Origin of the sequence: Burkholderia sp. AU45251 (assembly GCF_030482905.1) — a bacterium.
Taxonomy (GTDB): Bacteria; Pseudomonadota; Gammaproteobacteria; order Burkholderiales; family Burkholderiaceae; genus Burkholderia; species Burkholderia aenigmatica.
Window position 1 is genome coordinate 112,218 of the sequence record NZ_JAUJQH010000017.1, and the last position, 45,684, is coordinate 157,901.

Here is a 45,684-nt window from a genome sequence, read left to right on the forward strand (position 1 = left end):
CGCGCTGCCGGCCTATGTGCGCCTCACGCGTGCATCGGCGCTCGGCGAGCTGCAGAAGGAGTACGTGACGGCGTCGCGCGTGGCCGGTGCCGGCACGCTGCGCCTGATGTTCTCGCAGGTGCTGCCGAACTGCACGGCGCCGCTGATCGTGCAGGCGACGCTCGGCTTCTCGTCGGCGATCCTCGACGCGGCCGCGCTCGGCTTCCTCGGCCTCGGCGTGCAACCGCCGACCGCCGAGTGGGGCGCGATGCTGGCGTCCGCGCGTGACTACATCGACAACGCATGGTGGATCGTGACGATGCCGGGCCTGTCGATCCTGATTTCGGTGCTCGCGATCAACCTGCTCGGCGACGGGCTGCGCGACGCGCTCGATCCCAAACTGAAACGGATGGCGTGAGATGAAACAACCTCCACACTCACTTTGTTCGCTGTCGACCGGAGTTGGCGCTTCAGCGCTTGCTCCGGTCCCATGCACGGCTCCCCCCGAGGGGGCGGTCTTCCTCCTTGGGGCGGCCCGGCGGAGGACGACATGAGCCAAGATCTTCTGACCATCCGCAATCTCGCGGTGAACTTCAATGGCCTGCCCGCGGTCGACCGGATCAACCTGTCGATCGCGCCGGGCGAGGTGGTGGGCGTCGTCGGCGAATCGGGCTCGGGCAAGAGCGTGACGATGATGGCGCTGATGGGCCTGATCGACGCACCGGGCAAGGTGACGGCCGATGAAGTCACGTTCAACGGCGTCGACCTGCTGAAAGCATCGCCGAAGGCGCGCCGCAAGATCGTCGGCAAGGACATCGCGATGGTGTTCCAGGATGCGCTGACGAGCCTGAACCCGAGCTACACGGTCGGCTACCAGATCAAGGAGGTGCTGAAGCTGCACGAAGGGCTGCGCGGCGACGCGCTGCACCGGCGCGCGCTCGAACTGCTCGACCAGGTCGGCATTCCCGATGCGAAGAACCGTATCGCGTCGTTCCCGCACCAGATGTCGGGCGGGATGAACCAGCGCGTGATGATCGCGATGGCGGTGGCGTGCAACCCGAAGCTGCTGATCGCCGACGAGCCGACCACCGCGCTCGACGTGACGATCCAGGCGCAGATCATGGATCTGCTCGTGAAGCTGCAGAAGGAGCGCGGGATGGCGCTCGTGCTGATCTCGCACGACCTGGCCGTGGTGTCGGAAGTCGCGCAGCGCGTCGCGGTGATGTACGCGGGCGAGGTGATCGAGACCAACCGCGTGCCCGACATCTTCCGCGCGCCGCATCATCCGTACACCGAAGCGCTGCTCGCGGCGATTCCCGAGCACAATAAGGGGGCGCGTCGCCTTGCCGCATTGCCCGGCATGGTGCCGGGCCGCGATGATCGCCCGTCCGGGTGCCTGTTCGCGCCGCGCTGCAAGTACGTCGTCGACGACTGCCGCAAGGCGCGGCCGGCGCTCGACACGCTGGTGCCGGACAACGATGCGATGCGCGCACGCTGCATCAAGCCGCTCAACGTTTCCAACCTCGACCTGACGGCTTTGCATGGGACCGGAGTAAGCGCTAAAGCGCAAACTCCGGTCGACAGGAGTTCACGATGAACGCAACCCAAGAAGTCCGTGCCACTTCGCACGACGAGGACGCCGTACTGGTGGCCGACGGCCTCGCGAAGCACTATGCGGTGAAGCGCGGGATGTTCGGGCAGGGCACGGTGAAGGCGCTGAACGGCGTGTCGTTCTCGCTGAAGCGCGGCAAGACGCTCGCCGTCGTCGGCGAATCGGGCTGCGGGAAGTCGACGCTCGCACGCCAGCTGACGATGATCGAAACGCCCACTTCGGGCAGCCTGACGATCGACGGCAAGAACGTCGCCGGCGCAAGCCGCGAGACGGTCGCCGACCTGCGCCGCCGCGTGCAGATGGTGTTCCAGAACCCGTTCGCGTCGCTGAACCCGCGCAAGACCGTCGAGCAGACGCTCTCCGAGCCGCTCGAGATCAACGCGAACCTGACGGCCGCCGAACGCGCGCAGCGCATCGCGCAGATCATGCGCACGGTCGGCCTGCGGCCCGAGCACGCGAAGCGCTATCCGCACATGTTCTCGGGCGGCCAGCGCCAGCGCGTCGCGATCGCGCGCGCGATGATCCTCGATCCGCGCATCGTCGTCGCCGACGAGCCGGTGTCCGCGCTCGACGTGTCGATCCAGGCGCAGATCCTGAACCTGTTCATGGATCTGCAGGAGCAGTTCAAGACCAGCTACGTGTTCATCTCGCACAACCTCGCGGTGGTCGAGCACGTTGCGGACGACGTGATGGTGATGTATTTCGGCAGCGTCGCCGAGCTCGGCGACAAGGCGACGATCTACGCACGGCCGCGCCATCCGTACACGCGCGCGCTGATGTCGGCGACGCCGGCGATCTTCGAGGAAGACCGTCGCGTGCAGATCAAGCTGCAGGGCGAATTGCCGTCGCCGCTCAATCCGCCGTCGGGCTGCGCGTTCCACCAGCGCTGCCCATATGCGGTCGAGCGCTGCCGTGCGGAGGAGCCGCAGCTGCGTGAGGTCGACGGCCGGCGCGTAGCCTGCCATCGGGCCGAGGAGGTAGGGGAGGCGAATGCCTGAAGCGTTGGCGGCGCGCGCGTCCGGCGTGCGCCGTGCGGGGGCAAGCAGCGCGCGCGTGATGCGCGCGTACCGCTACGCGCGGCGCTGGAGCGTGCGTACCGTCACGGGCGCGGCGCTGGCCGGCGCGTGCGTGGCGGCCAGCCTCGTGGTTCCCGTCGAAACCGCGCGCGCCGAAGGGCGCGCGCCGGCCACTTCACCGATCCATCCGTCGCAAGTCCCGCCGCCCGGCATGAGCCTGCCGGGCTTCCACGCCCCCGCCGTGTCGGACGGCACGGTATCGCGCGGCACCGTGCGCGTGCAGCCCGCGCGCATGCCGTTCTACGTCGCGACCAAGGGCAAGGTCACGCTGTACGTGCTCGGCACGCTGCACACCGGCGATCCGTCCGATTACCCGAGCGCGCAGCCGTTCCGGCCGCGCATCCTCGCGGCGCTCGCCGCGTCGCCGACGCTCGCGCTCGAGCTGTCGCCCGACGACCTGCTCGAATCGCAGGACGACGTGTCGAAGTACGGCGTCTGCCGCTACCCGTGCCTGCAGCGCCTGCTGCCGGAGCCGCTGTGGCAGCGGCTCGCGGCGCGCCTGCGCGGCAATCCGGCCGCGCTTACCGAGATCCGCAAGATGCGGCCGTGGCTCGCGGCGCTCGTCGTCGAGACCTACGATTCGCTGTCGGCCGGCCTGCAGACCGAGTACGGCACCGAGGCGCAGCTGCAGAACGTGTTCCTGAAGAAGAAGGGCGGCCGCGTGATCGGGCTCGAGACGCTCGCCGAACAGATGCGCGCGTTCACCGGGCTGACGCTGGCCGAGCAGCGCGAGATGCTCGCGCAGGACATGGTGCAGACGCCCGCGCAGAACGCCGACGACATCAAGTCGCTGCACCGGCTGTGGCGAATTGGCGACGCCGATGCGATCTCGGCATGGGCGGTCGCGAAGAGCGAACGGCTCGCGCGTTCGAAGGCGTTGTCGGCGTCGATCGACAACAAGATCGTGTACGAGCGCAACCGCCGCTTCGTTGCACGGATGACGGCAATCGCCGCACCGAACCGGCCGCTGTTCGTCGCGATCGGCGCGCTGCATCTGGGCGGCCCGCGCGGCGTGCTCGAATTGTTGCGTCAACAAGGTTACAGCGTCGACGCGAACTGAACGTCGCCGTCGCGCCCGAACCGATCCTCCCCTGTTTGATCGGCGTCGCGCGACCGGCGTCAAACGCTTGTATGGGCACGCTATTCGATAAGGAAAACCCTCGATTCGTCGGAAAATAGCGTTTCAAACGATTGACATCCCGATCTGCCAATATCTATTCTTCATTCCACAAGTTGAAAAAATGAAAAGAATAGAAAAAGTTCTACGGGGTAGCAGAAAATAAAGCGCGGGGTTAGCGCGTTGCCGGCACGTGATGTACGTGCCGGCCGCGGAAGTGTCTGCATGTACGGCGGGGCCAATCATCGTCGGACAACAACAAGGCATGCAGGCCGACTTGCGGGATAAGCAGCGTTCCGTCGTCCCACCGGGGAAAGGCAATGATCGGGCGGCGGCGGACGTTTTTTAATCCGGAAGATTTTTCCGGTCACCGTCGCAAGACGGTTTCGGGGGGCGAGAATCGACAGACGGCGAAGCCGCAGCGATTGCGCCAACGGAAAAGCGCCACGAGGGCGCTTTTTTCTTTTGTGCGACGGATTATTGTGCGCTCGCGCGCGATGGCCGAATCAGGCGCGTTCGTCGGCCTGCAGCAGGCCGGGCGCGACCACGTCGACACCCACCGCTTCGAGCGCGGCGCGAATCCGCTTCGCGAACGCCAGCGCATGCGGCCCGTCGCCGTGCAGGCAGACGGTCTGCGCATTGAGCATCACCCATTCGCCGCCGATCGCGCGGACTTGCCGGCTGCGCACCATGTCCAGCGTGCGCGCGATCATCGTGTCCTCGTCGTCGACGAGCGCGCCGGGCTGGTTGCGCGGCACGAGCGAGCCGTCCGCGCGGTAGCCGCGATCGGCGAACACTTCTTCCACCGCGGCGAGCCCCGCGTGCCGCGCGGCCGCGACGAACACGCTGTTCGCGAGCCCGAACACCGCGAGCGACGGATCGAAATCGCGGACCGCGGACACCACCGCATCGGCGATCATCGGGTCGCGCGCGGCCTGGTTGTACAGCGCGCCGTGCGGCTTCACGTGCGCGATGCGCCCGCCCTCGGCCTGCGCGATCGCCGACAGCGCGCCGAGCTGGTACAGCACGCCCGCATAGATGTCGCCGGCCGGCAGCTGCATTTCCTTGCGGCCGAAATTCTCCGGATCGTGAAAGCTCGGATGCGCGCCGATCGCCACGCCTTTCTGCACGGCCCAGCGCACGCAGTCGCGCATTGCGTTCGCACCGCCCGCATGCCATCCGCATGCGATGTTCGCGGACGTCACGAGGTCGAGCAGCGCCTCGTCCGAACCGCATCCTTCGCCGAGATCGGCATTCAGATCGATTTCCATGATGTTCCTCGTCCACTGATTGCGTGGCCCGTCTTTGCTACTGCTACTGCCTTCGTTACCGCTACCGCCATTGTCACGCCGCGCGCGATTCGGCGCGGCGGCGCGCTTCCTCGCGCATGTCGATCGCCACGTCGATCTGCCGCAGATAGGCACGTTCTGCGGTCAGCGCGGCGCGCGCGGCGTCGGGTGTCGTGCGCACGAAGCGGATCGGCAGGTTGAGCCGCGCCTGCGCGAGTTTCCACAGGTCCGCACGGATCACCGTGCCGATCTTCGGGTAGCCGCCGGTGGTCTGCGCGTCGTGCATCAGCACGATCGGCTGGCCGTTCGGCGGGACCTGGATCGTGCCGGGCAGCACCGCGTGCGACAGCAACTCGGCCGGCCGCTCGCGCATGAGCTCGGCGCCGGCTAGCCGATAGCCCATACGATTGCTGTTCGCCGTGACAAGCCATTCCTCATCCCAGAATGCCTGCTGCGAATCGCCGGCGAACGATGCGTAGTCGGGGCCCGGCAGCACGCGCACGGGCATGGCCCACGGCGCATGCGCGGGGCGGTGGCGGCGCGGCGGTTCGTCGACGCGCACGAACGCGCACCACGCCGGCGCCTTTACCCCGAATTCGGGCGCATCGGCCGCGAGGCAACCCATTCCGGCCGGAAGCACGCCGACCGGAAGGCGATCGCCGTCGCGCAGCGCGCGGCCGCCGAGGCCGCCGAAGCGCGATGCGAGATCGGTGCTGCGCGAGCCGAGCATCGGCAGCACGTCGATGCCGCCCGCGATGCACAGGTAGCCGCGCATCCCGCGTTTCGCGGCCGGCAGCACGAGCGTCTGCCCCGCCTCGACCGGCAGGCTCCACCATGAATATACGCGCCGGCCGTCGAGTGTTGCACCGAACTCGGTGCCAGTGATCGCGATGCGGGTTGCGCGCGGGAAGCGGAAGGCGGCCGGGCCGATCGTGATCTCGACGGCCGCCGCGTCGGGGCGGTTGCCGACCAGCCGGTTGCCGACCTCGAGCGCGAGGCCGTCGAGCGCGCCGCCCTGCGCGACGCCGAGATGGCGCGTGCCGCGGCGCCCGAGATCCTGCACGGTCGACAGCGGGCCGGCCCGCACCACCTCGATGGTGCCCGGTGCGTTGCTCTGGGTCATCGTGCGTCGACTCCGGCAATGGTGAAGCGCACGCGGTCGCCGGGCAGCAGCAGCGTCGGCTGCGGCCGCGCCGGATCGAACAGCACGTGCGACGTGCGGCCGATCAGTTGCCAGCCGCCGGGCGACGTGGCCGGGTAGATGCCCGTCTGTGCGCCGCCGATGCCGACCGAGCCGGCCGGCACCTCGAGGCGCGGCGCCGCGCGGCGTGGCGTGTGCAGTGCGGCGTCGAGCCCGCCGAGATACGCGAAGCCCGGCTGGAAGCCGACGAAGAATACGATGTAGGCGCCGGCCGCGTGGCGTGCGACGACCTCGTCGGCCGACAGGCCGGTATGCGCGGCGACGGCCGGAAGATCGGGGCCGGCGGTGCCGCCGTACTCGACCGGGATCTCGACCTCGCGGCCGTCCGCGTGCTCGACGTCGGCGGTTTCCCACGCGTCGCGCAGCGCCGGCGTGAGCGACTCGGCCGTCGTGGCGAGCGCGTCGAATACGATCGTCAGATTGTTCATGCCGGGCACGACGTCGATCACGTCGGGCCATGTGCGCGCGGCCTCGGCAACGGCCCAGACGCGGCGCTGGCAATCGAGCGTGGCGGGCGGCGGCACCTCGCAGACGAGGGCGGCATCGCCGAGCGGATAAATGCGGGGTTGCGTCATCGGACTGGCACGGTTCGGACGGCAATGTTAGCGCACATTGTCAATAAAATATCGACAACTTCCCAATAAGCGTTTTCGCCTAGCTCGTATGTCGGGGCTTCTGGCGTACACTCGGCACACCCTGTCATCCGGCTTGCGCCGCCTTTCCATGAAGCGTCCTGCGACCAAGATCGTGTCATCCGAACACCTCGTTTCCGATTCGAGCGCGGAGCTGTCGGAGCTCGAATACGGGCTCATCATGGCAGGCAACGCGTTCAACCGGTGGATGGTGCGCTGCATGTCGGCGGCCGGCGCGAAGGACATGACGGCGGTCGAGGTGTCGCTGCTGCATCACGTCAGCCATCGCGAACGCAAGAAGAAGCTCGCCGACATCTGCTTCGTGCTCAACATCGAGGATACGCACGTCGCGACCTATGCGCTCAAAAAACTGATCGCCCGCGGCTATGTGAAGAGCGAGAAGAACGGCAAGGAAGTGTTCTTCTTCGCGACCGACGCCGGCCGTGACCTGTGCCAGAAGTATCGCGAGGTTCGCGAGCACTGCCTGATCGAGACGCTGAAGGACAGCGGGCTCACCAACGAGCAGATCGGCGACGCGGCGCAGTTGCTGCGCAACGCTTCGGGCCTGTACGACACGGCCGCGCGCGCGGCGGCGTCGCTGTAAACGGTTGCGGCAAGGAAGGCGCGCGGCGTTGCGCTGACGGGCATGCGACGACGGGCGCGGCGCCGCCCGCCGCTTCATCCGGCGGCCGGGTAGAGCGCGCCGTCGGTCACGATCCAGTGCAGCGAGAGATCGTGCGCTTCGGCCGGCAGCGCATCGACGCGGCACGCTTCATAGGCGATGCCGACCGTCACGGGCGGCACGCTGACTGGCCACGCGGCGAGCGTGCGGTCGTAGTAGCCGCCGCCGTAGCCGAGCCGGTAGCGCTGCAGATCGAATCCCACACAGGGAATCAGCAACAGGTCGGGCACGACGACGATTCCCGACGCCGGTTCCGGAATCCGGTGATGACCTTCGCGCATCGGCGTGTGCGTATCCCACGCATGGAACTCGAGCGGCGTGTGCCGTTCGTCGATCACGGGCAGCGCGGCCTGCCTGCCGGCACCGGCCGCGCACCAGCCGAGCACCGCGTCGCGCGCATCGAATTCGCCCGGCAGCGGCCAGTAGAACCCGACCGTGCGCGGGGCGAGCCGATCCAGCAGCGTGCGCAGCCGCGCGTCGAGCGCGGCGTTCGCGGCGGGTTGCGACGCGGCGTCGCGCCGCGCGCCGGACAGCGTTTTGCGTAGCGCAACCTTCGGGTTTGGCACAGGGTTGCGTGCTATGCTTTCGCTCACTTCGCGCTCCATTCAAAACGATGTCGAACAGCCTTTTCCGAGTATATCGCGCGGTCGCGCTGACGCTTTCGGCCACCGCGCTCGTCGCGGGCACGGCCGCGTGCGCCGCACCGAATGACGATACGGTCTCCGGGGACGACCAGACCTTCGTGCAGCTTCGTGAAGCCGCACGCCGCAACGACGCCGCGAAAGCCGCGCAGCTCGCGTCGATGATCCCGAATTATCCGGTCCCGTCCTACGTCGAGTATTTCCAGATCAAGCCGCAGTTGTTCGATTCGACGGGACGCGCGCGCGTGGACGCGCCGGACGCGCCCGTGCAGTCGTTCCTGCAGCGCTACGACGGCCAGGCGATCGCCGACCGCCTGCGCAACGACTATCTGCTCGTGCTCGGCGCGCGCCACGACTGGCGCAACTTCGACGATCAATACAAGCGCTTCGTGCTCGACGACGACACGCAGGTGAAGTGCTACGCGCTCGAATCGCGCGCCTCGCGCGGCGAGAACGTCGCCGATGCGGCGCGTGCGCTGCTCGTCGAGCCGAAGAACTACGGCGACGCGTGCGTCGACCTGATCACCGCGCTGACGGTCAACCAGCAGTTCACGAGCGACGACGTGTGGCAGCAGGCGCGCCTCGCGTACGAGCAGAACTACACGACGCTCGGCGGCAAGATCGTCGACGCGCTCGGTCCGCGCCCGGTCGGCTTCGACCAGGCGACGAGCGCGCCGCCGCTGTACCTCGCGCGCGGCGTCGGTGCCGACGCGACGTCGCACCAGCTCGCACTGATTGCGCTCAGCCGCATGGCGCGCAACGATCCGGACGCCGCCGCCGGGATGCTGACGTCGGTCGCGCCGTCGCTGACCAAGCCGGAACAGGCGATCGCGTGGGGCGCGATCGGCTACCAGGGCGCGATCAAGCGCTCGCCGCTCGCGTCGGTCTGGTATGCGAAATCCGCGAACGCGTCGCTGTCGAACCCGGGCTACGAATGGCGCACGCGCGCCGCGCTGCTCGCCGGCAACTGGCCGATGGTGCGCTGGTCGATCGAGCAGATGCCGCCGTCGCTGCGCGACGATCCGGCGTGGATCTACTGGCATGCGCGCGCGCTCAAGCAGAGCGGCGACACGCTGCAGGCGAACCAGGAATTCGAGCAGGTCGCCGGCCAGTTCAACTTCTACGGGCAGCTTGCAGGCGAAGAGCTCGGCCAGCGTACGTCGATCCCGCCGCGCACGAAGGTGAGCGACGCCGAGATCGACGCGATGAGCAAGATTCCGGGCTTCGCGCTCGCGCAGCGCTTCTACGCGCTGAACCTGCGCCTCGAAGGCAACCGCGAATGGAACTGGCCGCTGCGCGGGATGACCGATCGCCAGCTGCTGGCCGCGGCCGAATACGGCAAGCGCGTCGAGCTGCTCGACCGCACGGTCAACACGGCCGACCGCACGAAGGCCGAGCACGATTTCACGCTGCGCTACCCGTCGCCGTACCGCAATATCGTCGAGCGCTACGCGCAATCGACGGGCCTCGACATCGAATGGGCGTACGGGCTGATCCGCCAGGAATCGCGCTTCATCACGAGCGCGCGTTCGTCGGTGGGCGCGGGCGGCCTGATGCAGCTGATGCCGGCCACCGCGCAGATGGTCGCGAAGAAGCTCGGCATGGGCACGATCTCGCGCGCGCAGATGCACGACATCGATACCAACATCCAGCTCGGCACCTGGTATCTGGCGGACATCTACAACAACTTCGACAGCTCGCCGGTGCTCGCCACGGCCGGCTACAACGCGGGCCCGGGCCGGCCGCGCCAGTGGCGCCAGGTGTTGACGCAGCCGGTCGAAGGCGCGATCTTCGCAGAAACGATTCCGTTCAACGAGACGCGCGACTACGTGAAGAACGTGCTGTCGAACACCGTCTACTACGCGGCGCTCTTCGAGGGCAAACCGCAGTCGTTGAAGAAACGTCTAGGCATGATCTCGCCCTGATCCGCAATCTTCACACTGCCGCGCGAGACGCGGCAGTGTTCTTTTGAGGCCCTGAACATGGATCGCCAGACCGTCGCGCTGCTGGGCGGCACCGGCTTCATCGGCAGCCGGCTCGTCAATGCGCTGATCGAATCCGGCAAGCAGGTCCGGATCGGCACGCGCCGGCGCGACCACGCGCGTCACCTGCAGATGCTGCCGGTCGAAATCGTCGAGCTCGAAGGGCTCGACACGCGCACGCTCGCGCGCTTCGTCGCCGGTGCGCACGCGGCGATCAACCTCGTCGGCGTGCTGCACGGCGGCCGCGGCACGCCGTACGGGCCCGGCTTCGAGCGCGCGCACGTCACGCTGCCGGCCGCGCTCGCGACCGCCTGTACCGAGGTGGGCGTGCAGCGCGTGCTGCACATGAGCGCGCTCGGCGCCGATTCGCACGGCGCGAGCATGTACCAGCGCTCGAAGGGCGACGGCGAGGCCGCGCTGCATGCGATCGCGGCGACCGATTCGCTCGCGCTGACGATCTTCCGCCCGTCGGTCGTGTTCGGCCCCGGCGATGCGTTCCTCAACACGTTCGCGAACCTGCAGCGCACGGTGCCCGTGCTGCCGCTCGCGATGCCCGATGCGCGCTTCCAGCCGGTGTTCGTCGGCGACGTCGTACGCGCGTTCGTCAACACGCTCGATCTCGTGGGCGCGCACGGCAAGACCTACGAACTCGGCGGCCCGACGGTCTACACGCTCGAGCAGCTGGTGCGCTATTGCGGCACGCTGGTCGGCCGGCAGGCACGCATCGTGCGGCTGCCCGACGCGCTTGCGCGGCTGCAGGCGAGCGTGTTCGAATGGCTGCCCGGCGAGCCCGTGCTCACGCGCGACAATCTCGCGACGATGTCGGTGCCGAATGTGCTGTCGGGGCCGCTCGCGCCGGAACTCGGGATCTCGCCCGCGAGTCTCGAAAGCATCGCGCCCGCGTATCTCGGCCATGCCGCGCAGCGCTCCCGGTTCGACTGGTTCCGCTCGCGCCGCTAGCGCTCGCGCGGGTTGCCGTCGTCGGGCCCCTTTCTTTTCCCCTTTTGCGTCTTCCGGAACCCCGTCATGAAACTCGTCATTGGAGACAAGAACTACTCGTCGTGGTCGATGCGTCCGTGGCTGCTGCTCGCGCATTTCGGCATCCCGTTCGACGAGATCGCGATCGAGCTGCGCCACGATGACACGGCCGCGCGCATCCTCGAGTATTCGCCGTCCGGCAAGGTGCCGTGCCTGGTCGACGACCACGGCGTCGCGATCTGGGATTCGCTCGCGATCGCCGAGACGCTCGCCGAACGCTATCTGCAGTTCCCGATGTGGCCGGCCGATCCGCTCGAACGCGTGCATGCGCGCTGCGTCGCGGCCGAGATGCATTCGGGCTTCGGCGCGCTGCGCACGCAGATGGGCATGAACGTGCGCGCGTCGATGCCGGGGCGCGGCGCGACACCCGAGGCGCTCGCCGATGTCGCGCGCATCGATGCGCTGTGGAGCGAGTGTCTCGAGGCGTCGGGCGGGCCGTTCCTGTTCGGCGAATTCGGGATCGCCGATGCGATGTATGCGCCCGTCGTGATGCGCTTCAACACGTACGCGCCCGGCCTGTCGCCGGAAGCGGCCGGCTACGCGGCCCGCGTGACGGCGCTGCCGGCCGTCCAGCGGTGGATCGACGCCGCGCGCCGCGAAACGAACGTGATCGCCGAATACGAGCCCCGGCCATGAACATCTACGCAGTAGGCGGCGCCATCCGCGACGCATTGCTCGGCGTGCCCGTGCAGGACCGCGACTACGTGGTGGTGGGCGCGACCCCCGAGCAGATGGCGGCGCAGGGCTTCCGGCCGGTCGGCAAGGATTTCCCGGTATTCCTGCATCCGCGGACGCAGGAGGAATACGCGCTCGCGCGCACCGAGCGCAAGACGGCGGCCGGCTATCACGGCTTCCAGTTCCACTACGCGCCGGACGTGACGCTCGACGAGGATCTCGCGCGGCGCGACCTGACGATCAACGCGATGGCGCGCGAGGTGAATCCGGAGGGCGAGCTGGTCGGGCCCGTGATCGATCCGTTCGACGGGCAGGCCGACCTGCGCGCGCGCGTGTTCCGGCATGTGAGCGACGCGTTCGTCGAGGATCCGGTGCGGATCCTGCGCATCGCGCGCTTTGCCGCGCGGTTCGCGGATTTCACGGTCGCGGATGAAACGCTCGCGCTGATGCGGCGGATGGTCGACGCGGGCGAGGTCGACGCGCTCGTGCCCGAACGCGTGTGGCAGGAAATCGCGCGCGGGCTGATGGAGGCGAAGCCGTCGCGGATGTTCGCGGTGCTGCGCGACTGCGGCGCGCTCGCGCGCATCCTGCCCGAAGTCGATGCGCTGTGGGGCGTGCCGCAGCGCGCCGACTACCACCCGGAGGTCGACACGGGCGTGCACGTGATGATGGTCGTCGACTATGCGGCGAAGCAGGGCTATTCGCTGCCGGTGCGCTTCGCGGCGCTTACGCACGATCTCGGCAAGGCGACGACGCCGGCCGACGTGCTGCCGCGCCACGTCGGCCACGAGGGGCGCAGCGTCGACCTGCTCAAGCCGTTGTGCGAGCGGCTGCGCGTGCCGAATGAATGCCGCGATCTCGCGCTCGTGGTCGCACGCGAGCACGGCAACCTGCATCGCGTGATGGAGATGGGCGCGGCGGCATTGGTGCGACTGTTCGAGCGCAGCGACGCGCTGCGCAAGCCGGCGCGTTTCGCCGAGATGCTGCAGGCGTGCGAATCGGATGCGCGCGGGCGGCTCGGGCTCGAAGCCCAGCCGTATCCGCAGGCCGAGCGGCTGCGCGTCGCGCTCGCGGCCGCGCGCAGCGTCGATGCCGGCGCGATCGCGCGCGGCATCGGCAACGATACGGAGAAGATCAAGGAAGCCGTGCATCGCGCACGGATCGAGGCCGTCGCGCAGGCGCTCGAGATCGGCGAATAGGGGCGACGGGAAGGGCGCGCATCGCGCGCCTCCCGCCCGACAACCGTTACGACTTCTTCTTGCGCGCCGGCTTGGCGGCCGCCGGGCGTTTGCCGGCGGAGGCGCGCGGCTTGGTCGTACCCTTCTTTTCTTTTCCTGCTGCGCTGGCGGGGCGTGCCGCGCCAGCGTCACGATCGCGCTCCGCCCGCTTGGGTGCCGGCCCGCGGCGGCTGACGCGCGGCTCGGCCGGTGTCGCACGCGCGACGGGCGCCGGTTTCCCGAGGTCCATCGTCGCGGAGACGAACCCGGCGCCACGGTCGTCGAACAGCGGCAGCGTGCCGACCGCGATCACCTCGGCCGGCCCGTCGCCCACATTGGCGACCCGGTGCCGCTTGCGCGCGTCGAAGTGCAGCGAGTCGCCGGGCGACAGCGGGTAATCCTTCTTGCCGACCGTGTAGCAGATCCGGCCGGCCAGCACGTACACGAATTCGTCGCCGCCGTGCGCGACCCATTCCGAGCGGTAGCCTTCCATCATCTGCACCTTGAGCGCGTTGATCTGGCTGCCGTCGAACGTGGTGGAGAGGCGTTCGTACCACTGCGACGTGGCGTCGAGCGCGTACGGCTTGCGGCGGCCCTCGTACGAATCGGGCTGCGCCTGGCGCGGCTGGTCGATCAGCGCGCCGAGCGGCACGTCGAGCGCCTTCGCGACGTTGACGAGCGACGACAGCGAGATGCCCGTGAGGTGGCGCTCGACCTGGGACAGGAACCCGACCGACAGTTTCGCTTCGGTCGCGACTTCCAGCAGCGTCTTCTTCGCTTCCCGGCGCAGGCGGCGAATGCGCTGGCCGATACGCATGATGTCTGAATCCATGAATCTCTTTCGTGGCAACGAATCGGGAGACGAGCGGACGGGCGGTGCAGTCGCCGGACAGTGATTTCCGCGCATCGCACGAAGCACGGCCGTCGGGACGGCGATGCCGGCGCATTGTACCGCGCAGCGTCGCCGGACGAATTCAGGTTGTGCCGGGATGCGCAGGCGTCACGCCGATTTTAGCCCTACGAAAATTTCAGCTTGACCTCAATTTCAGCGTGCTCTAGATTCTGTCGCGCGCATCAAAAAAAGTTAAGTGGGACGAAATTTTTTCAAGGGCCTGCCGCCGGAACGGAACGGCGGCCCGGCGCCATGCGGGGTCGAGCGCCGACCGTGCAGCGGCGCCGTGCCGTGTCAGGCCTGCCTCGGGCTTGCTCCCCGCCGCGTCACCGCCGGCCGCCGACAACCATGCAAAACGGGCTTCCGATGATCGATCGACTGAAATACAGCTTCTCCGGCCTTCCCCCGTACGACGCGTCCGTCGCCGACACGCAGGCAGGCCTGTCGCGCCTGCTCGACGCCGCGCGGCTCGACGCGGTGCTGGTCACGTCGCAGGACGAATACGTGACCGAGTACCTGCCGCGCAGCAACAACCCGCGCTATGCGCTGTCGGGTTTCGACGGATCGGCCGGCTGCGGGATCTTCCTGAGCGCGGCGACCGCGCAGGCGCTCGATCTGCCCCCGTTCGTGCTGTTCGTCGACGGCCGCTATCACCTGCAGGCCGAGCAGCAGTGCGATCCGGCGCGCGTGCGCATCGAGAAGCTCGGGATGAACGTGACGATCTGGCAGGCGATGGCCGACTGGCTGGTCGCGCACGGGAGCCGGCTCGCGCGGGTCGGCTACGACGCGCTGCGGATCAGCGTCGCGCAGCGCGATCGTCTGTTCGAACAGACGCAGGCGGTGTCGCTCGACTGGACGAGCCTCGCCGAGCGCGAGATCGATCGCGCGATCGCATTGCCGGGCTGGGTCGTCGAGCGCCCGATCTTCGAGGTGCCGGAATCGATGACCGGTCTGAGCATCGCGCAGAATCTCGACGCGCTGAACCGCCAGCTCGCCGCGCATACCGGCGCACCGGACGGCAAGACCGCGTTCTTCACCTGCGCGTCGGACGACCTCGCGTATCTGCTGAACAGCCGTGGCTATCACATCCCGAATACGTCGTCGCATCTCGGCTTCCTGTTCGCGGTCGGCGGGCAGGTGGCGTTGTTCCTGCCGGAAGGCTGCGACCGCTGCGAGGTCACGCTCGAGTCGTATCCGGCGCTGCAGGTGATCCGGCGCGATGTCGCGGCGCTCGAGCGCTTTCTGGCTCAGTTCGCGGTCGAGCATGTGTGCTACGGCTTCGAATCGGTGAACTGCGCGCTCGTCGACGCGGTGAAGCGGGTGTGGCCGCAGGCGCGGCATGCCGACTTCAACCCGGTCGAAGCGATGCGGGCCGGCAAGACGCCAGCGGTGCTCGACCGGTTCCGCGACGCGTTCGCGCGCAGTTCCGCGGCGATCGCCGAGACGATGCGCTGGGCGAAGGCCGGCGAGCCGGGCGCACGCCATACCGAGTACGACCTGGCGCGCGCGATCAACGACGCATACGGCGCGCGTTCGGCGGTGGCGCTGACGTTTCCGTCGATCGCGGCGAACGGCGCGAACAGCGCGTTCGCGCACTACACGGCGGCGAGCGCCGACGTCGAGCTGACGGAAGGCGAACTCGTGCTGCTCGACAGCGGCGCCTATTACGAAGCCGGCTTCGCGACGGACTGCACGCGCGTGGTGCTGCGCCGGACCCGCCCGGATACGGTCGCGCAGCCGTGGCAGCGCGAGATCTACACGGTCGCGCTGAAGGCGTGCATCAAGGGGCTCGTCACGCGCTTCCCGAGCACGGCAAAGGGCGGCGACGTCGATGCGCTCGTGCGGCAGGTGTGCCGCGACCACGGCCACGATTTCGGCCACGGCACCGGGCACGGCGTCGGGATTCACGTGCACGAGGGCGGCGTGCGGTTCGCGCCGGGGGCGAAGTACGGGCTCGTGCCGAATGCGGTGATTTCGGTCGAGCCGGGTATCTACGTGCAGGGCAAGGGCGGCGTGCGGATCGAGAACATCGTGATCATCCGCCAGGACGACGCGCAGCCGGATACCGTGACGTTCGAGAACATCGTGACGGTCGGCTACGACTGGGACCTGATCGATCTCGACCTGCTGGACGACGGCGAGCGCGCGTACCTGCGCGACTACGAGCGGCTGTGCGTGGAGCGCGGCACGCAGGTCACCGCGTGTCCGCTGTTGTAACGAGGATGCAGGCAGGGGCGCGGCCGCCGGGCGGTCGCGCGGCGCGATGTCAGCGCGTGAGTGCCGACACGCGCCCGTCGGGGCCGTAGACGCCGGCCGGCGCGGGGGCCGAGCGCAGCACCGCGAGCGCACGCTCGTTGTAGTCCATCCGGATCCGGATCAGCATCCCGTTGTTCGCATTGGCCTGGCGCGCGCGTTCGGCGGACTGCTGCAGCAACTGCCAGCGGCCGGCGAGGCGGGCATCGCGTTCGGCGGCCTGGTCCATCCCCTTCTTGCCGGACGGAAAGCCGAGCGCGGAAAGCTGCGTGTCGCGCGTGCGTTCGAGCTGCGCGAGCCGGTCGATCAGCGCGCTTTTCTTTTCGACGATCCCGGGCAGCATCTCGAGCGGCTCGGCCGTCGTCAGTGCCTTTTCCTCGTAGACGAGCAGGGACGCGAACGCCTCGACCGTCGCGTGTTCGTCGTTGACCGTGGCCAGCAGCTCTTCTCTCATCGCGTCATGCTCGTCGCGCCGGCGCGGGTGAGCGCCGGCAAACCGGGGGACCGGCCTCGCGAGGCCGGCTTCAGCTGCCCGGACGCTGCTGTTGCAGCAGTTCGCGGGCGGTATTCAATACGCCGTCGGCGATCTTGTTCGCGTCGATTTTCAGCGTGCCGTTGTTCAGCGCGTCCTTGATCGACTGGACCAGGCCCGTGTCGATATCGCCGTTGCCGGACGCGGATACCGAACGCAACTGGCCGGACAGACCCGACAGGTTCACGGTCGTGTCGCCGCCGGTCGATCCTGCGTCGGCCGTCTGCGCGGACGAGGACGAGGCCGTGCCGGATGGCGCACGGGTCGCGCCGTTGCCGGTCGGCGCCACGGGGCTCGGGTTCGGAGTGGAATCGATCTTCACGATGGGTTTCCTGTTCGGTTTGACCCAGATAACGGCCGGGTCGGCCCGAACTTTAGCATCGCGAGCCCGAAATGCTCCGAATAAACAATTCTTTACATTCTTTCCGCTAGATCCGTCCCTATAGCGGAATTTCCACGGTGCCGGCGTCCTTGACGATCGCCGTGACGATCTGGCCCGCCGCCATCCGCACCCGTACCGACTGGCCCGGCGCTGCGTTCGCCAGCGCGCTGCCCTCGGCCGAAATCGTGAAACCGGGCCCGGCCGCGACGACCCGCACCGTCTGACCGGCCGACACCGACGCCGCGCTCTTCAGCAGGTCCTGCCGCAGCGGCAGCCCGGCCGAGATGCGCGCGAGCGCGGTCGCGCCGATCGCCTGCGCCGGATCGGTGATCACCGCGAGCGGCAGCACCGTCAGATCGCCGTCGCGGGCGACCAGGTCGGCCGCGGAGAGCGGCTCGCCGGGCGCAATCTGGCGCGCGGCGACGTAATAGGTGGCCTGCACGGCGACTTTCGCCTGCAGGTAGACGGTCCACGGCCGCTCGCCCGCGCAGCGCACGCCGACCGTCGTGCGGCCCCACAGGCGCGCGCCGGTCGGCAGGAACGGCTCGAGCGTCGTGCACGCGGCGAGCCCGCGCGGAAACGCGGTCGTGACCGTCGCGGTGGTCTTGCCGGGCAGGCCGGCGATCTGTTGCTGCAGGAATGCGAGGGCCGCGCGCCGGATCGACTCGGGATCCTGCTGGCCGGGCGGCGTCACGGGCTGGGCCGGGTTGGCCGCATTGGCCGCCTGGGGCGGGTTGGCTGAAACCGGGGTTGCGCGCGGCGCCGGTGCGGCCGACGCGGCGCGGGCCGCCGCCATGCGCGCGGCGATGGCCGGCTGCGAGGCCGGCCGCACGGGATTCGACGCGGGCTCGGCCGTGCCGGCGACGACCGTCGCGATCGCGTTCGGATCGGCCGCGCGCGGCGCGCCGTATCCGGCGTTCGCGCGGGCAGCTGCGTAGACGGGGCGGGGCGCAGGGGCCGGCGCGAGAGCCGGCGGCGGGACGGTCGTCACGACCATCGTGCCGGCCGGTTGCGGCGCGTAGCCGGTGCCGGCCGCGGCGGCGCTTGTGCCGCTCGCCGTGCGGCCCGCGTCTGGCGCCAGGCCCGAACCCGGCGCGATCGCCGCATTCCCGCCGAACTGCCCGCCGCTCGCCGCATTGGCATGCGCAAGCGCGGTCTCGGCCGTCTCGCCGCGTCCCGGAATCACGATCATCCCGTCGTCCGCATGTGCGGCCGGGGCGGCGATCCACAGCGCCGCGGCGAGCGCAAACGCACGCCGGACGTGCGTGAGCCGCCCGTTCCTTCCGCGAAATGCGCTGCCAGTCATCGCCGTATCCCCGATTCGTTGCTCCGCTTCGCATTCTAGGGAGCGAGGCCGTCGCGCAAACGATGAATAGAGGGGGCCTTTGCCGCGTTATTCGCCCGATTGCCGGTTGCGTCCGACGCCTACCATCGCTGTCATGGAAAAAAGCCTCTTGGGTCGCCATCCGGCGCGAGGGGCGTGCAGCGCTTCATACGGAGAGACGCACACATGCTGGACAAACTCGATGCGGAATTCGCGTTCGGCCGACAGGCGCTGGACGTGCGCGCCTACCGGCAGGAACTGCTGTCGTCGAACATCGCGAACTCCGACACGCCCGGCTACCAGGCCCGTGACGTCGATTTCGCATCGACGCTCGCGCGCTCGCTGAAGCAGGCGGGCGGCGGCCTTGCGCCGAGCAACGCCGCGCAACTGCCGATGACGCAGCCGGCTGGCGTGACGAGCGGCATGTCGATGGTGTCGACGGCGGCGGGCCACATGGCCGGCACCGCGAAGCTGATCCCGACGGGCGGCCCGTCGGACGACTACGGCCGCGCGCAGTACCGGATGCCGCTGCAGCCGTCGCTCGACGGCAACACGGTCGATCTCGACGTCGAGCGCGTGCAGTTCGCGAACAACGCGCTGCACTACCAGACCGGGATGACCGTGATGACCCAGCAGATCAAGGCGATGATCGCCGCGATCACGACGAACCAGTGACGGCGCGCACCGCCTCCGAATCCGAGCAAAAGGAGCTTCCATGCCCTCGTTGATGAACATCTTCGGCGTCGCCGGCTCGGCGCTGTCCGCGCAGTCGCAGCGCCTGAACGTCACCGCGTCGAACCTCGCGAACGCCGACAGCGCGACCGGCCCCGACGGCAAGCCGTACAAGGCCAAGCAGGTCGTGTTCGCGACCGACCCGATCGGCGGCGCGCGCACCGCGTCCGGCCAGGGCGTGGGCGGCGTGCGCGTGACGAAGGTGATGGACGACCCGTCGCCGATGAAGTCGACCTACGACCCGTCGAACCCGGCCGCCGACGCGAACGGCTACGTGCAGATGCCGAACGTCGATCCGGTGCAGGAGATGGTGAACATGATCTCGGCGTCGCGCTCGTACCAGGCCAACGTCGAGACGCTGAACACCGCGAAGACGCTGATGCTCAAGACGCTGACGATCGGCTCGTGAGCCGCGCGCCGACCGACCCTACAGATCCGACAGTTCCGACAGAAGGCCACCCAGGATGACTTCCTCCAGCACGACGATCGGCAGCAACGGCACGAACGTGTCGAACCTGCCGACCGACACGATGAACACCAACAACGTGTCGTCGACCAACGGCACGTCGGCGAGCGACCTGCAGGCGACGTTCCTGAAGCTGCTCGTCACGCAGCTGCAGAACCAGGATCCGACCAGCCCGGTCGACAGCTCGCAGATGACGTCGCAGCTCGCCCAGATCAACACGGTGAGCGGCATTGCGCAGCTGAACACGTCGCTCACGTCGCTGTCGTCGCAGCTCACGGCCGGCCAGCAGACGCAGGCCGCGCTGCTGATCGGCACCAACGTGCTCGCGCCGGGCAACGCGGTCGCGGTGAAGAGCGGCGCGGCATCGCCGTTCGGCGTGTCGCTGTCGAGCTCGGTGTCGAACCTGACGATCACCGTGAAGAACGCGGCGGGCACCGTGGTGAACACGATCAACGCGGGCGCGCAGTCGGCCGGCACCGTGCCGTTCAACTGGACCCCGACCGACTCGGCAGGCAATGCGCTGCCGGACGGCAAGTACACGGTCAGCGCGTCGTACACCGACGCCAACGGCACGCCGCAGCCGGCCACGACGCTCGCGGCATCGACGGTGCAGAGCGTGATCAAGCAGGCCGACGGCACGGCGGGGCTCGTGCTGTCGAACGGCACGACGGTGGGGCTGACCCAGGTCGCGTCGATCTTCCCGAACACCACGTCGTCCGCGTCGGCTTCGTCCTCGTCCGGCGGCACCACCTCCAACTGATACTGATCGAGCAATCTCGAAACGGAGACCGAAATGGGTTATCAACAGGGTCTGAGCGGCCTCTCGGGTGCATCGAACGCGCTCGACGTGATCGGCAACAACATCGCGAACGCGAACACGGTCGGCTTCAAGTCGAGCACCGCGCAGTTCTCCGACATGTACGCGAACTCGGTCGCGACGTCGGTCAACTCGCAGATCGGCATCGGCACGTCGCTGAACTCGGTGGAGCAGCAGTTCGGCCAGGGCACGATCAACACGACGAACTCGTCGCTCGACGTCGCGATCAACGGCAACGGCTTCTTCCAGATGTCGAACAACGGCGTGAAGACGTACTCGCGCGACGGCACGTTCCAGCGCGACAAGAACGGCTACATCATCAACGCGCAGGGCATGAACCTGATGGGTTACATGGCCGACAAGAACGGCGTGATCAACACCGCGCAGACCGTGCCGCTGCAGGCGCCGACGACCAACATCGCGCCGACCGCGACGACCAAGATTACCGCCCAGTTCAACCTGAACTCGCAGGACGCGGTGCCGGCCAAGACGCCGTTCGACGCGACCGACAACACGACGTACAACTACTCGACGTCGATCCAGGTGTACGACTCGCTCGGCGGCTCGCAGCCGGTCAACATGTACTTCGTGAAGTCGGCGACGGCGCCGGGCGTCTGGGAAGCGTACGCGGGCGTCCAGGGTGCCACGCAGGATCTCGGCACGGTCACGTTCGACCAGTCGGGCGCGATCAAGAGCACGACGACGGGCACGCCGGCCACGCCGACCACGTCGCTTGGCCAGTTCCAGTTCTCGGTACTGAACACCGACGGCTCGGGGTCGCCGCAAAACCTCACGCTCGACCTGACCGGCACGACGCAGTACGGCGGCAAGGACGGCGTGAACAACCTCGCGCAGGACGGCTACGCGAGCGGCACGCTGACGACCTACACGATCGGCACCGACGGCAAGCTGACCGGCAACTATTCGAACGGCCAGACCGCCGTGCTCGGCCAGATCGCGCTCGCGAACTTCAACAACCCGAACGGGCTGGTGAACCTCGGCGGCAACCAGTATGCGGAAACCGCCGCATCGGGCGTGCCGCAGATCTCGGCGCCGGGCAGCACGAACCACGGCACGCTGCAGGGCAGCGCGCTCGAGAACTCGAACGTCGACCTCACGTCGCAGCTCGTCAACCTGATCACCGCGCAGCGCAACTACCAGGCGAACGCGCAGACGATCAAGACGCAGCAGACCGTCGACCAGACGCTCATCAACCTGTAAGCGCGGATAACGGGCAGCCATGGACCGACTGATCTACACGGCGATGACGGGTGCGTCGCAGTCGCTCGACCAGCAGGCGATCGTCGCGAACAACCTCGCGAACGCGTCGACGACGGGCTTTCGCGCGCAGCTCGCGACGTATCGCGCGGTGCCGATGAATTTCGGCGACGGCAGCACGGTCGACCCGACGACGACGCGCACCTACGTGCTCGCGTCGACGCCCGGCGCCGATTACGCGCCGGGTCCGATCACGCGCACCGGCAACCCGCTCGACGTCGCCGTGCAGGGCGCGGGCTGGCTGGCGGTGCAGGCGGCCGACGGCAGCGAGGCGTACACGCGCGCCGGCAACCTGCACGTCGACGAGAACGGCCAGCTCGTCAACGCGAGCAACCTGCCGGTGGTCGGCAACGGCGGCCCGATCTCGGTGCCGCCGAACGCGGAAGTGACGATCGGCAAGGACGGCACGATTTCCGCGCTGATGCCGGGCGACCCGCCGACGGCGGTCGCGATCGTCGACCAGATGAAGCTGGTGAATCCCGATCCGGCCACGCTCACGCGCGGCAACGACGGGCTGTTCCGCACCGCCGACGGCAATCCGGCAGACGCCGACCCGAACGTGGTCGTCACGCCGAATTCGCTCGAAGGCAGCAACGTCAACCCGGTGACCGCGATGGTCGCGATGATCGACAACGCGCGCGCGTTCCAGCTTCAGTCGAAGCTGATCCAGACGGCCGACCAGAACGAGCAGTCGGCGAACCAGCTGCTCAATTTCAGCTGAGCGCCCGCGCCAGCCCACGCAGGAGAATCGACAAGTGAACCGTTCGCTCTACATCGCCGCCACCGGCATGAATGCGCAGCAGGCGCAGATGGACGTGATTTCGAACAACCTCGCGAACACCAGCACGAACGGCTTCAAGGCGTCGCGCGCGGTGTTCGAGGATCTGCTGTACCAGACCATCCGCCAGCCCGGCGCGAACTCGACGCAGCAGACGGAACTGCCGTCGGGCCTGCAGCTCGGCACCGGCGTGCAGCAGGTCGCGACCGAGCGCCTGTACACGCAGGGCGGCCTCACGCAGACCGGCAACTCGAAGGATGTCGCGATCAACGGCGCGGGCTTCTTCCAGGTGCTGATGCCGGACGGCACGAACGCGTACACGCGCGACGGCTCGTTCCAGACCAACGCGCAGGGCCAGCTCGTTACGTCGAGCGGCTACCAGATCCTGCCGGCGATCACGATCCCGCAGAACGCGAACTCGCTGACGATCGGCAAGGACGGCGTCGTGACGATCACGCAGGCGGGTTCGACCAATTCGGTGCAGATCGGCTCGCTGCAGATCGCGACCTTCATCAACCCGGCCGGCCTCGAGGCGCGTGGCGAGAACCTGTTCTCCGAGACCACCTCGTCGGGTGCGCCGAACGTGTCGCAGCCGGGCCTGAACGGCGCGGGCACGCTCAACCAGAACTATGTCGAAGCGTCGAACGTGAACGTCGTGCAGGAGCTCGTCAACATGATCCAGACGCAGCGTGCCTACGAGATCAACAGCAAGGCCGTGACGACGTCCGACCAGATGCTGCAGACCGTCACGCAGATGAAGAGCTAACCGGAACACCCGTCGTCGCCATGAAGCAGGTTCGCCTCCTCCCGTCAGCCACCGTCCGCGCCGCATGCGCGGTCGTGGTGGCGGCGCTCGCCGCCGGTTGCGCGCAGATTCCGCGCGATCCGATCATCCAGCAGCCGATGACGGCGCAACCGCCGATGCCGATGTCGATGCAGGCGCCCGGCTCGATCTACAACCCCGGCTACGCGGGGCGGCCGCTGTTCGAGGATCAGCGGCCGCGCAATATCGGCGACATCCTGACGATCATGATTGCGGAGAACATCAACGCGACCAAGTCGTCGGGCGCGAACACGAACCGGCAGGGCAACACCGACTTCAACGTGCCGACGGCCGGCTTCCTCGGCGGGCTGTTCGCGAAGGCGAACCTGTCGGCGACCGGTAACAACAAGTTCGCGGCGACCGGCGGCGCCAGCGCGGCGAACACGTTCAACGGCACGATCACGGTGACCGTCACCGGCGTGCTGCCGAACGGCAACCTCGTGGTCAGCGGCGAGAAGCAGATGCTGATCAACCAGGGCAACGAATTCGTGCGCTTCTCGGGGGTCGTGAACCCGAACACGATCTCGGGCGCGAACTCCGTCTACTCGACGCAGGTCGCCGACGCGAAGATCGAATACTCGTCGAAGGGCTACATCAACGAAGCCGAGACGATGGGCTGGCTGCAGCGCTTCTTCCTCAACATCGCGCCGTGGTGATGACGATGCAGAAGACCCTGCTTAACCGCCTGTCGGCCCGCGCGCATGCCGCTGCGCGACTCGCCGTCGCGTTCGCGGCCGTGGCTGCGGCCTGCGTGTTCGGCGCGGCGCCCGCGCATGCGGAACGCCTGAAGGACCTCGCGCAGATCCAGGGCGTGCGCGACAACCCGCTGATCGGCTATGGCCTCGTCGTCGGTCTCGACGGCACGGGCGACCAGACGATGCAGACGCCGTTCACGACGCAGACGCTCGCGAACATGCTCGCGAACCTCGGCATCTCGATCAACAACGGTTCGGCGAACGGCGGCCCGTCGTCGCTGAGCAACATGCAGCTGAAGAACGTCGCGGCCGTGATGGTGACCGCCACGCTGCCGCCGTTCGCGCGGCCGGGCGAGGCGCTCGACGTCACCGTGTCGTCGCTCGGCAACGCGAAAAGCCTGCGCGGCGGCACGCTGCTGCTGACGCCGCTGAAAGGCGCCGATGGCCAGGTCTACGCGCTCGCGCAGGGCAACATGGCGGTCGGCGGCGCCGGCGCCAGCGCGAACGGCAGCCGTGTGCAGGTGAACCAGCTCGCGGCCGGCCGGATCGTTGGCGGCGCGATCGTCGAACGCGCGGTGCCGAATGCGATCGCGCAGATGAACGGTGTGCTGCAGCTGCAACTGAACGACATGGACTACGGCACCGCGCAGCGGATCGTGTCCGCGGTCAATTCGAGCTTCGGCCCGGGCACCGCGACGGCGCTCGACGGCCGCACGATCCAGCTGGCCGCGCCGGCCGATTCGGCGCAGCAGGTCGCGTTCATGGCGCGGCTGCAGAACCTCGACGTCAGCCCGGACAAGGCCGCCGCGAAGGTGATCCTGAACGCGCGCACCGGCTCGATCGTGATGAACCAGATGGTCACGCTGCAGAGCTGCGCGGTCGCGCACGGCAACCTGTCGGTCGTCGTCAACACGCAGCCGGTCGTGTCGCAGCCGGGGCCGTTCTCGAACGGGCAGACGGTGGTGGCGCAGCAGTCGCAGATCCAGCTGAAGCAGGACAACGGCGCGCTGAAGATGGTGACGGCCGGCGCGAATCTCGCCGACGTCGTGAAGGCGCTGAACACGCTCGGCGCGACGCCCGCGGACCTGATGTCGATCCTGCAGGCGATGAAGGCCGCCGGCGCGCTGCGCGCCGACCTGGAGATCATCTAAATGGCAGCCTCTCTCCCGAACGCGAACGACCTCACGCAGCGCTTTGCGCTCGACGTACAGGGTTTCGACGCGCTGCGCGCGCAGGCCAAGCAGTCGCCGCAGGCCGGCGCGAAGGCGGTCGCCGGCCAGTTCGACGCGATGTTCACGCAGATGATGCTCAAGAGCATGCGCGACGCGTCGCCCGACGGCGGGCTGTTCGATTCGCACACGTCGAAGCTGTACACGTCGATGCTCGACCAGCAGCTCGCGCAGCAGATGTCGACGCGCGGGATCGGCGTCGCCGACGCGCTGATGAAGCAGCTGATGCGCAACGCGGGGCAGGGCGCGGGCAGCGACACGGCGGCCGACGTCGGCGCGGGCGCGATGGGCGCGGCCGGCCTCGGCGCGGGCGGCAACGAAGGCAGTCTCGCCGCGATGAACGCGATGGCGAAGGCCTACGCGAACGCGGCGAACAACGGCGGGCTTGCCGGCGCGCGCGGCTATTCGGCCGGCAGCGCGCTGACGCCGCCGCTGAAGGGCGCGAGCGGCGTGCAGGACGCCGACGCGTTCGTCGACCGGCTCGCGGGCCCCGCGCAGGCGGCCAGCGCGTCGACCGGCATCCCGGCGCGCTTCATCGTCGGCCAGGCGGCGCTCGAATCGGGCTGGGGCAAGCGCGAGATCCGTGCGACCGACGGCTCGACGAGCTACAACGTGTTCGGCATCAAGGCGACCAAGGGCTGGACCGGCCGCACGGTGTCGGCGCTGACGACGGAATACGTGAACGGCACGCCGCGCCGCGTGGTCGCGAAATTCCGCGCGTACGATTCGTACGAGCATGCGATGACCGATTACGCGAACCTGCTGAAGAACAACCCGCGCTACTCGGGCGTGCTGAGCGCGAGCCGCAGCGTCGAAGGCTTCGCGCACGGGATGCAGAAGGCCGGTTACGCGACCGACCCGAACTACGCGAAGAAGCTGATTTCGATCATGCAGCAGATCGGCTGACGCACCCGTCGGCGATCGCCGGTTGTACCCTCTGGACCGCGCCCGGCAGCCCGCCGCGCGCGGTTTCAACGTTTGCGCGAAAAAAATCCGCAATTCGATCTAAACTTTCGGTCAGCACTGCCGCTAAGTGTGAGAGACCTGCGACCGGGCCCCCGTTCTGGCCCGGTTTTATTGCGCACCGGTTGCCCGGGCGCCCATGACAAGAAAGACCGGCTAGCCATGAATATCGAAACGTCGACGGACCCCAGCCTGGATGCAGGCCACTCCGGGCCCGACTATGCCCGCCGCAATCCGCTGGAAATCGGCGTGCAGCTGCGCAACCTCGTCAACCGCGGCGATTTCCTGACCGTCCAGTATCCGGGCGGCCAGCTTGTCACGCGCCTGCTCGAGGTGGATGTCGGTGAGCGGACGTTCACGTTCGACTGGGGTGCGCTGTCGGAGCAGAACGCCGGCATCCTCGGCGCGTCGCACTGCACGTTCGCGGCCGCGCCGGAGGGCGTGCGCGTCGAATTCTCCACGGGCACGCCGCGCGAGACGCGCTACGAGGGGCTGCCCGCGTTCGTCGCCGATTTCCCCGACGTGCTGATGTGCATCCAGCGCCGCGAATATTTCCGCGTCGACGCGCCGATCGTCGATCCGTTCCTGTGCCGCGGCAAGCTGCCGGACGGCGAGAGTTTCCTGTTCGAGGTGCATAACCTGTCGCTCGGCGGCGTGGGGCTGCGCACGGCCGACGAACGCGTCGAGGCGCTCGAGGTCGGCACGCAGCTGCCCGACGTCGAGCTCGAGCTGACCGGCCACGGCAAGCTGTCGCTCGACCTGCAGCTCGTGTCGCAGCGTTCGACGCAGATGCCGAATGGGTCGCGGCGCTACCAGCTCGGTTTTCGCTACCTGTCGCTGCCGGGCAGCGCGGAGAACACGCTGCAGCGGCTGATTACGCAACTCGAGATGAAGCGCCGCTCGCTCGCGCGGGCCTGACGCGCAAGCAGTGGCCGGCCCCGCCCGGGGCCGCCCGCGCAGCGTTGGCGGCACCGTTGGCCAGACGCTGCGAGCGGCGACGCGCGCTTGCGCGTCGCGCGCGCATTTTTTCCTCAATTTTTTCGATCCGCGGCCGTTATACCGGGAGTCACGCAACCCGGCGGCCGCAGCGCGGCCGGCTCATCAGGATCGCGCATGTCCAACACACTCATGAACCTCGGCGTCAGCGGCCTGAATGCCGCGCTCTGGGGCCTCACGACGACCGGCCAGAACATCAGCAACGCGGCGACGCCGGGCTACTCGGTCGAACGCCCCGTCTATGCCGAGGCGAGCGGCCAGTACACGAGCAGCGGCTACCTGCCGCAGGGCGTGAATACCGCCACCGTGCAGCGGCAGTACAGCCAGTACCTGAGCGACCAGCTGAACGGCGCGCAGACGCAGGGCGGTGCGCAGTCGACGTGGTATTCGCTCGTCACGCAGCTGAACAACTACGTCGGCAGCCCGACGGCCGGCATCTCGACCGCGATCACGAACTACTTCACCGGGCTGCAGAACGTCGCGAACAGCGCGTCCGACTCGTCGGTGCGGCAGACCGCGATGAGCAATGCGCAGACGCTCGCGAACCAGATCACGGCGGCCGGCCAGCAGTACGACGCGCTGCGCCAGAGCGTGAACACGCAGCTCACGAGCACCGTGACGCAGATCAACGCGTACACCGCGCAGATCGCGCAACTGAACCAGCAGATCTCGGCCGCGAGCAGCCAGGGCCAGCCGCCGAACCAGCTGATGGACCAGCGCGACCTCGCGGTGTCGAACCTGTCGAACCTCGCGGGCGTGCAGGTCGCGCGCAACGGCGACGGCTACAGCGTGTTTCTCGCTGGCGGCACGCCGCTCGTCGTCGCGGACAAGAGCTACCAGCTCGCGACCGTCACGTCGCCGTCCGATCCGAGCGAGCTGACCGTCGTGTCGCAGGGCATCGCCGGCGCGAACCCGCAGGGCCCGAACCAGTACCTGTCCGACGCGTCGCTGTCGGGCGGCACGCTCGGCGGCCTGCTCTCGTTCCGCAGCCAGACGCTCGATCCGGCCGAAGCCCAGCTTGGCGCGATCGCGACCAGCTTCGCCGCGCAGGTCAACGCGCAGAACGCGCTCGGCCTCGACCTGTCGGGCAACGTCGGCGGCAACTTGTTCACGACTGGCACGCCGATCACGTACGCGAACCAGGGCAATACCGGCAACGCGGCGCTGTCCGTGTCGTTCGCGAACGCGTCGCAGCCGACCACCGGCGACTACACGCTGTCGTACGACGGCAAGAACTACACGCTGACCGATCGCGCGAGCGGCACGGTGGTCGACCAGAAGCAGGGGCCGATGCCGGTTTCGCTCGGCGGGCTGAATTTCTCGACCACTGCCGGCACGCAGATGCAGCCGGGCGACAAGTTCACCGTGCAGCCGACACGCGGCGCGCTGAACGGCTTCGGCCTCGCGACGTCGAACGGCTCCGCGATCGCGGCGGCGGCGCCGTTCGTGCCGTCGGCCACCACGACGAACACGGGCACCGGCACGATCGGCGCGCTGTCGGTCACGAGCGCGACCGCCGCGGCCAACCCGCACAACTACACGATCACGATGGGCGGCACGACCGCCAGCCCGACCTACACGGTCACCGACAACTCCGTCACGCCGCCGAGCACCGGCACGCCGCAGGCGTACCAGGCCGGCTCGCCGATCACGCTGACGGCCGGCGTCACGGTGACGGTGTCGGGCACGCCCACGGCCGGCGACACGTTCACGGTCGCGCCGAACACGGGCGGCACCAACGACGGCAGCAACGCGCTCGCGCTGTCGAAGCTCGTCAACGCGAAATCGTTCGGCAACGGCTCGACCACGCTGACGGGCGCGTACGCGAACTACGTGAACGGCATCGGCAACACGACGAGCCAGCTGAAGTCGTCGAGCGCCGCGCAGACCGCGCTGGTCGGCCAGATCACGTCCGCGCAGCAGTCGGTATCGGGCGTGAACCAGAACGAGGAAGCGGCCAACCTGATGCAGTACCAGCAGCTTTACCAGGCGAACGCGAAGGTGATCCAGACGGCGGCGACGCTGTTCCAGACCGTGCTCGGCCTGTTCAACTGATTTCGGGGATCGAAGCGATGCGGATTTCCACCACCCAGTTCTACCAGATGAACGTCGCTCAGATGAGCGACCAGCAGGCGCAGCTGTCGCAGCTGTACCAGCAGATCTCGAGCGGCGTGAGCCTGTCGACGCCGGCCGACAACCCGCTCGGCGCCGCGCAGGCGGTGCAGCTGTCGATGACGTCGGCGACGCTGTCGCAGTATTCGTCGAACCAGAACGTCGCGCTGTCGTCGCTGCAGAAGGAAGACCAGACGCTCTTCAGCGTCAACGACCTGCTGAACACCATTCACTCGGTCGTGATACACGCCGGCGACGGCTCGCTGGCCGACAGCGACCGTGCGGCGCTGTCGACCCAGCTGCAGGGCTATCGCGACCAGTTGCTGACGCTCGCGAACTCGACGGACGGCGCGGGCAACTACCTGTTCGCGGGCTTCCAGTCGACCACGGCGCCGTTCTCGAACGCACCGGGCGGCGGCGTGAACTACAGCGGCGACACGGGTTCGCGGCAGGTGCAGATCGCCGACACGCGCGCGATCTCGCAGGGCGACAGCGGCGCCAGCGTGTTCCTGTCGGTGCCGATGCTCGGCAGCCAGCCGGTGCCGCTCGCCGGCGCGAACAACACGGGCACGGGTACGATCGGCGCGGTGTCGATCACGAGCCCGTCGGCCGCGACCAACACGCACCAGTTCACGATCACGTTCGGCGGCACGGCCGCCGCGCCGACCTATACGGTCACCGACAACTCCGTCGTACCGCCGACCCCGGGCGCCGCGCAGCCGTATACGGCCGATTCGGCCATCGCGCTCGGCAACGGCCTGTCGGTGCCCGTGTCGGGCACGCCTGCGCTGGGCGACACGTTCACGATCACGCCCGCGCCGAAAGCCGGCACCGACGTGTTCGCGGCGCTCGATTCGATGATCACCGCGCTGAAGACGCCGATCAGCAACAACACGGCTGCCGCGACCGCGCTCGCGAACACGATGACCACCGGCACGACGAAGCTGAACAACATGATGACGAACGTCCTCACCGTGCAGGCGTCGGTCGGCGGCCGCGAGCAGGAAATCAAGGCGATGCAGGCCGTGAACCAGACCAACACGCTGCAGATCACCAGCAACCTGTCCGACCTGACGAGCACCAACATGGTGTCGACGATCAGCCAGTTCCTGCAGATGCAGAACGCGCTGACGGGCTCGCAGAAGGCGTACGCGCAGCTGCAGAACCTGTCGCTGTTCCAGTACATCAATCCCTGATGCACGACGCGCCGGCCACGATGTGAGCGCCCGCTTACATCGCGGCCGGTGTGGACCGCCGCCCGCGCGTCTTCGCGCGCGGATGGGCGCTTCACCGGGTCGCACGTTCGTGCCCCGTTTCGCGCGCACGGCCAGCCGTGCTTGGCGCTCGCCGGCCCGCGCATCAGTGCGCTTGCCAGCCCCATTTCCGCTCCGTAAACTCGCGCCAGATTCCAGACCGGCGCATCTTCTGCAGCCGGCGACCGACCGACAGGAGCCCTTTTCCCCATGTCCGATTCCTACTTCCCGCGCTGGCGGGTGCAATCGACCGGCGCGGCATCGCGCGTGGTCGGCCCCGACGAGCGCCTCGCGTGGCCGCAGATGGTCGCGATGGGCGTGCAGCACGTCGTCGCGATGTTCGGCTCGACGGTGCTCGCGCCGCTGCTGATGGGCTTCGACCCGAACCTGTGCATCTTCATGTCGGGCATCGGCACGCTGCTGTTCTTCGTGCTGGTCGGCGGCCGCGTGCCGAGCTACCTCGGCTCGAGCTTCGCGTTCATCGGCCTCGTGATCGCGGTGACCGGCTACGGCGGCAGCGGCCCGAACCCGAACATCCCGGTCGCGCTCGGCGGGATCATCGCGTGCGGCGTCGTGTACGTCGCGCTCGGCCTGCTGGTGCAGGCGATCGGCACGCGCTGGATCGAGACGCTGATGCCGCCCGTCGTGACCGGCGCGGTGGTCGCGGTGATCGGGCTGAACCTCGCGCCGATCGCGGTCAAGGGCGTGTCCGCGTCGACCTTCGAATCGGTGATGGCACTCGTCACGGTGCTGTGCGTCGGCGGCGTCGCGGTGTTCTCGCGCGGCATGGTGCAGCGCCTGCTGATCCTCGTCGGGCTGGTGATCGCCTACGCGATCTACGCGGTCGCGACCAACGGGATGGGGCTCGGCAAGCCGATCGATTTCTCGATCGTCGGGCACGCGGCCTGGTTCGGGGTGCCGAGCTTCCGCGCGCCGGTGTTCGATCCGCACGCGATGCTGATGCTGGCGCCGATCGCGGTGATCCTGGTCGCGGAAAACCTCGGCCACATCAAGGCCGTCAGCGCGATGACGGGCACCAGCCTCGACCGCTACGTGGGCCGCGCGTTCATCGGCGACGGGCTCGCGACGATCGTGTCGGGCAGCGTCGGCGGCACGGGTGTGACGACCTACGCGGAGAACATCGGCGTGATGGCCGTCACGCGGATCTACTCGACGCTGGTGTTCGCGGTGGCCGCGGTGATCGCGATCGTGCTCGGCTTCTCGCCGAAGTTCGGCGCGGTGATCCAGACGATCCCGGGCCCGGTGCTCGGCGGCGTGTCGATCGTCGTGTTCGGGCTGATCGCGGTGACGGGCGCGCGGATCTGGGTCGTCAACAAGGTCGACTTCTCCGACAACCGCAACCTGATCGTCGCGGCCGTCACGCTGGTGCTCGGCGCCGGTGATTTCTCGCTGAAGATCGGCGGCTTCGGGCTCGGCGGGATCGGCACCGCGACGTTCGGCGCGATCATCCTGTACGCGATCCTGCGCAAGGAAAAGGAACCGGGCCCGGTGGTCTGAGCGTTCGGCGGGCGGCGTCCTGCCGCCCGCGTCATCTTCTCTTTCGTCGCGCGTCAGCGCGACTACGCGCCGACGTTCGACTGCGTCTGCAGCCACGCGCAGAACTGCGCGACCAGCGGATCGTCCGCCGGCGCGCGCGGCGCGATCCACCAGTAGCTGCGCGTTGCAATGCGCGGCCCCGCCAGCGGCATCACGAGCCGGCCGCTTGCCAGTTCGTCGTCGATCAGCGGCAGCGGGCCGAGCGCGACGCCGAGCCCGTCGACAGCCGCCTGCAGCGCCAGGTAGAAGTGGTCGAACGACTGCCGCTTGCGCCCCTTCATCGCCACGCCGGCCGCCGCGAACCAGTCGCGCCAGCCTTCCGGCCGCGTATCCGAATGCAGCAGCACGTGCCGCGCGAGATCGTCCGCACGCGCGATCGGCACGCGCTTGAGCAGCGCGGGGCTGCAGACCGGAATCACGCTTTCGTCGAGGAAGTGGCCGCTCGTGCAGTTCGGCCAGTGGCCGGGACCGCGGCGGATCGCGACGTCGAAACCGTCGAGCGTGTCGAGCGGCGCGTTCGACGTCGACAGCTTCAGCTCCACGTTCGGCACGTCGCGCTGGAACCGCGACAGGCGCGGCAGCAGCCATTTCATCGCGAAGGTCGGCAGCGCGTTGATGCGCAGCACGCGCGCGGCGCCCGTGTTACGCAGCTGCTCGGTCGCGAGCGCGATGCTGTCGAACGCGGCGCGCACGGTGTCGAGGTAGCGGCGGCCTTCGTCGGTGAGCTTCACGCGCTTGCCGTAGCGGTGGAACACCGGCTTGCCGAGCCACGCCTCGAACCCGGCGATCTGCCGGCTGATGGCACCATGAGTCACATGCAGCTCGTCGCCGGCGGCGCTGAAGCTTTCGTGTCGTGCCGCGGCTTCAAAGGCCCGAAGCGCGGAAAAGGGCGGGAGATCGCGTGCCATGCTTGTGATTCTAGATCACAAGGACGCGCCGATAAAATCGTTTTGCCGGCATCTGGAACGGCGGTAACCTCGGTTCACTGTTTCATGAGGAGCCCCATGCAATCCGCTTTTCCGCCTGCCGCCCCGCCGCCAGCCGCGTCGCTCCGCCGTGTCGGCCTCGCCGAGCTGTTCACCGGTTTCCTGTCGCTTGGCCTCATGTCGTTCGGCGGCGCGCTGCCGTTCGCGCGGCGCACCATCGTCGAAGAGCGCAAATGGCTCTCCGCCGACGAATTCACCGATCTGCTCGGGCTGTGCCAGTTCCTGCCGGGCGGCAACGTGATCAACCTGTCGGTGGCCGTCGGCATGCGCTTTCGCGGCATCGCCGGCGCGTTCGCCGGCATTCTCGGGCTGATTGCGGGCCCGACGCTCGTCGTCGTCGCGCTCGGCGTGCTGTACGCGAAGACGCAGAACGACCCGCGCGTGCAGCACCTGTTCGCGGGGCTCGCCGCGGCGGCGGCCGGGCTGCTCGTCGCGATGGCCGTGAAGGTCGCGAAGCCGCTGCGGCATGCCCGCGCCGCAGCCGGCATCGCGGCGCTCGCGTTCGTCGCGATCGCGGTGCTGCGCATCCCGCTGCTGACCGCGATGCTCGTGCTGACGCCCGTCAGCATCTGGCTCGCGTCGCGGCGCCGCGATGCGGATGCGCCGCGGCCGGCGCCGGCCGTGGCGCGCGACTCGCAGCGAGGAGACCGGCCATGAACGACACGCTGATCGCCATCGCGTCGATCTTCAGCCAGTTGTCGCTGCTCGCGTTCGGCGGCGGCAACACGATCCTGCCGGAGATGCAGCGGCAGGTCGTCGACGTCCATCACTGGATGAGCGCGCACGCGTTCACCGCGCTGTTCGCGCTGGCCCAGGCGGCGCCCGGGCCGAACATGATGATCGTGTCGCTGGTCGGCTGGCACGTGGCCGGCTGGAGCGGGTTGCTGGTCGCGTCGCTCGCGAAATTCGGACCGTCGTCGATCGTCACCGTGCTCGCGCTGCATGCGTGGGAGCGCTTTCGCGACCGGCCGTGGCGCCGCTATGTGCAGCAGGGGATGATGCCCGTCACGGCCGGGCTGGTCGCGGCGAGCGCGGTGCTGATCTCGGAAGCGTCGAACCGCACGGCGATCCAGTGGGGCATCACGGTCGCGTGCGCGGTGCTCGCGTGGCGTACGCGCATCCATCCGCTGTGGCTGCTCGCGGGCGGCGCGCTGATCGGGCTTACGGGCATCGGACAGTGAGCGATCCTTCACGCAGCCGGCCGTTGCCGGCTGCGGCCGCCCGCTACTGCGACGCCGGCGGGTCGCTGTTCACGGTCCCGAGCAGCCGGCCGCGTTCGCTGCCGACGTCGTCGGTCGTCGCGGGCCAGTCGACCACGTAACCGGCCTCAAGCGCATCGCGCATGATCGTGCCGTAGTCGGCCTTGGCAACCTTGCCGCCGCGCAACGCGTCGGCCACCTCGTGCTTCAGCTTCGGCGTGAACGACGGATAGGCGGCCACCAGCGCCGCGTACTGGCGCGCATCGATCTCGCCCGATTCGCGGTTGAACGCCCAGACGGCCACCAGCATGATCGCGGCGAACGGGATCACGGTGTAGCGCAGGAAGAACTTCGCGAGTGTCATTCGAAGGCTCGGTGAGGCGGCGCGGGGGCGATCGGGGCGCAACCGGGCTCAGGCCGCCCGGTATACTCGGCCGGCGCCGCGGCGGCGAAACCTGCGCGATGGACACGTTCCGGCCGGCGACGCGCGGCGGGAATCCGCACCCCGACGGCGAGCATTATATTGGCGCGCGGCACGCGGCGATGCCCGGCCGCGCAGCGCCGGCGGCGTTCGCGCCGGCCGGCAGAACTGAATTTCGCACCGCCCGCCGCGCGCGGCCGGGCGGCGCGCACCACGGGAGGCTCGATGGATCTCGACGGCGCCAGCCGCAATCTCACTGTCGCCGCGTTGCTGACGCTGTCCGGCGGCTACCTCGACGCGTACACGTATGTCGGCCACGGCCACGTGTTCGCGAACACGATGACCGGCAACGTCGCGCTGCTCGGCATCAACCTGTCGGCCGGCGAATGGGCCGCCGCGCTGCATCATGTGCCGCCGCTCGGCGGCTTCGTGGTCGCGGTGTTCGTCGCGCACCTGCTCGGCCTCGCCGCGCAGCGCGGCTGGATGCGGCACACGGCATTCACGAGCCTGCTCGTCGAGATCGCCTTTCTCGGCGTCGCCGCGAGCGGCCTCGTCGGCGCGTCGAGCGCCTGGCTGATTCCGGGGATTTCGTTCGTCGCGACGCTGCAGACGCTGTCGTTCACCCATCTCGAGGAACTGTCGTACACGTCGGTGATGACGACCGGCAACCTGCGGCGCGCCGCGCAGAAGCTGTTCGTCGGGCTGATCCCGCGCTACGACGCGGGCGCGCTGCACGACTCGGCGCTGCTCGCGACGATCAGCTTCTGCTTCCTGGCCGGCGCGGTGGTCGGCGGTCTCGTGACGCGGCTCGTGCCGGACGTCGCGCTGTGGGGCGCCGTGCTGCTGCTCGTCGGCGCGTTCGCGGAAATCGTGCGGCGTGCGTGGCGTCGCCGCGCGACGCCCGGCGAGCCGCCGGCCGCGGCGTAACGGTAGCGGGGCGTCCCGCTGGCGCTTCCGGCCGCCTGCCTGTTTCCCCGCGCCCGCGGGGTGAGTCTTACAGACCCGACGGTCCGTCAGCCGCGTGGCCTAATGCTGCTGCGCGGCACCCGACGCCCGCCGGGCGGGCCTCGCACGGGCAGCGTTGTGCGCGGGCGACAGTTCCGCCGTTACCGCGCATTTCAATTTCTTTCAGCGATCGCACTCGTCATATGATTCAGCCCACATCGCGCGCGCCAAGAACGTGAGCGATCGCCACCCGGCTGCGCACGCGGCCGGCCATGAATGGAGACACCTACAAAAAGGAAAGCTCATGAAGCAGACCACCCGACTCGCAGCCATCGCAGGGGGCGCCGCGCTCGCATTTGCCAGCCAGTACGCGGCCGCACAAAGCTCGGTCACGCTGTGGGGCGTCGCCGACGCCAGCATCCGCTACCTGACCAACGCCAACGCCAAGAACGACGGCCTGCTGTCGATGACCAACGGCGCGATCACCAACAGCCGCTTCGGCATCTACGGCACGGAAGACCTCGGCGGCGGCCTGAAGGCCGTGTTCAACCTCGAAAGCGGCGTGAACCTGCAGAACGGCGCATTCGCCGACAGCGGCCGCCTGTTCAACCGCGCAGCGTACGTCGGCCTGCAGAGCCCGTACGGCACGGTGACCCTCGGCCGCCAGAAGACGCCGCTGTTCGACCTGCTGTCGGACACCTACGATCCGCTGACGGTCGGTAACTACCTCGAAAACGCGTGGCTGCCGGTCGCACTCGGCGGCGGCCTGTATGCGGACAACCAGATCAAGTACACGGGCAAGTTCGAAGGGCTGACCGCGAAGGCGATGTACTCGACCGGCACGAACTACGAATCGACCGGCGCCGGCGGCTTCTCGGGCCAGATCCCGGGTTCGCTCGGCAAGGGCAATGCGTGGGGCGTGTCGCTGTCTTACGTGATGGGCCCGCTCAGCATCGCAGCCGGCGCGCAGCAGAACAGCGACAACTCGGCGCGCAAGCAGACGATCTACCACGCGAACGTCGTGTATGCGTTCAGCAAGGCGAAGATCTACGCGGGCTACCTGCGCTCGAAGGATGACACGGGCTTCGTCGACAGCCTGCTCGCGCAGCAGTCGATTCCGGTCGCGAAGGGCACCGGCCGGATCGACGACGGTCCGTTCGCCGGCGTGAGCTGGCAGGTCAGCGCGCCGCTGACGCTGACGGGCGCGTTCTACTACGACCACATGCGCAATGCGATGACCACCAACGGCACGCTCGCGAGCGGCAACCGCTACGCGGTCGTCGGCATCGCCGAGTACGCGCTCAGCAAGCGCACGGAAGTTTACGGCACCGTCGACTTCAACAAGACGACCGGCGCGGCGAACGTCGAGCTGCCGGGTCGCAGCAACCAGACCGGCATCGCGATCGGCCTGCGCAATATCTTCTGACGAACGTCGGAACCCACGTGCCGGCAGTCGTCCGGCACGCATCGAAGGGGCGCCGCGAGGCGCCTCTTTTTTTTCGTCACGCGACCTTCATACGCGCGCACGACTATTCGGCGAATGCTTCATCACGAGACCCCCGCGCCGTAAGGGATCCGTCGGCAATCCAGAACATACTTTTACAGTACGCGCGCAGGCTTTCCGCTACGCTGCGTGCATCGCCCGTTGCGTGCCGTGAGGCGCGCGCGTGCGTCGTTCCGGTCGCGCTCGGCGAGTGCGGCCGGCCTGGTGCGTAACTTGTGTATCCGGTGATGACAATCGCGGTCCGCCGGTTTTTTTCGTGGGACGATGCGCTCACGATTTTCTTGAAAGGGGATGACGATGGGTATCCTGAACACCGTGGGTGAAATCGCTGGCGCAGTCGCAGCTGTCGAAGGCGCGGAAAAGCTGGATCCGGATGCGGGCCTGCTGACCAAGGCGGCGGCAGCCGTCGCCGGCTTCAAGGGTGCGGAAGCGATCGAAGGCATGCTCGAGAAGAAGGAAGAGCAGCCGCAGCAGGCAGACGACACGCAGGCGACGGACGGCAGCGACACGTCGCAGGCCTGAGCATGGCGGCTGGTCCGGCCGCGGGCGCGCCCTTCGCGTGTCCGGGCGGACCGGTGCCGCGCAGCCGGCCGTCGGGCATGCGGTCGATCGGTGACGCATGGCACACCCGGCAGCTGGGTTGATCGGCGAGAGGCAACGTCTCTCGCCGTTTTTTATTGGGCGCCGCCCCCGGCTGCACCGTGCGCCGCACGAATGCCGGAATCTTGCTATCGTGCCTTCATCCGAACTGCGATGAGGGAATGCGATGGATTTCGACTACGACCTGTTCGTCATCGGCGCCGGCTCGGGCGGCGTGCGGCTCGCGCGCATGTCCGCGTCATACGGCGCGCGTGTCGGCATAGCGGAAGAGGAGCAGATCGGCGGCACCTGCGTGCTGCGCGGCTGCATTCCGAAGAAGCTGCTCGTCTACGCATCGCACTACCCGCACGAAGTCGAGGACGCGAAGGGCTTCGGCTGGACCTTCGGCGCCGGCACGCTCGACTGGCCCGCGCTGATTGCCGCGAAGGATCGCGAGATCAACCGGCTCAGCGACATCTACATCAACCTGCTGCGGCAATCGGGCGTCGAGATGCACGCCGGGCGCGCGACGCTCGTCGACGCGCACACGGTCGCGGTCGGCGAACGCACGATCCGCACGCGCCACATCGCGATCGCGACCGGCTCGCGCCCGTCGATGCCGGCGCGGCCCGGCATCGAGCACGCGATCACGTCGCGCGAGGCGCTGTCGCTCGCCGCGCTGCCCAAGCGCATCGCGGTGGTCGGCGGCGGCTATATCGCGGTCGAGTTCGCGGGCATCTTCAACGGCCTCGGCAGCCACGTCGACCTGTTCTATCGGGGCGAGAAGATCCTGCGCGGCTTCGACGACGACGTGCGCCAGTTCCTGACCGACGAGATGACGAAGCAGGGCGTCGCGATCCACGCGCGCTCGATGGTCGAGTCGATCGAGCGCGCGGACGACGGCACGCTGAGCGTGCGCGCGGGCGATGCGCGGCACGGGCCGTACGACGCAGTGCTCTATGCGACCGGCCGCGAGCCGAACGTCGACGGGCTCGGGCTCGAACAGGCGGGCGTGGCGCTCGACGCGCGCGGCGCGATTGCCGTCGATGCGTATTCGGCGACGTCGGTGCCGTCGATCCATGCGATCGGCGACGTCACGTCGCGGCCGCAGCTCACGCCGGTGGCGACGCGCGACGGCGGGCTGCTCGCCCGCACGCTGTTCGGCGGGTCGCGCGTCGCGGCCGATCACGAATGGGTGCCGTCGGCGGTATTCAGCCAGCCCGAAGTCGCGACGGTCGGCCTCACCGAAGCGACCGCGCGCGACCTGTACGACGGCGACGTCGATATCTACCGCACGTCGTTCAAGGCGCTGCGTCATACGCTGTCGGGCCGCGACGAGCGCACGCTGATGAAGCTCGTCGTCGCGCGCGACAGCCAGCGCGTGGTCGGCGCGCACATGGTCGGCCGCGATGCGGGCGAGATCATCCAGGGCATCGCGATCGCGATTCGCGCGGGCGCGACGAAGGCGCAGTTCGACGACACGATCGGCATCCATCCGACCGCGGCCGAGGAGTTCGTGACGATGCGGCAGAAGGTGGCCGACTAGGGCCTGTTCACGCTAATAACGGGCCCTGGCGGGAGCGCGTCGGCGCTCGGCGGCAAGGAGCGGCTGCGTTTCGGCGCAGCCGCTTTTCGTTGATGTGGCTGTCGCTCAATGCACGCCGAACGCGTCGAGCAGCCGGTACCAGCTCATCGCGAGCACCAGCGCCGGCGTGCGCAATGCCTCGCCGCCCGGGAAGTCGCGATGGCGGATCTTGTCGAACAGGTCGAAGCGGCTCGCCTGTCCGTCGATCGCCTCGGCGATCAGCTTGCCCGCGAGCGCGGTGGTGTTCACGCCGTGCCCCGAGAACCCCTGCGCGAAATACATCGTCGGCGCGATGCGGCCGAAGTGCGGCGCACGGTTCATCGTGATGTCGACGAAGCCGCCCCATGCGTACTCGACCTTCACGTCCGCGAGCTGCGGGAACGTCTTCAGCATGTCCGCGCGCATCGCCGCCGCGAGATCACGCGGCTCCCGCGTCGAATAGCTGACCTTGCCGCCCCATACGAGCCGCGTGTCGGGCGCCGGCCGGAAATAGTCGAGCACGAAGCGGCTGTCGCAGATCGCCGCGCGTGCGGGCATCAGCGCGGCGGCGCGCGCGTCGCCGAGCGGCTCGGTCGCGATCACGTAGGTGCCGACCGGCATGATCTTCTTCGACAGCGCGGGTGCGAGCGTGCCGACGAAGGTATTGCACGCGAGCACGACGAAGCGCGCGCGCACGTTGCCGCCGCTCGTCTCGACGACATGGCCGCCCGCGACGTCGCGCACGCGCGTCACGCAGCTGTCCTCGTGGATGCGCACGCCCGCATCGGTCGCCGCGCGGGCGAGGCCGAGCGTGTAGTTGAGCGGATGGAGGTGGCCGCTGTCGGGGTCGTACAGCCCGCCGCAATAGCGGGCCGACTGCACGTAGTCGCCGAGTTCGTCGGCTTCGACGAAGTGGAAGCGGTCGTAGCCGAAGCGCTTCGCGGCCTCGTCGCGCCAGCGCTTCAGCGAATCGGCGTCGCGCTCGGTGTTCGCGGCGGTCAGGTAGCCGGGCACCAACGCGCAGTCGATGTCATGCTTGGCGATGCGCGACTTCACGAGCGCCAGCGTTTCGAGCCCCATGTCCCAGATGCGCTTCACGTCGCCTTCCGGCATGAATTGCCCGAACGTGTCGATGTCGCATGCAAACCCGCCGATCAGCTGGCCGCCGTTGCGGCCGCTCGCCGCCCATCCGACCCGCGAAGCTTCGAGCACGGTCACCGAATGGCCGCGCTCGGCAAGGTTGAGCGCGGCGGACAGGCCCGTGAGGCCCGCGCCGATCACGCACACGTCGGCGTCGATCGTGCCGGCGAGCGGCGCGTGGCGGGTCGTATCGTTGGCGGTCGCCGCGTAGTAGGACGCGACGTGCGGCTGGTTGGCGAATGTCTGCATGATCAGGAGAGCGGAGAAAGTGGGCTCAGAACAGCTCGCGCACGCGGTGGTACAGCATCCCGAGTTCGAGCGCGGGTTGGCGCCAGGCGTCGCCGCCGGGAAAGCGCCGGTGACGCAGGCGCGCGAACAGGTCGAACGCGCGCGTGTCGCCCGCGATCGCGCCGGCGATCGCGCGTCCGGCGATGCCGGTGAGCGCGACGCCGTGCCCGCTGAAGCCCTGGACGTAGAAGAAGTTCGGATCGAGCGCGCCGAAATCCGGCGCGCGGTTGCGCGTGACGTCGACGAAGCCGCCCCACGCGTGGTCGACGCGCACGTCGCCGAGTTGCGGGAACACGCCGACCATGCGCCGCCGGATCGTTTCGGCAAGCGTGGCGGGCGACGCGCCGGCCGAATTCGCGCGGCCGCCGAACAGCATCCGGTGGTCGGCCGACAGCCGGAAATAATCGAGGAAGAAGTTGTTGTCGCACACGGCTTCGCGCTGCGCGATCAGTGCGTCGGCGCGCGCCTGGCCGAGCGGCTCGGTCGCGATGATGTACGACGCGATCGGCGCGATGCGGGCGGCCGTCGCGGTCGGCAGCACGCCGCCGGGGCCCGCGTTGCAGCACGACACGACGAAGCGGCAGCGCACGTCGCCCGTCGGCGTGCGCACGACCGGCCGCTCGCCGCGCACGACCTCGAGCGCGGGCGTATGCGCGTACAGCGCGACACCCTCGCGGCGGGCGGCATCGGCAAGGCCGAGACAATACTTGAGCGGATGGAGATGGCCCGACAGCGGATCATGCACGCCCGCCAGATAGCGCGTCGACGCGATACGTGTGCGGATCTCGGCGGTATCGAGCCACGCGAGCGATGGATGGCCCCAGCGTGACGTTGCGGCGTCCATCCACGCGTGCAGGTCGTCGATGCGGCGCGGCTTCGTCGCGACCGTCAGGTAGCCGCGCGTGAAATCGCAGTCGATGCCGTAGCGCGCGATCCGCTCGGCGATCAGCGCGACGCCGTCGAGCGACAGCGACCAGGCGGCGCGCGCGCCGTCGGCGCCGAGCTGCCGCTCGATCTCCTCGTCCTTCGCGAAGCCGGTGATCGCCTGGCCGCCGTTGCGGCCCGACGCACCCCAGCCGGGGCGGTGCGCGTCGATCACCGCGACGGACAGCCCGCGTGCGCGGCAGTCGAGCGCCGTCGACAGGCCGGCGAAGCCGGCGCCGATCACGCAGACGTCGACGTCGATCGTCCCGTCGAGCGACGGGTCGTCCACGGCGGGGCGTTCGGCCGTCGCTTCGTAGTACGAGTCGCGCGCGAGCGCATCGGCGCGGCGGGTGAAAGACTGCGTCATGAATCCGACTCCCTCGTTGCAGCCGGCGCCAGTGCATCGCGCACCGTCATCCGGCCGGTAAAACGGCGCGGGACGCCGTGCGCACGGCACGGCGTCCCGCGCGCCCCGCGTCAGAACGAATAGATGAACTGCGTCGCGAGCAGGTCGTTGGACTTGCCGTACGACCCGTCGTTGCGCAGGAACACCTTGTTGTTCGCCCAGTCGTGGCGGTACTCGACCTTCACGGTGATCTGCTGGGTCGGATAGAACAGCAGGTCGAGCGCGACATCCTGGCGTACCGCCCCCTTGCACTCGAAGCCCAGGCCGCCGCCGGCCTTCGACTGCGCGAGGCAGTCCGCGTCGACGCCGAAGCCGTTGCTCGGATCCATCCCGTTGCCGTTCAGCGCGATGCCGCCACCGCCGCCGCCGTTCTTCGAGTTGGCGAGCAGGTCATAGCGCAGCGTCACGCCCATGCGGCCGACCACCGGTGCGTTGAACTTGCGGTGCGCGAGCAGCGACAGGCCGTACCACTGCGCGAGCCCGCCGTTGAACGCCGCATGCTGCTGACGGCCGTAGTCGACTTCCGCGTTGTACTGAATGTCGGCGAGCGTGTAGGTCGCGTCGAGTTCGCCGAAGAAGAACGAACCGTATGCGCTCGGTGCCGCGCCGCCCGGGCCGTAGTGGACGACGCCGTTCGCATCGATCGCGCTCGAGAGCGTCTGGCGGCCGATGTTGAACGAACCGCCGAGATCGAGCGCACTCGACCACGTGTAGTCCGCGCGCGCGGTGAAGGTCGGCACCTTGTTGCTGGTGGTGATCGGATCGCCGAGCGCGTTGGTGCCCGTCGTCGTGACCGAACCGTACGTGCGGTACTGCTCGTTGCCGAGGAAGAACTTCCACGCCCAGTTGCCCTTCGTGTAGTTCGCGCCGATACCGACGTAGCTGCCCGGATCCGAGAAATCGTACAGCAGGTTGTGCGTGAGCGTGAGCATCTGGTTCGACTGCTGCACCTCGTAGCCGCCGAAGCTCGGGATCAGGCCGGCGACCAGCGTCGTCTCGGCGGTGATCGGCACGTTGACGACCGCCGTGTTCAGCAGGTTGTCGGTGATCGAGCCGCGCGAGTTCTGCAGCAGCGTGATGCCGTTGCCGCGGTTCGGCATCAGCGTGATTTCCGCCGACGGCGCCATCGGGCCGACGCCGAAGGTCTTCTTGATGTCGAGGTAGAGATCGCCGAACGTGCTGTTGAAGTAGTTGTACGCGTTCTCGTGGTTCGCGAACAGGAACGACGACGTGCCGGGCGCGCGGTTGTAGATGTAGGTCGGATCGATGTAGCCCGTGACCGACAGGCCGGCGAGCGGGCCCGTGTTGGCCGCATCGGTCAGCGAGTCGACCTTCAGCTGCTGGTTCGCGATCTGCTGCTTCATTTCGCCGACCTCGTCGTTGGTCAGCGTGGCCTGTGCCTTGCCATAGTCCGGCGAGCTCGGATCGACGGCCACCGCGACCGGTGCGGCGCCAGCCCCTGCCTTCGTGCCGGCCTGGGCGGTGGCGGTGCCGCCCTTTGCCGACAGTTGTGCCTGCATCGCCTTCATCTGCTTTTGCAGCGCCGTGACCTGCGCCTGCAGCGCCTTGATCTCGGCGGATGTCGAGTCGGCCAGCGCGATGCCCGGCAACGCGCCGGCCACCAGCAGGCAGATCAGTTTCTTCTTCATTGCGGATTCTCCTTGTCGTGCGCCTGTCAAATCGGGATCGAATCGCGCGCCCCCCCTGGGGCAGCGCGTCTTGCTTGTCTGCAGTCCTTGTTATGTTTGAGGCGGGTAGCGGGGCGTCACGCCACCGCGAACGCCGCCTTCATGTCCGCCATGCGGCGCCGTTCACGCGCGATCATCATCCGGTTCACGACGATCACGCCGATCGTCACCGCCGTGATGAACAGCGTCGCCAGTGCGTTCATCTCCGGGTTCAGCCCCAGCCGCACGCGCGAGAACACCACCAGCGGCAGCGTCGTCGAGCCCGGTCCGGACAGGAACGCCGACAGCACCAGATCGTCGATCGACAGCGTGAACGACAACAGCCACCCCGACAGCAGCGCCTGCGAGATCAGCGGCAGCGTCACCACGAAGAACACCTTCAGCGGCGTTGCGCCGAGATCCAGCGCCGCCTCTTCGAGCGACTTGTTCATCTCCTTCACGCGCGACTGCACGATGATCGCCACGTACGACACGCACAGCATCACGTGGCCGATCCAGATCGTCACCATCCCGCGGCCCTTCGGCCAGCCGAACATCTGCTCCAGCGCCACGAACAGCAGCAGCAGCGAGATGCCCTGGATCACTTCCGGAATCACCAGCGGCGCGTTGATCATCCCCGTGTACAGCGTGAAGCCCTTGAAGCGGCCGAAGCGCGCGAGCACGAAGCCCGCCCACGTGCCGATCACGACCGACGCGGTGGCCGTCAGCAGGCCGATCTTCAGCGACAGCCATGCGGCAGTCAGCAGCTCGTCGTCGTCCAGCAGCGCCGAGTACCACTTCAGCGAGAAGCCCGACCACACCGTCACCAGCTTCGACTCGTTGAACGAGTACACGATCAGGCTGATGATCGGGATGTACAGGAACAGGAAGCCGAAGGCGAGAACGCCCGTCGACAGCGGTTTGCTCGGCTTGATCATTTCGCGTCCTCCAGTTCCTTGACCTGGTAGTACTGGAACAGCGCCATCGGCACCAGCAGCAGCAACACCATCGCGACCGTCACCGCGGACGCCATCGGCCAGTCCATGTTGTTGAAGAATTCATCCCACATCACACGGCCGATCATCAGCGTGTCGGCGCCGCCGAGCAGTTCCGGAATCACGTACTCGCCCACCGCCGGGATGAACACCAGCAGGCTGCCGGCGATGATCCCGTTCTTCGACAGCGGCAGCGTGATCCGCGTGAACGCGACCCACGGCTTCGCGCCGAGGTCGTACGCGGCTTCGAGCAGCGTGAGGTCCATCTTCACGAGGTGCGCGTACAGCGGCATCACCATGAACGGCAGGTACGAATAGACCATCCCGATGTAGACGCCCGCGTCGCTGTGGTAGAGGCGCAGCGGCGTGTGGATGATGCCGAGCGCGATCAGCGTGTGGTTCAGCAGGCCGTCGTCCTTCAGGATGCCGATCCATGCGTACACGCGGATCAGGAACGACGTCCAGAACGGCAGCATCACGGCCATCATCAGCACGTTGCGGCGATTCGGTTCCGAGCGCGCGATGTAGTACGCCATCGGATAGCCGATCAGCAGACACAGCACCGTCGACACGGCGGCCATCTTCAGCGAGCTGAGGTAGGTCGCGATGTACAGGTCGTCCTGCAGCAGGAACGCGTAGTGCGACAGCTGCAGCGCGAAGTGCACGACGCCGTCCTTGATCTCGACGAGCGACGTGTACGGCGGAATGCCCATCACCTGGTCGGCGAAGCTGATCTTCAGCACCAGCACGAACGGCAGCGCGAAGAACACGGCCAGCCACAGGAACGGCACGCCGATCGCGACGCTGCGACCCGACGGCAGAAAACGCGACAGCGCGGCAAAG

The 45,684-nt window shown here is 68.3% G+C and carries 44 protein-coding genes (1 of these 44 cut by a window edge); 29 read left to right on the plus strand and 15 right to left on the minus strand.

All coding sequences use genetic code 11. The features are described from left to right. From QZM67_RS27490 to QZM67_RS27505, 4 genes are all read left to right on the plus strand, one after another. Positions 1-397 carry the end of an ABC transporter permease subunit gene (locus QZM67_RS27490; protein WP_043184666.1) on the plus strand. 521 nt of this gene lie to the left of the window's left edge, so the window shows 397 of its 918 coding nt (coding positions 522-918); its start codon lies off the left edge, out of view; the stop codon is at positions 395-397. A gap of 132 nt (positions 398-529) precedes the next feature. Beyond that, on the plus strand, positions 530-1,576 hold the full coding sequence (locus QZM67_RS27495) for an ABC transporter ATP-binding protein (RefSeq protein WP_301808248.1): 1,047 nt from the start codon (positions 530-532) through the stop codon (positions 1,574-1,576). Next, positions 1,573-2,589 carry a peptide ABC transporter ATP-binding protein gene (locus QZM67_RS27500; protein ID WP_175026148.1) on the plus strand — a complete coding sequence of 339 codons (1,017 nt, stop codon included), beginning with the start codon at positions 1,573-1,575 and terminating at the stop codon, positions 2,587-2,589. The genes QZM67_RS27495 and QZM67_RS27500 overlap by 4 nt, the downstream gene beginning before the upstream one ends. After that, on the plus strand, positions 2,582-3,727 hold the full coding sequence (locus QZM67_RS27505; RefSeq protein ID WP_043184664.1) for a TraB/GumN family protein: 1,146 nt from the start codon (positions 2,582-2,584) through the stop codon (positions 3,725-3,727). Before QZM67_RS27500 ends, QZM67_RS27505 begins: the two co-directional genes overlap by 8 nt. Positions 3,728-4,290: 563 nt before the next feature. Here the strand turns inward: QZM67_RS27505 and pxpA are convergent. The 3 genes from pxpA to pxpB form a co-directional block, all read right to left on the minus strand. After that, positions 4,291-5,055 (minus strand): 5-oxoprolinase subunit PxpA, encoded by a 765-nt coding sequence (gene pxpA / locus QZM67_RS27510; protein ID WP_043184663.1) that lies wholly within the window; start codon positions 5,053-5,055, stop codon positions 4,291-4,293. Positions 5,056-5,128: 73 nt separating this feature from the next. Beyond that, positions 5,129-6,196 (minus strand): biotin-dependent carboxyltransferase family protein, encoded by a 1,068-nt coding sequence (locus QZM67_RS27515; protein ID WP_175026147.1) that lies wholly within the window; start codon positions 6,194-6,196, stop codon positions 5,129-5,131. Beyond that, positions 6,193-6,849, minus strand: coding sequence for a 5-oxoprolinase subunit PxpB (gene pxpB / locus QZM67_RS27520; RefSeq protein ID WP_043184661.1), 657 nt, complete (start codon positions 6,847-6,849; stop codon positions 6,193-6,195). The genes QZM67_RS27515 and pxpB overlap by 4 nt, the downstream gene beginning before the upstream one ends. Positions 6,850-6,997: 148 nt before the next feature. Here pxpB and QZM67_RS27525 point away from each other — a divergent pair, with 148 nt between their 5' ends. Continuing rightward, the gene (locus tag QZM67_RS27525) at positions 6,998-7,510 is read left to right on the plus strand and encodes a winged helix DNA-binding protein (RefSeq protein ID WP_043184660.1); all 513 of its coding nucleotides are present in this window, start codon (positions 6,998-7,000) and stop codon (positions 7,508-7,510) included. 74 nt (positions 7,511-7,584) lie between these two features. Here the strand turns inward: QZM67_RS27525 and QZM67_RS27530 are convergent, their stop codons facing one another. Beyond that, positions 7,585-8,193: a 5-formyltetrahydrofolate cyclo-ligase gene (locus QZM67_RS27530; protein WP_175026144.1), complete on the minus strand. Its 609-nt coding sequence runs from the start codon at positions 8,191-8,193 to the stop codon at positions 7,585-7,587. Between the two features lie 8 nt (positions 8,194-8,201). On the opposite strand from QZM67_RS27530, the gene QZM67_RS27535 reads away from it, so the two are divergent. From QZM67_RS27535 to QZM67_RS27550, 4 genes are all read left to right on the plus strand, one after another. Beyond that, positions 8,202-10,154, plus strand: coding sequence for a lytic transglycosylase domain-containing protein (locus tag QZM67_RS27535; protein WP_175026143.1), 1,953 nt, complete (start codon positions 8,202-8,204; stop codon positions 10,152-10,154). Between the two features lie 57 nt (positions 10,155-10,211). Further along, positions 10,212-11,171: a complex I NDUFA9 subunit family protein gene (locus QZM67_RS27540; protein WP_301808259.1), complete on the plus strand. Its 960-nt coding sequence runs from the start codon at positions 10,212-10,214 to the stop codon at positions 11,169-11,171. A gap of 66 nt (positions 11,172-11,237) precedes the next feature. Beyond that, on the plus strand, positions 11,238-11,885 hold the full coding sequence (locus tag QZM67_RS27545) for a glutathione S-transferase family protein (RefSeq protein ID WP_301808262.1): 648 nt from the start codon (positions 11,238-11,240) through the stop codon (positions 11,883-11,885). Beyond that, positions 11,882-13,123, plus strand: coding sequence for a multifunctional CCA addition/repair protein (locus tag QZM67_RS27550; RefSeq protein WP_043184655.1), 1,242 nt, complete (start codon positions 11,882-11,884; stop codon positions 13,121-13,123). Before QZM67_RS27545 ends, QZM67_RS27550 begins: the two co-directional genes overlap by 4 nt. Positions 13,124-13,169: 46 nt before the next feature. Here QZM67_RS27550 and QZM67_RS27555 read toward each other — a convergent pair whose 3' ends face one another. Next, positions 13,170-13,973 carry a helix-turn-helix domain-containing protein gene (locus QZM67_RS27555; protein WP_175026139.1) on the minus strand — a complete coding sequence of 268 codons (804 nt, stop codon included), beginning with the start codon at positions 13,971-13,973 and terminating at the stop codon, positions 13,170-13,172. Positions 13,974-14,399: 426 nt separating this feature from the next. Between QZM67_RS27555 and QZM67_RS27560 the strand changes: the two genes are divergently transcribed. Continuing rightward, on the plus strand, positions 14,400-16,250 hold the full coding sequence (locus tag QZM67_RS27560; protein ID WP_301808267.1) for a M24 family metallopeptidase: 1,851 nt from the start codon (positions 14,400-14,402) through the stop codon (positions 16,248-16,250). Between the two features lie 49 nt (positions 16,251-16,299). On the opposite strand, the gene QZM67_RS27565 is transcribed toward QZM67_RS27560, so the two are convergent. The 3 genes from QZM67_RS27565 to flgA all read right to left on the minus strand — a co-directional run bounded on the left by QZM67_RS27565 (position 16,300) and on the right by flgA (position 18,506). Continuing rightward, the gene (locus QZM67_RS27565; protein WP_175026137.1) at positions 16,300-16,740 is read right to left on the minus strand and encodes a flagella synthesis protein FlgN; all 441 of its coding nucleotides are present in this window, start codon (positions 16,738-16,740) and stop codon (positions 16,300-16,302) included. 70 nt (positions 16,741-16,810) lie between these two features. Next, entirely contained in the window at positions 16,811-17,140 is a 330-nt protein-coding gene (flgM, locus tag QZM67_RS27570; protein ID WP_175026136.1) for a flagellar biosynthesis anti-sigma factor FlgM, read from the minus strand. Between the two features lie 118 nt (positions 17,141-17,258). Further along, the gene (gene flgA, locus QZM67_RS27575; RefSeq protein ID WP_301808273.1) at positions 17,259-18,506 is read right to left on the minus strand and encodes a flagellar basal body P-ring formation chaperone FlgA; all 1,248 of its coding nucleotides are present in this window, start codon (positions 18,504-18,506) and stop codon (positions 17,259-17,261) included. Positions 18,507-18,710: 204 nt separating this feature from the next. On the opposite strand from flgA, the gene QZM67_RS27580 reads away from it, so the two are divergent. From QZM67_RS27580 to QZM67_RS27640, 13 genes are all read left to right on the plus strand, one after another. Further along, entirely contained in the window at positions 18,711-19,199 is a 489-nt protein-coding gene (locus QZM67_RS27580) for a flagellar basal body rod protein FlgB (RefSeq protein ID WP_043184647.1), read from the plus strand. A gap of 40 nt (positions 19,200-19,239) precedes the next feature. Continuing rightward, positions 19,240-19,665, plus strand: a complete 426-nt coding sequence (gene flgC / locus QZM67_RS27585) for a flagellar basal body rod protein FlgC (protein WP_021164156.1) — start codon at positions 19,240-19,242, stop codon at positions 19,663-19,665. A 55-nt stretch (positions 19,666-19,720) separates the two neighbouring features. Then, the gene (locus tag QZM67_RS27590; protein ID WP_175025886.1) at positions 19,721-20,482 is read left to right on the plus strand and encodes a flagellar hook assembly protein FlgD; all 762 of its coding nucleotides are present in this window, start codon (positions 19,721-19,723) and stop codon (positions 20,480-20,482) included. A 33-nt stretch (positions 20,483-20,515) separates the two neighbouring features. Next, positions 20,516-21,760, plus strand: coding sequence for a flagellar hook protein FlgE (flgE, locus tag QZM67_RS27595; RefSeq protein ID WP_301808277.1), 1,245 nt, complete (start codon positions 20,516-20,518; stop codon positions 21,758-21,760). A 19-nt stretch (positions 21,761-21,779) separates the two neighbouring features. After that, entirely contained in the window at positions 21,780-22,538 is a 759-nt protein-coding gene (flgF, locus tag QZM67_RS27600) for a flagellar basal-body rod protein FlgF (protein WP_089451402.1), read from the plus strand. A gap of 34 nt (positions 22,539-22,572) precedes the next feature. Then, positions 22,573-23,361 carry a flagellar basal-body rod protein FlgG gene (gene flgG / locus QZM67_RS27605; protein ID WP_043184643.1) on the plus strand — a complete coding sequence of 263 codons (789 nt, stop codon included), beginning with the start codon at positions 22,573-22,575 and terminating at the stop codon, positions 23,359-23,361. 20 nt (positions 23,362-23,381) lie between these two features. Then, the gene (gene flgH, locus QZM67_RS27610) at positions 23,382-24,074 is read left to right on the plus strand and encodes a flagellar basal body L-ring protein FlgH (protein WP_301808281.1); all 693 of its coding nucleotides are present in this window, start codon (positions 23,382-23,384) and stop codon (positions 24,072-24,074) included. Positions 24,075-24,079: 5 nt separating this feature from the next. Beyond that, positions 24,080-25,264 carry a flagellar basal body P-ring protein FlgI gene (locus QZM67_RS27615; protein ID WP_301808284.1) on the plus strand — a complete coding sequence of 395 codons (1,185 nt, stop codon included), beginning with the start codon at positions 24,080-24,082 and terminating at the stop codon, positions 25,262-25,264. Continuing rightward, positions 25,265-26,248 (plus strand): flagellar assembly peptidoglycan hydrolase FlgJ, encoded by a 984-nt coding sequence (gene flgJ / locus QZM67_RS27620; protein ID WP_043184641.1) that lies wholly within the window; start codon positions 25,265-25,267, stop codon positions 26,246-26,248. Positions 26,249-26,467: 219 nt separating this feature from the next. Next, entirely contained in the window at positions 26,468-27,223 is a 756-nt protein-coding gene (locus QZM67_RS27625; RefSeq protein ID WP_043184640.1) for a flagellar brake protein, read from the plus strand. A gap of 195 nt (positions 27,224-27,418) precedes the next feature. Then, on the plus strand, positions 27,419-29,356 hold the full coding sequence (flgK, locus tag QZM67_RS27630) for a flagellar hook-associated protein FlgK (RefSeq protein WP_301808285.1): 1,938 nt from the start codon (positions 27,419-27,421) through the stop codon (positions 29,354-29,356). A gap of 17 nt (positions 29,357-29,373) precedes the next feature. Further along, complete coding sequence (gene flgL / locus QZM67_RS27635; protein ID WP_301808289.1) at positions 29,374-30,609, plus strand: flagellar hook-associated protein FlgL; 1,236 nt, start codon at positions 29,374-29,376, stop codon at positions 30,607-30,609. 267 nt (positions 30,610-30,876) lie between these two features. Beyond that, the gene (locus QZM67_RS27640) at positions 30,877-32,184 is read left to right on the plus strand and encodes a solute carrier family 23 protein (protein WP_043184635.1); all 1,308 of its coding nucleotides are present in this window, start codon (positions 30,877-30,879) and stop codon (positions 32,182-32,184) included. 62 nt (positions 32,185-32,246) lie between these two features. Here the strand turns inward: QZM67_RS27640 and QZM67_RS27645 are convergent, their stop codons facing one another. Further along, the gene (locus QZM67_RS27645) at positions 32,247-33,131 is read right to left on the minus strand and encodes a transcriptional regulator GcvA (RefSeq protein ID WP_175025881.1); all 885 of its coding nucleotides are present in this window, start codon (positions 33,129-33,131) and stop codon (positions 32,247-32,249) included. Positions 33,132-33,227: 96 nt separating this feature from the next. On the opposite strand from QZM67_RS27645, the gene QZM67_RS27650 reads away from it, so the two are divergent. Then, positions 33,228-33,866, plus strand: a complete 639-nt coding sequence (locus QZM67_RS27650; protein WP_301808291.1) for a chromate transporter — start codon at positions 33,228-33,230, stop codon at positions 33,864-33,866. Further along, positions 33,863-34,390: a chromate transporter gene (locus tag QZM67_RS27655; protein WP_301808294.1), complete on the plus strand. Its 528-nt coding sequence runs from the start codon at positions 33,863-33,865 to the stop codon at positions 34,388-34,390. Before QZM67_RS27650 ends, QZM67_RS27655 begins: the two co-directional genes overlap by 4 nt. A gap of 43 nt (positions 34,391-34,433) precedes the next feature. Here QZM67_RS27655 and QZM67_RS27660 read toward each other — a convergent pair whose 3' ends face one another. Then, the gene (locus QZM67_RS27660) at positions 34,434-34,772 is read right to left on the minus strand and encodes a hypothetical protein (protein WP_301808295.1); all 339 of its coding nucleotides are present in this window, start codon (positions 34,770-34,772) and stop codon (positions 34,434-34,436) included. A 282-nt stretch (positions 34,773-35,054) separates the two neighbouring features. Here QZM67_RS27660 and QZM67_RS27665 point away from each other — a divergent pair, with 282 nt between their 5' ends. The 4 genes from QZM67_RS27665 to gor all read left to right on the plus strand — a co-directional run bounded on the left by QZM67_RS27665 (position 35,055) and on the right by gor (position 39,403). Then, positions 35,055-35,756, plus strand: coding sequence for a YoaK family protein (locus tag QZM67_RS27665; protein ID WP_089451496.1), 702 nt, complete (start codon positions 35,055-35,057; stop codon positions 35,754-35,756). 322 nt (positions 35,757-36,078) lie between these two features. Beyond that, entirely contained in the window at positions 36,079-37,200 is a 1,122-nt protein-coding gene (locus tag QZM67_RS27670; RefSeq protein WP_175025876.1) for a porin, read from the plus strand. Positions 37,201-37,575: 375 nt separating this feature from the next. Beyond that, positions 37,576-37,800, plus strand: coding sequence for a hypothetical protein (locus tag QZM67_RS27675; protein ID WP_043185162.1), 225 nt, complete (start codon positions 37,576-37,578; stop codon positions 37,798-37,800). 244 nt (positions 37,801-38,044) lie between these two features. Continuing rightward, positions 38,045-39,403, plus strand: a complete 1,359-nt coding sequence (gor, locus tag QZM67_RS27680) for a glutathione-disulfide reductase (protein WP_301808299.1) — start codon at positions 38,045-38,047, stop codon at positions 39,401-39,403. 105 nt (positions 39,404-39,508) lie between these two features. Here gor and QZM67_RS27685 read toward each other — a convergent pair whose 3' ends face one another. From QZM67_RS27685 to QZM67_RS27705, 5 genes are all read right to left on the minus strand, one after another. Next, on the minus strand, positions 39,509-40,810 hold the full coding sequence (locus tag QZM67_RS27685) for an FAD-binding oxidoreductase (RefSeq protein WP_175025874.1): 1,302 nt from the start codon (positions 40,808-40,810) through the stop codon (positions 39,509-39,511). Between the two features lie 25 nt (positions 40,811-40,835). Beyond that, a complete protein-coding gene (locus QZM67_RS27690; RefSeq protein ID WP_301808300.1) occupies positions 40,836-42,140 on the minus strand; it encodes an FAD-binding oxidoreductase in 1,305 nt (434 codons plus the stop codon). A gap of 110 nt (positions 42,141-42,250) precedes the next feature. After that, entirely contained in the window at positions 42,251-43,828 is a 1,578-nt protein-coding gene (locus QZM67_RS27695) for a DUF3138 family protein (protein WP_043184618.1), read from the minus strand. 116 nt (positions 43,829-43,944) lie between these two features. Next, positions 43,945-44,784, minus strand: coding sequence for an ABC transporter permease subunit (locus tag QZM67_RS27700; RefSeq protein ID WP_043178742.1), 840 nt, complete (start codon positions 44,782-44,784; stop codon positions 43,945-43,947). Next, the coding region (locus tag QZM67_RS27705) for an ABC transporter permease subunit (protein WP_301766772.1) at positions 44,781-45,684 on the minus strand (904 nt) is incomplete at its 5' end. The genes QZM67_RS27700 and QZM67_RS27705, both read right to left, overlap by 4 nt.

Coding starts and splice junctions, on each gene's coding strand:
- QZM67_RS27495 (WP_301808248.1), top strand. CDS start 530: ATGAGCCAAGATCTTCTGACCATCCGCAATCTCGCGGTGAACTTCAAT.
- QZM67_RS27500 (WP_175026148.1), top strand. CDS start 1,573: ATGAACGCAACCCAAGAAGTCCGTGCCACTTCGCACGACGAGGACGCC.
- QZM67_RS27505 (WP_043184664.1), top strand. CDS start 2,582: ATGCCTGAAGCGTTGGCGGCGCGCGCGTCCGGCGTGCGCCGTGCGGGG.
- pxpA (WP_043184663.1), bottom strand. CDS start 5,055: ATGGAAATCGATCTGAATGCCGATCTCGGCGAAGGATGCGGTTCGGAC.
- QZM67_RS27515 (WP_175026147.1), bottom strand. CDS start 6,196: ATGACCCAGAGCAACGCACCGGGCACCATCGAGGTGGTGCGGGCCGGC.
- pxpB (WP_043184661.1), bottom strand. CDS start 6,849: ATGACGCAACCCCGCATTTATCCGCTCGGCGATGCCGCCCTCGTCTGC.
- QZM67_RS27525 (WP_043184660.1), top strand. CDS start 6,998: ATGAAGCGTCCTGCGACCAAGATCGTGTCATCCGAACACCTCGTTTCC.
- QZM67_RS27530 (WP_175026144.1), bottom strand. CDS start 8,193: ATGGAGCGCGAAGTGAGCGAAAGCATAGCACGCAACCCTGTGCCAAAC.
- QZM67_RS27535 (WP_175026143.1), top strand. CDS start 8,202: ATGTCGAACAGCCTTTTCCGAGTATATCGCGCGGTCGCGCTGACGCTT.
- QZM67_RS27540 (WP_301808259.1), top strand. CDS start 10,212: ATGGATCGCCAGACCGTCGCGCTGCTGGGCGGCACCGGCTTCATCGGC.
- QZM67_RS27545 (WP_301808262.1), top strand. CDS start 11,238: ATGAAACTCGTCATTGGAGACAAGAACTACTCGTCGTGGTCGATGCGT.
- QZM67_RS27550 (WP_043184655.1), top strand. CDS start 11,882: ATGAACATCTACGCAGTAGGCGGCGCCATCCGCGACGCATTGCTCGGC.
- QZM67_RS27555 (WP_175026139.1), bottom strand. CDS start 13,973: ATGGATTCAGACATCATGCGTATCGGCCAGCGCATTCGCCGCCTGCGC.
- QZM67_RS27560 (WP_301808267.1), top strand. CDS start 14,400: ATGATCGATCGACTGAAATACAGCTTCTCCGGCCTTCCCCCGTACGAC.
- QZM67_RS27565 (WP_175026137.1), bottom strand. CDS start 16,740: ATGAGAGAAGAGCTGCTGGCCACGGTCAACGACGAACACGCGACGGTC.
- flgA (WP_301808273.1), bottom strand. CDS start 18,506: ATGACTGGCAGCGCATTTCGCGGAAGGAACGGGCGGCTCACGCACGTC.
- QZM67_RS27580 (WP_043184647.1), top strand. CDS start 18,711: ATGCTGGACAAACTCGATGCGGAATTCGCGTTCGGCCGACAGGCGCTG.
- flgC (WP_021164156.1), top strand. CDS start 19,240: ATGCCCTCGTTGATGAACATCTTCGGCGTCGCCGGCTCGGCGCTGTCC.
- QZM67_RS27590 (WP_175025886.1), top strand. CDS start 19,721: ATGACTTCCTCCAGCACGACGATCGGCAGCAACGGCACGAACGTGTCG.
- flgE (WP_301808277.1), top strand. CDS start 20,516: ATGGGTTATCAACAGGGTCTGAGCGGCCTCTCGGGTGCATCGAACGCG.
- flgF (WP_089451402.1), top strand. CDS start 21,780: ATGGACCGACTGATCTACACGGCGATGACGGGTGCGTCGCAGTCGCTC.
- flgH (WP_301808281.1), top strand. CDS start 23,382: ATGAAGCAGGTTCGCCTCCTCCCGTCAGCCACCGTCCGCGCCGCATGC.
- QZM67_RS27615 (WP_301808284.1), top strand. CDS start 24,080: ATGCAGAAGACCCTGCTTAACCGCCTGTCGGCCCGCGCGCATGCCGCT.
- flgJ (WP_043184641.1), top strand. CDS start 25,265: ATGGCAGCCTCTCTCCCGAACGCGAACGACCTCACGCAGCGCTTTGCG.
- QZM67_RS27625 (WP_043184640.1), top strand. CDS start 26,468: ATGAATATCGAAACGTCGACGGACCCCAGCCTGGATGCAGGCCACTCC.
- flgK (WP_301808285.1), top strand. CDS start 27,419: ATGTCCAACACACTCATGAACCTCGGCGTCAGCGGCCTGAATGCCGCG.
- flgL (WP_301808289.1), top strand. CDS start 29,374: ATGCGGATTTCCACCACCCAGTTCTACCAGATGAACGTCGCTCAGATG.
- QZM67_RS27640 (WP_043184635.1), top strand. CDS start 30,877: ATGTCCGATTCCTACTTCCCGCGCTGGCGGGTGCAATCGACCGGCGCG.
- QZM67_RS27645 (WP_175025881.1), bottom strand. CDS start 33,131: ATGGCACGCGATCTCCCGCCCTTTTCCGCGCTTCGGGCCTTTGAAGCC.
- QZM67_RS27650 (WP_301808291.1), top strand. CDS start 33,228: ATGCAATCCGCTTTTCCGCCTGCCGCCCCGCCGCCAGCCGCGTCGCTC.
- QZM67_RS27655 (WP_301808294.1), top strand. CDS start 33,863: ATGAACGACACGCTGATCGCCATCGCGTCGATCTTCAGCCAGTTGTCG.
- QZM67_RS27660 (WP_301808295.1), bottom strand. CDS start 34,772: ATGACACTCGCGAAGTTCTTCCTGCGCTACACCGTGATCCCGTTCGCC.
- QZM67_RS27665 (WP_089451496.1), top strand. CDS start 35,055: ATGGATCTCGACGGCGCCAGCCGCAATCTCACTGTCGCCGCGTTGCTG.
- QZM67_RS27670 (WP_175025876.1), top strand. CDS start 36,079: ATGAAGCAGACCACCCGACTCGCAGCCATCGCAGGGGGCGCCGCGCTC.
- QZM67_RS27675 (WP_043185162.1), top strand. CDS start 37,576: ATGGGTATCCTGAACACCGTGGGTGAAATCGCTGGCGCAGTCGCAGCT.
- gor (WP_301808299.1), top strand. CDS start 38,045: ATGGATTTCGACTACGACCTGTTCGTCATCGGCGCCGGCTCGGGCGGC.
- QZM67_RS27685 (WP_175025874.1), bottom strand. CDS start 40,810: ATGCAGACATTCGCCAACCAGCCGCACGTCGCGTCCTACTACGCGGCG.
- QZM67_RS27690 (WP_301808300.1), bottom strand. CDS start 42,140: ATGACGCAGTCTTTCACCCGCCGCGCCGATGCGCTCGCGCGCGACTCG.
- QZM67_RS27695 (WP_043184618.1), bottom strand. CDS start 43,828: ATGAAGAAGAAACTGATCTGCCTGCTGGTGGCCGGCGCGTTGCCGGGC.
- QZM67_RS27700 (WP_043178742.1), bottom strand. CDS start 44,784: ATGATCAAGCCGAGCAAACCGCTGTCGACGGGCGTTCTCGCCTTCGGC.